The 57,671-nt window shown below is 44.8% G+C and carries 50 protein-coding genes and 1 other annotated feature (1 of these 51 only partly in view); all 50 genes read right to left on the reverse strand.

The annotated features are described in order from the left end of the window. Positions 1-9 precede the first annotated feature (9 nt). Complete coding sequence (locus ACFORF_RS10745) at positions 10-1,848, reverse strand: beta-glucoside-specific PTS transporter subunit IIABC (protein ID WP_380428074.1); 1,839 nt, start codon at positions 1,846-1,848, stop codon at positions 10-12. Between the two features lie 141 nt (positions 1,849-1,989). Beyond that, entirely contained in the window at positions 1,990-2,877 is an 888-nt protein-coding gene (locus tag ACFORF_RS10750) for a MurR/RpiR family transcriptional regulator (protein ID WP_380428076.1), read from the reverse strand. A gap of 212 nt (positions 2,878-3,089) precedes the next feature. Then, positions 3,090-4,109 carry a LacI family DNA-binding transcriptional regulator gene (locus ACFORF_RS10755; RefSeq protein ID WP_380428078.1) on the reverse strand — a complete coding sequence of 340 codons (1,020 nt, stop codon included), beginning with the start codon at positions 4,107-4,109 and terminating at the stop codon, positions 3,090-3,092. An 11-nt stretch (positions 4,110-4,120) separates the two neighbouring features. Further along, on the reverse strand, positions 4,121-4,990 hold the full coding sequence (locus ACFORF_RS10760) for a hypothetical protein (RefSeq protein WP_380428080.1): 870 nt from the start codon (positions 4,988-4,990) through the stop codon (positions 4,121-4,123). Between the two features lie 1,206 nt (positions 4,991-6,196). After that, positions 6,197-7,453, reverse strand: a complete 1,257-nt coding sequence (locus ACFORF_RS10765) for a UDP-N-acetylglucosamine 1-carboxyvinyltransferase (protein ID WP_380428082.1) — start codon at positions 7,451-7,453, stop codon at positions 6,197-6,199. Between the two features lie 440 nt (positions 7,454-7,893). Then, the gene (locus ACFORF_RS10770) at positions 7,894-9,669 is read right to left on the reverse strand and encodes an ABC transporter ATP-binding protein (RefSeq protein ID WP_380428084.1); all 1,776 of its coding nucleotides are present in this window, start codon (positions 9,667-9,669) and stop codon (positions 7,894-7,896) included. Further along, positions 9,669-11,417 (reverse strand): ABC transporter ATP-binding protein, encoded by a 1,749-nt coding sequence (locus tag ACFORF_RS10775; protein ID WP_380428086.1) that lies wholly within the window; start codon positions 11,415-11,417, stop codon positions 9,669-9,671. The genes ACFORF_RS10770 and ACFORF_RS10775 overlap by 1 nt, the downstream gene beginning before the upstream one ends. Positions 11,418-11,606: 189 nt before the next feature. Continuing rightward, a complete protein-coding gene (locus tag ACFORF_RS10780) occupies positions 11,607-12,080 on the reverse strand; it encodes a GNAT family N-acetyltransferase (protein WP_380428088.1) in 474 nt (157 codons plus the stop codon). A gap of 42 nt (positions 12,081-12,122) precedes the next feature. Beyond that, positions 12,123-13,991, reverse strand: coding sequence for an ABC-F family ATP-binding cassette domain-containing protein (locus ACFORF_RS10785; RefSeq protein WP_380428090.1), 1,869 nt, complete (start codon positions 13,989-13,991; stop codon positions 12,123-12,125). 77 nt (positions 13,992-14,068) lie between these two features. Beyond that, complete coding sequence (locus ACFORF_RS10790) at positions 14,069-15,079, reverse strand: retron St85 family RNA-directed DNA polymerase (protein WP_380428092.1); 1,011 nt, start codon at positions 15,077-15,079, stop codon at positions 14,069-14,071. Between the two features lie 239 nt (positions 15,080-15,318). Beyond that, positions 15,319-16,635, reverse strand: a complete 1,317-nt coding sequence (locus ACFORF_RS10795; RefSeq protein ID WP_380428094.1) for a phosphoribosyltransferase-like protein — start codon at positions 16,633-16,635, stop codon at positions 15,319-15,321. 25 nt (positions 16,636-16,660) lie between these two features. Continuing rightward, the gene (locus ACFORF_RS10800) at positions 16,661-17,863 is read right to left on the reverse strand and encodes a CCA tRNA nucleotidyltransferase (RefSeq protein WP_380428096.1); all 1,203 of its coding nucleotides are present in this window, start codon (positions 17,861-17,863) and stop codon (positions 16,661-16,663) included. A gap of 14 nt (positions 17,864-17,877) precedes the next feature. Then, positions 17,878-18,048, reverse strand: a complete 171-nt coding sequence (locus ACFORF_RS10805) for a hypothetical protein (protein ID WP_380428098.1) — start codon at positions 18,046-18,048, stop codon at positions 17,878-17,880. A gap of 16 nt (positions 18,049-18,064) precedes the next feature. Further along, positions 18,065-18,832 carry a 4-hydroxy-tetrahydrodipicolinate reductase gene (gene dapB / locus ACFORF_RS10810; RefSeq protein WP_380428099.1) on the reverse strand — a complete coding sequence of 256 codons (768 nt, stop codon included), beginning with the start codon at positions 18,830-18,832 and terminating at the stop codon, positions 18,065-18,067. A 30-nt stretch (positions 18,833-18,862) separates the two neighbouring features. Continuing rightward, the gene (locus ACFORF_RS10815; RefSeq protein WP_380428101.1) at positions 18,863-19,717 is read right to left on the reverse strand and encodes a DegV family protein; all 855 of its coding nucleotides are present in this window, start codon (positions 19,715-19,717) and stop codon (positions 18,863-18,865) included. A gap of 1 nt (position 19,718) precedes the next feature. Continuing rightward, positions 19,719-20,093 carry a DUF1149 family protein gene (locus tag ACFORF_RS10820; RefSeq protein WP_380428103.1) on the reverse strand — a complete coding sequence of 125 codons (375 nt, stop codon included), beginning with the start codon at positions 20,091-20,093 and terminating at the stop codon, positions 19,719-19,721. Positions 20,094-20,548: 455 nt separating this feature from the next. Continuing rightward, complete coding sequence (locus ACFORF_RS10825; protein WP_380428105.1) at positions 20,549-21,817, reverse strand: carbohydrate-binding domain-containing protein; 1,269 nt, start codon at positions 21,815-21,817, stop codon at positions 20,549-20,551. Between the two features lie 193 nt (positions 21,818-22,010). Continuing rightward, positions 22,011-22,862 carry a hypothetical protein gene (locus ACFORF_RS10830; protein WP_380428107.1) on the reverse strand — a complete coding sequence of 284 codons (852 nt, stop codon included), beginning with the start codon at positions 22,860-22,862 and terminating at the stop codon, positions 22,011-22,013. A 263-nt stretch (positions 22,863-23,125) separates the two neighbouring features. Next, on the reverse strand, positions 23,126-25,081 hold the full coding sequence (locus ACFORF_RS10835; RefSeq protein WP_380428109.1) for a PTS fructose transporter subunit IIABC: 1,956 nt from the start codon (positions 25,079-25,081) through the stop codon (positions 23,126-23,128). After that, complete coding sequence (gene pfkB, locus ACFORF_RS10840) at positions 25,078-25,989, reverse strand: 1-phosphofructokinase (RefSeq protein WP_380428111.1); 912 nt, start codon at positions 25,987-25,989, stop codon at positions 25,078-25,080. Before pfkB ends, ACFORF_RS10835 begins: the two co-directional genes overlap by 4 nt. Further along, positions 25,986-26,729 (reverse strand): DeoR/GlpR family DNA-binding transcription regulator, encoded by a 744-nt coding sequence (locus ACFORF_RS10845; protein ID WP_380428230.1) that lies wholly within the window; start codon positions 26,727-26,729, stop codon positions 25,986-25,988. Before ACFORF_RS10845 ends, pfkB begins: the two co-directional genes overlap by 4 nt. Positions 26,730-27,012: 283 nt before the next feature. After that, positions 27,013-28,008 (reverse strand): NAD(P)/FAD-dependent oxidoreductase, encoded by a 996-nt coding sequence (locus tag ACFORF_RS10850; RefSeq protein ID WP_380428113.1) that lies wholly within the window; start codon positions 28,006-28,008, stop codon positions 27,013-27,015. After that, positions 27,995-28,732: a tRNA (guanosine(37)-N1)-methyltransferase TrmD gene (trmD, locus tag ACFORF_RS10855; protein ID WP_380428114.1), complete on the reverse strand. Its 738-nt coding sequence runs from the start codon at positions 28,730-28,732 to the stop codon at positions 27,995-27,997. The genes ACFORF_RS10850 and trmD overlap by 14 nt, the downstream gene beginning before the upstream one ends. Next, entirely contained in the window at positions 28,722-29,240 is a 519-nt protein-coding gene (gene rimM / locus ACFORF_RS10860; protein ID WP_380428116.1) for a ribosome maturation factor RimM, read from the reverse strand. The genes trmD and rimM overlap by 11 nt, the downstream gene beginning before the upstream one ends. Positions 29,241-29,561: 321 nt before the next feature. Next, complete coding sequence (locus ACFORF_RS10865; RefSeq protein ID WP_380428118.1) at positions 29,562-30,848, reverse strand: hypothetical protein; 1,287 nt, start codon at positions 30,846-30,848, stop codon at positions 29,562-29,564. A gap of 253 nt (positions 30,849-31,101) precedes the next feature. Beyond that, positions 31,102-31,341 (reverse strand): KH domain-containing protein, encoded by a 240-nt coding sequence (locus ACFORF_RS10870; protein ID WP_380428120.1) that lies wholly within the window; start codon positions 31,339-31,341, stop codon positions 31,102-31,104. A gap of 9 nt (positions 31,342-31,350) precedes the next feature. After that, positions 31,351-31,623, reverse strand: a complete 273-nt coding sequence (gene rpsP / locus ACFORF_RS10875) for a 30S ribosomal protein S16 (RefSeq protein ID WP_380428122.1) — start codon at positions 31,621-31,623, stop codon at positions 31,351-31,353. 111 nt (positions 31,624-31,734) lie between these two features. Beyond that, positions 31,735-32,349: a TVP38/TMEM64 family protein gene (locus tag ACFORF_RS10880; RefSeq protein ID WP_380428124.1), complete on the reverse strand. Its 615-nt coding sequence runs from the start codon at positions 32,347-32,349 to the stop codon at positions 31,735-31,737. Beyond that, positions 32,342-33,586 carry an ABC transporter permease gene (locus tag ACFORF_RS10885; protein ID WP_380428126.1) on the reverse strand — a complete coding sequence of 415 codons (1,245 nt, stop codon included), beginning with the start codon at positions 33,584-33,586 and terminating at the stop codon, positions 32,342-32,344. The genes ACFORF_RS10880 and ACFORF_RS10885 overlap by 8 nt, the downstream gene beginning before the upstream one ends. 10 nt (positions 33,587-33,596) lie before the next feature. Next, positions 33,597-34,310, reverse strand: coding sequence for an ABC transporter ATP-binding protein (locus tag ACFORF_RS10890; protein ID WP_380428128.1), 714 nt, complete (start codon positions 34,308-34,310; stop codon positions 33,597-33,599). Beyond that, positions 34,300-35,595 (reverse strand): efflux RND transporter periplasmic adaptor subunit, encoded by a 1,296-nt coding sequence (locus tag ACFORF_RS10895; RefSeq protein ID WP_380428130.1) that lies wholly within the window; start codon positions 35,593-35,595, stop codon positions 34,300-34,302. Before ACFORF_RS10895 ends, ACFORF_RS10890 begins: the two co-directional genes overlap by 11 nt. A 322-nt stretch (positions 35,596-35,917) precedes the next feature. Next, positions 35,918-36,670 carry a class I SAM-dependent methyltransferase gene (locus ACFORF_RS10900; RefSeq protein ID WP_380428131.1) on the reverse strand — a complete coding sequence of 251 codons (753 nt, stop codon included), beginning with the start codon at positions 36,668-36,670 and terminating at the stop codon, positions 35,918-35,920. A 57-nt stretch (positions 36,671-36,727) separates the two neighbouring features. After that, positions 36,728-39,907 carry a carbamoyl-phosphate synthase large subunit gene (gene carB / locus ACFORF_RS10905; protein ID WP_380428133.1) on the reverse strand — a complete coding sequence of 1,060 codons (3,180 nt, stop codon included), beginning with the start codon at positions 39,905-39,907 and terminating at the stop codon, positions 36,728-36,730. A gap of 243 nt (positions 39,908-40,150) precedes the next feature. Further along, complete coding sequence (locus ACFORF_RS10910; RefSeq protein ID WP_380428135.1) at positions 40,151-41,233, reverse strand: carbamoyl phosphate synthase small subunit; 1,083 nt, start codon at positions 41,231-41,233, stop codon at positions 40,151-40,153. A 31-nt stretch (positions 41,234-41,264) separates the two neighbouring features. Beyond that, on the reverse strand, positions 41,265-42,197 hold the full coding sequence (locus ACFORF_RS10915; protein WP_380428137.1) for an aspartate carbamoyltransferase catalytic subunit: 933 nt from the start codon (positions 42,195-42,197) through the stop codon (positions 41,265-41,267). A 43-nt stretch (positions 42,198-42,240) separates the two neighbouring features. Beyond that, on the reverse strand, positions 42,241-42,762 hold the full coding sequence (gene pyrR / locus ACFORF_RS10920) for a bifunctional pyr operon transcriptional regulator/uracil phosphoribosyltransferase PyrR (RefSeq protein WP_380428139.1): 522 nt from the start codon (positions 42,760-42,762) through the stop codon (positions 42,241-42,243). Between the two features lie 218 nt (positions 42,763-42,980). Then, positions 42,981-43,601 (reverse strand): Pr6Pr family membrane protein, encoded by a 621-nt coding sequence (locus ACFORF_RS10925; RefSeq protein ID WP_380428141.1) that lies wholly within the window; start codon positions 43,599-43,601, stop codon positions 42,981-42,983. An 8-nt stretch (positions 43,602-43,609) separates the two neighbouring features. After that, positions 43,610-44,509 carry an RluA family pseudouridine synthase gene (locus ACFORF_RS10930; protein ID WP_380428143.1) on the reverse strand — a complete coding sequence of 300 codons (900 nt, stop codon included), beginning with the start codon at positions 44,507-44,509 and terminating at the stop codon, positions 43,610-43,612. Then, positions 44,510-44,962 carry a signal peptidase II gene (lspA, locus tag ACFORF_RS10935; protein ID WP_380428144.1) on the reverse strand — a complete coding sequence of 151 codons (453 nt, stop codon included), beginning with the start codon at positions 44,960-44,962 and terminating at the stop codon, positions 44,510-44,512. Further along, complete coding sequence (locus tag ACFORF_RS10940; protein WP_380428146.1) at positions 44,959-45,879, reverse strand: LysR family transcriptional regulator; 921 nt, start codon at positions 45,877-45,879, stop codon at positions 44,959-44,961. The genes lspA and ACFORF_RS10940 overlap by 4 nt, the downstream gene beginning before the upstream one ends. A gap of 434 nt (positions 45,880-46,313) precedes the next feature. Continuing rightward, positions 46,314-46,604 carry a 50S ribosomal protein L27 gene (gene rpmA, locus ACFORF_RS10945; RefSeq protein ID WP_380428148.1) on the reverse strand — a complete coding sequence of 97 codons (291 nt, stop codon included), beginning with the start codon at positions 46,602-46,604 and terminating at the stop codon, positions 46,314-46,316. A gap of 33 nt (positions 46,605-46,637) precedes the next feature. Continuing rightward, positions 46,638-46,952, reverse strand: a complete 315-nt coding sequence (gene rplU, locus ACFORF_RS10950) for a 50S ribosomal protein L21 (protein WP_380428150.1) — start codon at positions 46,950-46,952, stop codon at positions 46,638-46,640. A gap of 33 nt (positions 46,953-46,985) precedes the next feature. After that, positions 46,986-47,060: a sequence feature (ribosomal protein L21 leader region), on the reverse strand. Positions 47,061-47,119: 59 nt separating this feature from the next. Continuing rightward, positions 47,120-48,370, reverse strand: coding sequence for a chloride channel protein (locus ACFORF_RS10955; protein ID WP_380428152.1), 1,251 nt, complete (start codon positions 48,368-48,370; stop codon positions 47,120-47,122). A 57-nt stretch (positions 48,371-48,427) separates the two neighbouring features. Further along, positions 48,428-49,609 carry a CapA family protein gene (locus ACFORF_RS10960; protein ID WP_380428154.1) on the reverse strand — a complete coding sequence of 394 codons (1,182 nt, stop codon included), beginning with the start codon at positions 49,607-49,609 and terminating at the stop codon, positions 48,428-48,430. Between the two features lie 101 nt (positions 49,610-49,710). After that, entirely contained in the window at positions 49,711-53,250 is a 3,540-nt protein-coding gene (gene smc, locus ACFORF_RS10965; RefSeq protein ID WP_380428156.1) for a chromosome segregation protein SMC, read from the reverse strand. Positions 53,251-53,260: 10 nt separating this feature from the next. Continuing rightward, positions 53,261-53,944, reverse strand: coding sequence for a ribonuclease III (gene rnc / locus ACFORF_RS10970; RefSeq protein ID WP_380428158.1), 684 nt, complete (start codon positions 53,942-53,944; stop codon positions 53,261-53,263). Positions 53,945-54,274: 330 nt separating this feature from the next. Then, positions 54,275-55,315: a dTDP-glucose 4,6-dehydratase gene (rfbB, locus tag ACFORF_RS10975; RefSeq protein WP_380428160.1), complete on the reverse strand. Its 1,041-nt coding sequence runs from the start codon at positions 55,313-55,315 to the stop codon at positions 54,275-54,277. An 82-nt stretch (positions 55,316-55,397) separates the two neighbouring features. After that, positions 55,398-55,991 carry a dTDP-4-dehydrorhamnose 3,5-epimerase family protein gene (locus ACFORF_RS10980; protein ID WP_380428162.1) on the reverse strand — a complete coding sequence of 198 codons (594 nt, stop codon included), beginning with the start codon at positions 55,989-55,991 and terminating at the stop codon, positions 55,398-55,400. Continuing rightward, positions 55,991-56,860, reverse strand: coding sequence for a glucose-1-phosphate thymidylyltransferase RfbA (gene rfbA, locus ACFORF_RS10985; RefSeq protein WP_380428164.1), 870 nt, complete (start codon positions 56,858-56,860; stop codon positions 55,991-55,993). Before rfbA ends, ACFORF_RS10980 begins: the two co-directional genes overlap by 1 nt. A gap of 56 nt (positions 56,861-56,916) precedes the next feature. Beyond that, positions 56,917-57,671, reverse strand: partial view of an NAD(P)/FAD-dependent oxidoreductase gene (locus tag ACFORF_RS10990; RefSeq protein WP_380428232.1) — the 3' portion only. Its footprint extends 358 nt past the window's final position; 755 of the gene's 1,113 nt are visible here — the last part of the coding sequence; its start codon lies off the right edge, out of view; the stop codon is at positions 56,917-56,919.

Here is a 57,671-nt window from a genome sequence, read left to right on the forward strand (position 1 = left end):
GTAATGAGTCTATAATAAGTCGCCTGCGTAGACAGTTCCCTCGTTTTTCAGAAAAATGTCCTTGCCTTTGGCATCTGTGATGATGGTCATGATAGAGGTATCGTAGCCTTTTTCTTTGACCAGTTCTAGGTCAACAGTTCCAATGGCTTGACCAGCTTTAACGGTTTGACCTTGTTGAACCAAGGACGTAAAGCCTTGACCAGCTAGTTCAACGGTGTTAATGCCGATGTGAACCAGAACCTCAACGCCGTCAGGACGTACGATGCCATAGGCATGACCTGTTGGAAAGACGGTTGTCAACTCACCATTGACTGGTGCCACGATTGTGCCAGTTATTGGAACCAGAGCAACTCCGTCACCCATGGCCTTGCTAGCAAAAACTTCGTCTTTGACATTCTCAAGAGCAACCAAGTTACCATCAGCTACTGCGACAAAAGTCTCATCTGAAACAGTCGTTGCTGGAACTTCTACAGGGTGTTTCTCATTTGGCAAACCAAGAATCAAAGAGGCAATGAAGGATACAACAAAGGCAATGGCACAACCAATACCAGCATGCATGATCACATGCGGAGCATCCGCACTAAAGTAACTTGGCAAAGACAGCAAGCCTGGTGGCACTTGGGCAAAACGTCCAACGCCCATGAGACCAAGATAGAGACCCGCAACCCCACCACCAATCATGGCAGCATAGAGGGGGCGTTTGTACTTGAGGTTGACCCCGTAGAGAACAGGCTCTGTAATCCCTAGGATAGCTGAAATACCAGTTGAAGCAGACAGACCCTTGAGGTCTTTGTCTTTTGTTTTGAAGACGAGGGCCAAAGCGGCACCACCTTGGGCGATGTTTGAGACCATCATACCAGGTCCGGCAACCGTATCAATCCCCTTGGTCGCCAACATATTGATCCCAATTGGGATAATCCCGTAGTGCATACCCACCATAACCAGCAATGGCGTTGTCGCACCGACCAGCGTTGGGACCAACCATGGCACAGTGGTATTCATAGCAGAAACAATGGCGTTCAGTCCATCCCCCAGCCAAGTTCCTAGAGGACCAATCAAGAGGAAGGTCACAGGCATTACGATAAGGAAGGTTGCCATAGGAGCAAAGAAAATCCGCACAACTGGTGGCGTCCGCTTGGTCACAAAAGTCTCCACGTAAGACAAGAACCAAACTGCCAAGATAACTGGAATAACAGAGTTTCCATATTTGGCCATCGTGACGGGCAAACCAAGGAAATCAATGCCGGTCTTTGCTTCCTGGGCAGTTGCTACCATGGTCACAAAGGTTGGGCTGATAAGGGTTGCCCCCAAGGTCATAGCCATGTATTGGTTGGTCTTAAACTTCTTAGCAGCAGACGCAGCCAAAATCACTGGCATGAAGTAGAAAATCGTATCTCCGAAGATTGAGAGAAATTGATAAGTCGTGTCGGTCGGTTGCAACCAGCCAAACATGGCAGACAAGGAAGCGATGACCTTGATCATACCAGCTCCAGCCATGACAGGCGTGATTGGGACAAACATCCCTGCGATGGTATCTAGGACCTTTGCAATGCCACGCTTGTCATCTTCTTCTGCTACTACCTCACCACCAGCACTAAAATTCGCCAAATCATTGATGGCCTTATAGACATCTGCGACATCCGGACCAATCACGATTTGGTATTGGCCACCACTTTGGACCACGTTGATCACACCAGAGGTGTTTTTCAACTCCTTTGTCTGCGCCTTGCTGTCATCCTTGAGGTTGAAGCGCAAGCGGGTTGCGCAGTGGATGAGGGAGGCCACATTATCCTCTCCTCCAACTTTATCGATAATCGTTTGTGCCAATGCTATATAATCTTTGGCCATGACCGAAACCCCTTTTGTTTTGATAGGACTATTGTAACGGCTTTCCAGATGAGAAACAAGGGCTTTGGATCATCTATAAACACTGTTGCCTAATTTGCGGACAAAATACAAAAAAGCCCGCAACAGTGTTGCGGAGCTCTGCTATTGGTTAAAATCATCAATAATAGGATTATCAGACTTGCGATGTTCTTCGAAGGCTCTTGAAACATCCTTACGTTGCTGGTAATTTCCCTGGTAGGTTTGGGTAAAAACATTGGCATACAGAACATCTAGAAGAAAAGATAAGGACAGGAGGGAGGAAAAATTCCCCAGATTATCCACCAACTTCTCTCGGGTAGACAGATAAAGCGTCACATCTGCCAGACGGGCCAACTGGTTATTGCCATAGGAAGTGATAGCTAAGCTAGGGATTCCACGATGCTGAAGCAAGTCCGCTGTCTTAAGCAGAGTTTCAACTTCACCAGAGTATGACAGGAGGATAAAGCAGACATCAGGCTTGGCATTGTAGGCTTGAAAGAAGAAATTATCTGCCCTCCGCTCGACCTGAACAGCCTTACCAATCTTGAGCATGCGATTTTTGAAGGTTTCCGCCATCTCGAGAGGGTCTCCTGCTGCTCCAATGATAATGGTCTTAGCCTGTAAAAGCATTCGTGTCGCCTGTTGCAAACTATCATGTTCAACCAAATCAAACGTATCATCAACTGTGTCCTTGTAAAGGGTGGCTATCTTATTAGCCAAAGCCTTATTCTTATCTTTAGCTGTAAAGGGACGATTGGGATCTACTTGCTGAGTATTGCGGTCCAGATAATCTAGTTCCTTGAGGTAGGCATCCTTAAAGGCACTAAAACCAGAATAGCCAACCTGCTGGCAAAAGCGACTGACCGTTGAGGGAGAGACGAAGAGTTCTGCTGCAATGCTTCGCGAACTCTTCTGCCCCAGTTCATAGCCCACATTTAAAAAATAATCCGCAATCGACTGCTCTAGCTCGGTCATTGCCGTCTGATCAGACAAACGTTCAAACAAAAGCATATGAAATCCTTTCATCAAGTTGTACTTATACTCACTCAAAATCTCACTAGATGAGGCAGGCTAGCCCAGACATTATTAGAATTAGGCAAGAAAACCAAACGACCTATAGTTTTGATTTTGGAAAAGTATGACTCACTCAGAATCTCACCAGCCAAAATCAGCTAGTTAGACGAAGAGAGCTGGCGGCACGCCAACTCACTCTTTAAAAAACATTATTTCTTGGTCAAGTCTCTGACACTTTCTCTTTCCTTGAGGTTAAAGGGGATTATCAGGCGTTCAAGTTGAGCCTCTCGGTGTTCAATGGTATCTAGAAGTCGCTTAACGCTGGACCGACCCAAACTCCTCACATTGATATCAAAACTGGTCAGGTAAGGATGGGTGATTTTAGCATAAACCGAGTTGTTAAAGGATAGAACAGAGATATCGTCTGGCACTCGAATGCCCTGGAAGGACAGAAACTGAATCAGACGTAGGGCCAACATATCATCAATGATGATAAGTGCGGTAGCTCTGCTATTGTCCAAAACATCCTTAAAATCATCGACAGATTGGGCATCCTTACGATTAAACAAGAGATTATCGTAGACCTTCAAGCCATTGCGTTGCATGCCCCGCACGTAGCCCTGGTAACGCTCAGATACAATCTCCGTCGACAAATCATCCGTCACAAAGAGAATCCGCTCATGGCCCTTGCTCATCAAGTAATCTACCGCTGTTCGACCCATGAGCTGGTTGTCATTGTCAATGAAAAATGCTTCATTGCTCATATCCTCAGGCTGACCAACTACCACAAAAGGAATGTCATTCTCCAACAGATACTCCCGAACTGGATCCTTGCGCGTTGAGTAAAGAACGACAAACCCATCAACGAGCTTTTGACGATACATGAGAGAAACTTGCTTAGCCAACTCTTCTGGAGACTTGCCAGTCGCAATAGAGACTGAGAAGTCACGTTCCCTAGCTTCCTCATTAATGACCGTCAGCACCTCCATATGAAAAGGATGGGTAACCCGTTCATCACTGGCCGCTGGCGGAAAAACGACACCTATGGCATGCGTCAGACCACTAGCCAGCATCTTAGCCGCCACATTGGGCACATAACCCAGTTCATCCATGGCCTTTTTAACCTTGTCCTTGGTCTTTTGAGAAATAGCAGAGCTATTTTTAAGGGCACGACTCACCGTCGAGGCATTGACCCCTGCTCGTAACGCCACATCTTTTATCGTAACCATACAATCTCCTTTTATCCTTCTTCAAGACTATCCAAGTCTATCATTTCTTGTTTTTCAATCAGTATTTGGTCTTTAAAATTTGTCAGAAGTGCTACCCATAGAATCATGGCAATTGTCCCCAATAACTGAATAGCAGCTAATCCCCAAGGAGACTGAATAAGTCCAAGAAGATTACAAAGCAATACTATCACACTTGGGAATACGAGACATCCCATAATCAAGCCCAGGGCTTCTGAAAAATGACCAAGAAAGGTTTGGCGAGTTTTCTGAAATAGCATAAGAACAACTGCACCACCAACCAGTACAAGTAGAGTCTCCGTGAAGAAAACCGCCAGACTCATCAGAGCCAAGTAAATGAGAACTGATTTCCTGTAACTCATAAACCACTGGTGGCTAACAAATTCTCGAACACTTGATAAACTGTCTAAGTCCTTCAAATTTTTCGAACCAATGACTTGTGCACTAAGTTTACGTCCACTAGGATAATAAAACTGCCACTGAGTTTCCGTAAGGACCAGGCTATATTTGCCACTCAGACGAATTGACTCCAAATTAGCCTGACTGGGTAAAGTCGCGACAATAGATTGCCCCGACTGAATCAAATCACTTTCACCGCTATATTTACCAGCCTTTATGGTACCTTCTTGGAGAATTTTATAAGTATCCTCTGTCAAAGCATTTAAATTCGAGGGCATGATAGCATCCATGTCATAGCTAGTAAGACGGCTATATCGAAAAATTGAGGGAGCTAAAATCAGACCATTCAATACAATCGCCGTAACCAGCACTTGCCAAATCTTCACCGAACAACGATTGGCAAAAATCTGTAACGGTTTCAACATGTCCATAAAAATTGAAATTGGAAATGAATACGAAGGCATGAAAACTCCTTTTAGTAATAGACTATTCGTGCATGTCTCATTAAATAGTTGTTTTGACATCACAGATTTTGCATTCGCTTGCATGAAAGACTGCATTTATGTCTATTATAGCAAATACCAATGACTTATGCATTCGTTTTCTTCCTCATTTCAAGGATTTTCTAAGAAATAATCTTATGGCTATGCAATAATAAGGAAAAATCCTCTGCAAAAAATTAGTCTGAAAAGGCTCCTTCAGAAGCCTCAAAACCAAGTCTAAACAATGCCTCAAATCAGTTAGACGCACTTCTATCATCTCTGAAATGTAAGAAGGGAGCGGGAAAGAAATCTTAAAAGCGAGAAAGAGTTCGATGACCTCGCTTCTGGGTTTATGGGCTCAGGCTGAAACAGTCTCTTCCTAGACCGTTTTGACACTGACGTCGTCAGATTCATTTCCAACTTCAAAAGGTCCCCCGGACCGTTCTGACAATGACGTCGTCAGATTCATTTCCAACTTCAAAAGGTCCCCCGGACCGTTCTGACAATGACGTCGTCAGATTCATTTCCAACTTCAAAAGGTCCCCCGAACCGTTCTGACAATGACGTCGTCAGATTCATTTCCAACTTCAAAAGGTCCCCCGGACCGTTCTGACACTGACGTCGTCAGTTTCATTTCCAACTTCAAAAGGTCCCCCGGACCTTTTGAACTCCCAGCCCCACATAGCTTTGACAGTCTGGGGAAAGTCTGTCAAAGGTGCGAGCCTAAAAATTCGAAAGTGAGCAACAGTCTGGTGGACTGTTTAAGGTTGGAAAAAACGCAAACTAGGTTTGCCAGGCTGTAGACAAACCCTACTGGAAATTGAAATATTGGAAATTTATCGATTAAATACTACATAACAAAAACTCTCGAAAGTGTTGATAAAACAACCTTTTTGAGAATTTTTAACTTTCTAAGTAAAATAAAAAAGATTGAAGAAAATTATCCGAAATGGACTTTTTCTTCAATCTGACGCAAACTAGGTTTGCGTCATTCGATAGGATTTTAAAAGTTGACAATATCAGCGGATTAGAGCTCATTCAGCTGTGGTTCATTGGTGCTAAAGCACCTAATGACCTGTGGAGGGGACTTTCTAAGCTGGCCAAGCCAGCAGAAAGGCTACCAACCACTGCGTTAGAATGTTAAAACGAACTCTAGATAGCGAGGTTGGACTTTTTACCCAGCCTCCTCTAATCAACCAGGCGGATATCAGCGCCCAATTGCGTTAATTTTTCAATAATATTTGAATAGCCTCGAAGGATGAACTCGATATTCGTAATCTCGGTAGTCCCTTCTGCCATTAGTCCTGCAATAACAAGTGCGGCTCCCGCCCTTAAATCAGTAGCTTTGACTGGAGCTCCAGTCAATTTATTAGGGCCTGAGTAGGTAATTTTTGTTCCAACCGTGGTAATATCGGCTCCCATTCGAGCCAGTTCAGGGACATGATTCACCCGCTTTTCATAGATTGTATCTACAATAGATCCGCGTCCCTGAGCCCTTAGTAATAGTGGTGTCAGAGGTTGTTGTAAATCAGTTGCAAATCCAGGATAAGGTGAGGTTTTTACATGGATAGCTTTAAGATTTTCTTGCTTATCGACAACGATAGCATCCTCTTCAACAGTCATCCGAACACCCATCTCACTAAGTTTTCCAATAAAAGCTTCCAAGTGTTCGTAGAGAACATTGGTCACACGGATACCTTCTCCAACCGCAGCCGCAAGTGCAATATAGGTCCCTGCTTCAATACGATCTGGAATCACTTGGTGCCTTGTTCCGTGTAACTGTTCAACGCCCTCAATGATAATTTCATCCGTACCAGCACCTCGAATATGTGCTCCCATATTATTCAGCAAAGTAGCTACATCAATAATCTCTGGTTCACGCGCCGCATTTTCAATTACCGTTCGTCCCTTGGCCTTGACAGCCGCTAACATGGTATTAATTGTTGCACCAACAGAAACAGTGTCCATATAAATATTGGCACCGTTTAGGCCGTTCTCTCTCGCTGAAAGACGCATATACTCTCCCTCGTAGGAGATGATTGCGCCCATTGCTTCAAAGGCTTTCAAATGCAAGTCGATAGGACGTGGTCCTAAATCACAACCACCCGGTAACCCTACCACTGCCTGTCCATAACGTCCTAGCAAGGAACCATAGAAATAATAGGATGCCCGTAAGCTATTAATCTTACCGTAGGGCATTGGAATATCACGTATCCCACGAGGGTCAATGACTAAAGTTTCCCCTTGACGATCAACACTAGCCCCCATCGTTTCTATGATATCAATTAAAGAATCCACATCGCTGATAGCAGGAACACCATCAAGTGTTACCGGCTCATCAGCTAATATAATGGCAGGTATCAAGGCAACAACCGAATTTTTAGCTCCTGATACGGCCACTTCCCCCTTTAAAGGACGACCGCCATTAATCACAATTTTTTGCATACTTCTAAGACTTTCTTCATTGTATATTCTACTAGAATTATTTTTAGAACAGCGTCAGATTACCATTCTAAGTTTACAATTAATCTATTAGGATTAAATTCTAAGAGAATACCGTCAACTTTTACATTCTACCATAGTTAGCAAGCAAAGGCAAATGGTCAGTCATGATTATCACACTATTTTACTCTAATCATGAAGGCAGTTATCGTCATAATCTACTACTGGCATCCTACCATGTCCAAAATAAATCAACAATGAAAAGTATACTTATTCTGACGAGGCAAAATAACAGCTTTCCTAAATTAAAATAAAGCTCAGTTGTAGATGTTGCATACTTCTACTGGAAGTTAGAGAGATAAGATTTTGAGATAAAAAGCACCTCACCAATACATGATATATTGTGTGAGATGCGAATATAACTTGGATTGATATCTTGAATCCTATGCTTCTTTTTGATTGGCAAACTGACTGTTGTAGAGGTCATAATAGAAACCTCTGCTAGCAAGAAGTGTCTCGTGATTCCCCTGCTCTATAATCTGCCCGTCCTTGAGGACCAGGATTTTGTCGGCTTCTTGAATAGTTGACAGACGATGGGCAATAACAAAGCTGGTCCGCCCGTCCATGAGTTTTTTCATGGCTTTCTGAATCAATAATTCCAAACGCGTGTCTACAGATGATGTCGCTTCATCCAAGATAAGAATTTTTGGATCAGCCAGCAAGGCACGCGCAATGGTCAAGAGCTGTTTTTGCCCTTGGGAAATGTTACTAGATTCTTGGTTCATTTCCATGTTATAGCCACCAGGCAGGGTGCGGATAAAGTGGTCCACATTTGCAGCTTTGGCAGCTGCAATGATTTCATCTTCGCTGGCATTTAGGTTACCAAAGCGAAGATTTTCCTTGATGGTTCCTTCATAGAGCCAGGCATCCTGCAAGACCATCCCAAATTGGCGCCGCAGGTCCTGACGGGAGAGATGGCGAATATCGTGGTCATCTACACGAATACTTCCGGCTGTCACATCGTAGAACCGCATGAGCAGGTTGATTAAGGTCGTCTTACCAGCACCAGTTGGTCCAACAATGGCCACCATTTCTCCTGGCTTAACCTCCAGATTAAAGTCCTTAATCAAGGGCTTGTCCGCCACGTATTGGAAGGACACATGGTCAAAGCTCACTTGCCCTGTCAAATCGTGGTCCAGCACTTCTGTCAATGCTTCCATTTCTTCTGGTTCATCCAGGACTGCAAAAATTCGGTCCAAAGAGGATTTAGCACTCTGCAACATACCCGATAACTGGGTAATGGTTTGAATGGGCTGACTGACCTGCCAGACATATTGGACAAAGGCCTGCATGTTCCCGACCGTCAAGTGACCTGCTAGAACCTGCAGTCCACCTAGAAAGGCAACCAGAACATAGGCACTATCAGAAATCATATTAAGGGCTGGCATCATGATCCCTGAGATGAAACTGGCTCTAAATCCAACCTGTTGAAGGTTTTCCGTAATCTGACGGAACTCCTCTGTCGATGCTTCCTCACGCCCGTAAAGTTTTAGGACATTGAAGCCCGTCAAATTTTCCTGAACAAAGCCATTGAGGTCCCCCAAGGCATCTGCCTGACGCTTAAAATAGGGCTGAGATTTCTTTAAAATAACCTGTGCCACTAGGTAGGTCAAAGGGATGGAAAAGATAACCACCAGTGCCAACTGCACATTGAGATAGAGCACCATGGCAATAACCAAAATCAGCGACAGGATAGCGTTGATGATCTGCAGGAAAGATTGTTGTAGGGCGTTGGAAACTGATTCAACATCACTGGTGAACCGCCCTAGGACATCTCCAAATTGGTGTTTGTCAAAGTAAGACACTGGCATCCGATTGATTTTCTGGCTGAGGTCATGGCGTAGGTCAAAAATGGCCTTTTGAACCACATCTGTCATGACATAGTTAGACCAGTATGAACCCAGCTCATAAAAGAGGGCACGGATTGCATAGAGGGCCAAAAGTAAGGCAATCTTAGTTGTGTTAATGCCTGCCCCAGGCTGACCTTGGACTAGGGCGGTGATATTAGCGGTCAGCTCGGTAATAATGAGTCCCAAGACAAAAGGTTCAAGGACATTCATCACCGTTGAGACAACCTTTAGAAAAACCGCTGCAAAGAGCCCCAACCTATAACGTTTAAGATAGCCCCATATTCGCTTAAAAGCATGTTCTTGTGCCATTAGAGCTCACCTCCTTCTTCAGTCAGACTGGCTGATTTGAGCTGGGAATCCGCAATTTCACGGTAGATGGCATTGGTCTCCATCAGCTCCTCGTGGGTTCCGCGACCAACAATCTCACCTTCATCAAGCACGATAATTTGATCCGCGTCCATAATGGTCCCTACCCGTTGGGCTACGATCAGAACCGTTGCTTCTTGAGTCACCTCTTTCAGACGTCGCCGCAATTCTGCGTCCGTCTTATAGTCCAGTGCTGAAAAGCTGTCGTCAAATATATAGATATCCGGCTGCTTCACCACAGCCCGTGCGATGGACAGCCTCTGCTTTTGCCCGCCAGACAAGTTATTGCCTCCTTCAGCCAGATGGGTCGCATAGGCCTCCTCACGACTCTCGATAAAGACCTTGGCCTGAGAGACATCCGCCGCCTGGTCCAACTCCTCATAGGTCGCATCTGCTTTTCCGTACTTGAGATTTTCTTCAATCGTTCCGGTAAATAGCAGAGCTTTCTGCGGGATAAAGCCAATCTTCTGACGGAGGGCCTTGAGATTATAGTCTCGGACATCCACACCATCAACCAAGATTTTGCCCAGGGTCACATCGTAGAAACGAGGAACCAGACTGACCAGAGAAGACTTGCCTGAACCAGTCGACCCGATAAAGGCAATAGTTTCACCTGGTCTAGTCTTAAAGGAGATATTATGGAGGACCGGACTCTCCGTCTCACCAGGATAGGCAAAGGTCACATTGTCAAACTCAAGGTATCCCTTAGTTTGGGTCTCAGTAACACCATCTTTATTGGGTTTAATTGAAATCGGCATGGCCATCACTTCCTCAATCCGTCGGGCCGATACCATCATCCTTGGATAGAGGGTGAAGAGATTGGCAAACATGAGAAAGGAAAAGAGGGCATGAAAGGCATATTCGATAAAGGCAACCAGGGTTCCAATCTGTAGCTGACTTTTAGCCAGTGGATCAAGGGCAAACCAGACAATCCCCACAATCATGAGGATGATAATTTGCACAAAGAGAGGTTCCGTCAGACCAGTTAACTTAAAGAGTTGACGCGAGGTCTGCTCATAGGAGGCATTTTGCTGGTCAAAGCGTTCTTCTTGGAAGTCCTCTCTGGCAAAGGCACGTATAACACGAAGTCCGATCAGATTTTCACGCACGTATTGGTTAATCTTGTCGAGTGTCGCCTGTTGGCGTTCCGAGAGCGGACGCGTTTTAACAGCCACGTAGAAGACAACCAAGGCTAAAAATGGCGCACAGGCTGCGACAATCCAGGCAAGGGAAGGACTGGTCATTAGAATCATAGCCACACTGAAGACAATCATCATGGGTGTGATGACCCCCATCCGCAAGGCCTGCTCTGCGAATTGCATCAAAACAAAAGCGTCTGAAGTCATACGAGTTACAAGAGAAGAAACGCCAATTTGCTCATACTCCTGGTGGGAGTATTCCTGGAGCTTGGCATACATGTCATTGCGCATGTCCTTGATCATGGTTGTCGTTAACTTACTGGCTGAAAAAGCCAGAAGCACGCGCCCAATCACTCCGAGAAGGACAATCAGAACCATAATGACCGTCCAAAAGTAAAGTTTATCCGCATCCCTCTGGGCAATCCCTTGGTCAATCATACGGGCCAAGACCGTTGGTAGGCCGAGGTTAACCACAACAAAAAGCAGGGCACCAAACAGGTCCAAAACCAGAAGACGTGGATACTTTTGCAAGTAAGACCAAATCAATTTCATACTTTTCTTTTCCTTTCATTTTATAGTCGAATGAAGAGCTTTAAAATAGGGCATTGTAACGTAGACAGTACTTAGGTACGTCAATTCGAGAACAACGATGTATCAAGGTTAATTCAAATGTCTATATCTTCAAAACAAAGAAGCCTGTCTGACCAGTCGAAACGGCTAGCTTCAACAAACTTCGTCTGTTTATAAATCTTTAATCATCCACAGGTCCATACTATGGTGACCAGCATCATTGGCAATCGGTTTTGAAAGCTGGCTATAGCCACACTGCTGATAGAGCTGATGAGCCGCCTCTAATCGTCCTGTCGTCTCCAGATATATCTGGGAGTAGCCTGACTGACGGGCTGCATCTTCGATAACCTCTAGAAGTTGTCTAGCTAGCCCCTGACGGCGGAAAGCGACATCTACATAGAGCTTTTGCAATTCACAGATTTCATCCGTAACAGGACCAAAACCACCACAAGCCACAACTTGCCCATCAACTTTTCCGATAAAATAGGCAGAGCGATCCAGGTCCGCGTAGTAGCTAGTTAAATGGTCCAACTGCGGGTCGAAGTAGGCAGTCCCAGGAATCGCTAGGCCTTCTGCTTCTAAAGACTGACGAATCAAACCTGCAACAGCCGCATCTTCGGACGTCTGAATAGAGGTGATGTGCATACGCATTCCTTTCTCAATTTCTAGACACTCTTGGTCACTAGATTAGGCTTCTAACTCACTCAAGTACTCATAGCGCTCGTACTTGGCAAGGAGCTGGGCATTCTGCTCGTCCAACTCTTTTTGCAGGTCGGACAGGCGGGCAAAGTCCGCTCCACAGGTCGCCATTTCGCCCTCAATAACCGTAATCCGCTCCTCCAGCTGGGCAATCTCCTCCTCGATGACCGCCCATTCCTGCTTCTCAAAGTAGGACATGCGCTTGCGCTCGGCTTTTTCCTTCTCCGCCTTTGGTTTTTCGATTTTTTGGACCATAGCAGAGCTGTCAGCTTCAAAGGCTTTTTCGTCCAGATAGTCGGTGTAATTACCGAAGAACTCCCTGACGCCGCCAGCCTCAAAAGCTAGAATCTTGGTCGCCACCTTGTCAAGGAAATAGCGGTCGTGGCTAACCGTAATCACAGGACCTGCAAAGCCTTGCAGGAAGTTCTCCAAGACTGTCAAGGTCGCAATGTCCAAATCATTGGTCGGCTCGTCTAGGAGCAGGACATTGGGTTTTTCAATCAAGATTTTCAAGAGATAGAGCCGTTTTTTCTCTCCACCAGACAGCTTGGCAATCTGGGTACCATGAGTTGAGCGAGGGAAGAGAAACTGCTCCAAAATCTCGGAAATGCTGGTCGTGCCGACAGTCGTCTTAACCTCGTCTGCCACCTCTTGCAGATAGTTGATGACCCGCTTGCTCTCGTCCATCCCCTTAAGGTTTTGCGAGAAGTAGCCAACCCGAACAGTCTCCCCCATGTCAACTGTCCCAGCTGTGGCTTGCAAGTCTCCGCTAATCAGGTTGAGCAGGGTGGACTTGCCGACCCCATTGTCTCCGACAATGCCGATCCTATCCTTGTTTTGAATGAGCAGATTAAAATTGCTCAAAATCGGCTTGTCGCCATAGGAGAAGCTGACCTGCTCAAAGTTAATGACTTTCTTGCCAATCCGACTGGTCTCAAAGGTGATGTCCAACTCTGTACTGGTGGTCGTGGTTGCCGAGTCCCCTTTCAGCTCATGGAAGCGATTGATCCGAGCCTGTTGCTTGGTCGCACGCGCCTGCGGCTGGCGGCGCATCCACTCCAGCTCCTGCTTGTAGAGTTGCTTTTTCTTGTGGAGACTAGCCGCATCTCGCTCGTCCTGTTCTGCTCGCAGGCGCACATAGTCTTGGTAGTTGCCCTGATACTCAGTAAGGGAGCTGTTAGCCAGCTCAAAGATACGGGTGGCGACATTGTCCAAGAAATAGCGGTCATGGGTGATGAAGAGGACTGTTTTCCTGCTGGTTTTCAGGTAAGTGGTCAACCAAGCGATGGTATCAATGTCCAGATGGTTGGTCGGCTCGTCAAGAAGCAAGAGGTCACTGTCTGACAGGAGCACCTGAGCTAGCTGAACCCGACGACGCAGCCCCCCAGACAGGGAGCCGACGGTGGCTTGCAAATCTGTAATTCCTAACTTGCTCAGGACCGTTTTGACCTCGCTCTCGATTGACCAGACGTCCAGCGCATCCATTTCTGCCATGACCTTTTCCAGCTCTTTCTGGCTCTCTTCTGAGTAGTCCAATAGCAGAGCTTCATAGCGTTTCAGCACTGCCATTTCCCTTAAATCCGACGAGAGAACCGTGTCTAGGACAGACTTGCTGTCGTCAAAATCAGGCTCTTGGGTCAGGTAACTGATGGTGTAGCCCTTGGCAGCGGTAAAGGGCGAGCGGTCGCCGTCAAAGCCAGACCGCCCCGACAGAACGTCAAGGAGCGTGGTCTTGCCCGTGCCGTTGACTCCAATCAGCCCAATCCGATCCAGCTCATGGACGATAAAACTGATGTCCCGAAAAACCGTCTTGTCCCCAACGGACTTAGTTAAGTGTTCTACGATAAAGTTTGACATGGTGGTGCTTTCTAAAAAATATTTATATTTAACTACTTAAAATTTTAGGTGTGCTATTAATAAGCACACCTAAAATACTATGTTTTCTTGAATATCCGCCATTCATTTTCGTCCCAAATAAATTCTTTTTCAAGGCTAGTGCTTAAAAAATTATATTCTTCTACTTGAGAAAACACAGAATCCAATTGACTAATAAATTCAAGACCTTTATTTAAATCCACCATTTTAATAAAGTTAGCAATTCCATAAAGATGAGCTTTATACTGCTTCTCAGATAGAGGAAGCCCAGTTTTTTCTAAATGATTACCTAAACCGAATTTTTTTATATAATATATATTTTTTCGTAGATTTCTAGTAACAGATTTCGGAACTGATAATTTTTCATTAACTATAATCCCTGTAACTCTCTTCCGGTCTCCTGGTTTCAACATAATTGTTTTAGATTCATTTAAAGAAAATCCTTGTGAAATTATTATCTCTTCAATCAAAGGTTTTATCCAGAAAAAACTTCTACTTCCTGAAATAGTTATATCATCAGCATATCTTGTATAAATTAGTCCGTTATGTTTGCATAACGTTGAAAGTCGCTTATCCAGAGTACTACATACAATATTAGCTAAATATGGACTCGTAGGAGAACCCTGTGGTAACTCGCTATTTTGTGTACATATATTTGCTAAGGCTGTTGCAATCTCTGGAAGAATACCATATTTTATGAATACAGAGCGTACCATAGCAAAATTAATGCTAGGAAAAAAATTTATGATATCTATTTTCAGTATATATTTTTTTGCCAAATGTAAATTAGCATTATCCACTATGGATTTTTGAGGAACAAAACCTGTAGCCTCTTTTTCTACAGGAATTTTATATAATATGTTATCTAAAATCCATCTCTGTACTGATTTCAGTCCTAAAGTAGGAATATTTAGCGTTCTATATTCCCCATTTTTTTTGGGAATTCTAGCCTGTTTATAAAATTGCTTTTTATCAAAAAGAACACTATAAAAAAATTTTTTATTAATTCCTATACTTTTCCTTAAATCTTCCAAAGTTAAAAATACAGGAATATCAAATTCCTCAGTCATTAGTAATTACTCCCGTAAACTATTGAATAATTTTTGAGATACTTAAATCTAATAATCCCTTGATGCAATCAAGTTTTTCCTATAGGGCAGGATAAAAGCGGTGGCCTCACAAGCGACCTGCCCTATGACTAATTTTACGCTAGTAAAATTGTCATCGTTATCTAATGAAGTTAGATAACGATAGACTATTGTAAACATTATTTCTTAGATAGGACGACTCGCCTATCAGACACTCTAACTCAAAAATCAATCTTAATCGATAAATCTTGTTTTAACGCTTTAACCTCGTATTCTCTTTCTATTTCAGTAAGATTTATAGAATCAAGATGCTTACCACTTAGAAATTGAAGTCCTTGAGGCGTTAACTCAAGATTGTCTGTAACCAATGACATCGTTTGACATTCCTGTATAATACCTGGATTATAACATAAAATCTTATCTAATTCAATTTCTTTCAAAGCGACACTTATTCTACTATTATCTCTCAGATACATCAAAAGTAGCAACTTATCCTGTTCCTCACCCACGATACCTCTAGTACTTAAAAACCATCTCACCTGATTTGAACAAGCTACCCACCGACTATTTGTTCGTGAAACACTTTTTCCTGATCTCGGAAATATCGGGTACCAGACTGGTTCATTCAAGTTCTCTCTCCAAAACAAACTCAACGTATTATTTGGTGTATTTCTATAAGTTGTGACTACTGATTCCGTTTTGTTATATCCCAATGTGTAATTATCTTCTCGATTATGTACAACAGTACTCTCGAACTCCGTAATAATTCTCTCTAGTTCAGGATTATCGCGAAAATATTTTGTTGAACTCTCATACTTAATAAATTGCCCTGTAATATTTAGTTCTCTTAAAGTATTTTCTAAAATTATTTTTGCATCTTCTGTTGCATGAATACAAAATACAATAACAAAAATCCCCTCAGGTAAATAAGAATGTATAATCTGTAAGAAATCACGAATTGTCCCACCAGTACCGGTATAATCATCTAGTAACAATAAATACTTCTTACCTCTTAGTAGTTTCGTACACCTAGACCTCTCTTTATGTGATTCCTTTTCAAAGATATTTTGATTATAGTGCTCAAATCCTTCTTTACCATTGAGATGATTACGGTAACTCATTTCAATATCAATGATACTATTGAAATATATAGACAATCGATTATCTAGTTCATTTGCTTCTAAATATAAAGCACTTAATGCAATTGAACTATTATGTTTATGAGTTTGTTTGTTTAGTACCGAGGCAAAAAGGCATGAATCTATATCAACTCCATTATCCATGAGTTTTCTATGAAAAGCACGAAATATTTCAACAATTTTCTGTCTAGAATAATAAATATAATCATTGCGTATGCACATCAAAATCATATTTTTTACTCTGACATCAGTTCCTTCTGGTATTTGAGATAAAAATCGTCCAAACTTTCTTCTAAAATGTCTCAAATAATGCTCGTCAAGGCTTGGACTTAAATTATTTCTTTTAAAAAAACAATCAACTATTTCAGAAAACTCTTGCCTTCTCTCTTCTTGTTCCATATCAAACTTACCACTAGCTAAAATATTATAATTTTGTTATTACCCACTCCCAGACTTCCTCCCTCTCATTCCCCACTTCCCCTGCCACAATTGATCGTTCCAGCTCGTCCAGAATGTCGCCCAGCTGGGGGCCTGGTGTGAGGCCGAAGTCTTGGATCAGGTCTCGCCCGGTGATAGCCATATCTTGCTTGGAGTGGATAGGGAGCTCCTCGTCTAATTGCTGGATCAGCGCTGGCTGGCTGGATAAGCCCTTGGCCTGTCTGAGGTCTTCCACCAAAAGTAGGCAGTCCTTGCCATAGCGGTAGACCAGCTGACGACTGGGCTCCGCACTCAAGCGCTCACGGTAGGCAGACACCAGCTGGTCGACCGCTTTCTGAAAATCATTGGAGGTTTTCCATTTTTTCAGGAAGGGTTTGACGTCTCTGATGTTTAGGGCTAATAGCAGAGCAGCCCAAGCCTGTTCAGAGCTGGTAAACTGGTAGCCGTTAGCAAAGTCATCACGCAAGGTCTCAAGCTCTGCTCCTTTTTCAGCCATATCAGGCAGAAAGTCATAGGCACAACTCGCTATCAGGCTGGTCAGACCAGCCTGCCAAAAGGGTGCGGTCAAGAGCTTGTCAAACTCGATGAAGACCCGCTCCACGGAAATCTTCTCGAGCAAGGGTGCCAGCTCTGCCATTGCCCCAAAAGTCGCAGGCTCGAGGGTAAAGCCAAGGCTGGCCACAAAACGAAAGCCGCGCATAATTCGCAGGGCATCCTCTTGGAACCGCTCGGCTGGCACTCCTACCGCACGGAGTAGGCGGTTATCCAAATCCATCAAGCCACCAAAAAGGTCCACAACTGTCCCAGTCTCGTCTAGTGCAAAAGCATTGACCGTAAAGTCCCGTCGCAGTAGGTCCTCATCCAGAGACCGCACAAAGGTCACCCCAGACGGTCTGCGGTAGTCCACATAGACATCCTCGGTCCGAAAGGTCGTCACTTCGTACTCATCATCGTCCGCAAGGACCAAGACCGTTCCGTGCTCAATACCGATGTCCACTGTTCGGGGGAAAATCTGCTTGGTCTCTTCTGGATAGCTGGAGGTGGCGATGTCCACGTCATGAATGGGGCGTCCCAGGATGGCATCCCGAACTGAGCCACCGACAAAATAGGCCTCGAAGCCCGCTACCTTAATTTTCTCTAATATGGGTAAAGCCCTCTGAAATTCAGAAGGCAAGGTTGTTAATTTCATATCCAATTCTCGTTCTAATCGTCAAAACGCTTGCGGTATTCGTCTTCCAGAATGGCATGCTTTTTGCGTTTGATACTATCTTCTGCTCGTGTGCCAATAAAGGCCAACCAGATAACAAAGCCTACTGCAAGAACCGTGAAAAATAATTCTCGATACGTATAGGCAACTCCAAAAATTTCAATCATGGTATTGCTCCACAGACTACAATAAGTTCTCTAATCCGTAAACAAGTTGGTCACGCGTGACCACAGCCTTAATTCCGATATTGACCCCGCTCATAAAGGATACACGGTCATAGGAATCATGACGAAGGGTCAGACCCTCACCCTGCGCTCCAAAGATGACTTCCTGATGGGCAACAAGCCCTGGCAAGCGCACGGAATGAATCCGCATGCCGTCCACTTCCGCCCCGCGTGCTCCTGCCAGCAACTCCTCTTCGTCAGCAGCCCCTTGTGGCTTGCTTTGACGGGTCTCACGCAGGAGCTCTGCGGTCTTAATGGCCGTGCCTGACGGCGCATCTTTTTTCTTATCGTGATGGAGCTCGATGATCTCCACATCTGGGAAATACTTGGCCGCTTTCTGGGCAAATTCCATCAAGAGGATAGCGCCAATCGCAAAGTTAGGGGCAATCAAGCCACCCAGCTTTTTCTGACGAGACAAGTCAACCAGCTCGGCGATTTGTGCCTCGGTAAAGCCAGTCGTCCCCACGACAGGGGCAAAGCCCTGCTCAAGAGCAAAACGAGTGTTATCATAAGCGACCGCAGGGGTCGTAAAATCCACCCAGACATCAGCAGAGAAGCCCACCAAGTCCGCCTTATCGGTGAAGACAGGCACGCCTTCAACCTCTTTTTCAGTCGCAAAGGGGTCCAAGAGACCGACCAACTCTAGCTCAGGGTCAGCCTGTACCATCTGGACAGCCGTGCTGCCCATTTTTCCCTTAAATCCTGCAATGATAACCTTAATCGCCATCGTATTCTCCTTTTCTAGTAACCAACAACCTTACACCAAAGGTGATAAACCAAAGGCAACAGCTCCCTCACCCAAGTGTGTCGCAATAACGCAGTTGAGTGGTGCCACGGTTAAATAGTCCTCAGACAAGTCAGTTTCTGCTAACAATAATTGCTTAAACTGCTCAGCCTTATCTTCTGCGTTGGTATGCAAAACAGCCACTTGATAGCTTCCATCAGCCGTAATCTCTTTCAAAATCTCAATCAAACGCTTAATGGCCTTTTTCTCTGTGCGAACCTTCTCGTAGACCACAATTTTCCCATCCTCATCAAAGCGCAAAATTGGCTTGATCGACAAGAGGTTGCCCAAAATAGCAGAGCCATTGGACAAGCGTCCTCCCTTAACCAAGTGATTGAGGTCATCAACCATGATAAAGGCTGTTGAGCGGTCAATCTGCACTTGTAGACGTTCCATAATCGTCTCAAAATCCAGTCCAGCTCTGCTATTGTCCAAAACCTTCTCAACCATCTGGCCAAGTGGGACACTAGTTAGCTTGGAATCCGGAAAGGCAATCGTCAATCGAGGATGCTCATCAATCAAAAATTGAATGGTCTGGTGAAAACCAGAAATCCCACCCGCAAGGAAAAGCCCGATGACATGGGTGTAACCAGAACTCTCAAGATTTGATAAGAGTTCATCCAATTCTGCCAGAGATGGCTGACTCGTCTTAGGCAAGTCTGATGAAGCTGCCATCAACTGATAAAACTGGTCCTGCTCTAGGTTTTTATGCTCAACATAGGTCGTTTGACCAATCATCACGGGCACATCTAACACAAAAAGACAGTCTTGTTGGTAGGTTTTCTGGCTCAGATAAGCCGTTGAGTCCGTTACAACTGCTAACTTCATCTTAAAACTCCAAATTTACTCCTGGACGATCCAAGGCGATTTCTGTTACTTCAAAGGTCAAGCGTTTGACCATGTCCAATAGCGGTGCAGCCAATTCTTGAACCTCAGGCTGAGAAAGTTCCTTAATTTCATTGACAATTCGGCCTTGAATATGGCTCATCTGTGAAATCATAGCATTAATAACAAAGTCATCGTGAACCACTGTCATTTGTAGAATAGTTATCAGTGAGGTCACCTTGTTTTCCTGATCTTTTTTCACCAATTGGAAATTAACTTGTGCTCCAGTTTTAGGCGCTTCGTGTTCTTTTTCCCATTCCAAGTTACGGGCATTGTAGTGATACTGGTTGACAAATTCTTTTTCACGTTTAAGTTCCATCTTGTTCCTCCTCAGAATATTCCATCTGATTGACTTTCTTTTCTGTAAAATACCTTACCATTATACCATAGATAAGAAAGCATTAAAAGAAAGAAATAATAAGGTCCTAAAGGTCATAAAAATGGAGTAGGAAAGCACCCCTAAAATCAAAAAAAGAGCTCGTCTTCCCACCCCACACAGCTCCAACTGTCAGGGAAGTGACTGTTGGAGGTTGGAAATAAGGGAAACAAAGTTTCCCACATTCGTTAAAGTTCTAAAAGCTAACAACATCAGCGTATTAGAGCTCATTCAGCAGTGGTTCATTGGTGCTAAAGCACCTAATGAACTGTGCAGGGGCCTTTCTAAGCTGGCAAAGCCAGCAGAAAGGCTCCCAACCACTGCGTTAGAATGTTAAAACGAACTCTACATAGCGAGGTTGGACTTTATACCCAACCTCCTAAAGATTATTTTTCAAATTATTGACCACCAGGTCTACCTTGTCCTGGGCCGCCTTGTCCTCTAGGTGCACCGCCACCCATCATGGATTCGGTGATTTCATTGACCGTTTCTCCGTTGACGATCAGCGTTCCGCCTGTGTAGCTTGCATTTCCGCTGAAGTCAAAGGCTGATTGCCCCGTCACGGTGATGGTACCTCCAGTTACGGTGAGATCACCGTTTGAGTCAAGGGCATCGGTATCGCCTGACGCCATTTCAATAGTCAGATTACCACCATTTACGGTCAAGGACACATCTGGTTGCACATCCATGTCACCACCTGTGAAGGCCCAGTCAGAGGCGTTAATACCATCATCAGATGCGACAATTTTGATATCTCCATCATTGATCGTTACCGTTTTTCCTTCCATCCCTTCAACAGAAGATTGAATGTCGATAGTTCCACCATCTACGACCAAGTCATTTGAGGCATGGACGGCATCGTCACCTGCATTGATGGTGATGTTACCAGACTGGATGTAGAGGTTCCCCATGGTTGTATCTTCATCATTGTCTGAGTGGAGAGCATCTTCTGCTGCTGTGATGGTCATGGTTGAGTTAGTGATATTGAGGGCATCATTGGCAGACACCGCATGTTTCACCGTCGATGTAATCGTGTAAGTACCGCCTGTGAACTTGACATCGTCATTCCCCTTGATGGCATTATTGTAGTTCCCTGTTACGGTCAGACTACCAGAACCATTAAAGGTGATGTCTTTTTTAGAGTAAATGGCTGCGCTGTAGTCCGTCGCGGTACGGTTAGCTGAATCTTCGATGATATTGTTAGTGCCAGCTGCACTTGTTACTACAACCTTGTCTGCATTGGTTACCGCAATCAAAGCATCAGTCCCTGTCATGGTCATGCCATTAAGTACCAATTGAACCTTATCGCTGTCACTAGCTTCGACTAAAATTTGTACCCCATCACTCTCACCAGAAATGATATAGGTACCACCAGCAGTAATTTTCACTACTGAACCGGAAACAGATACGCCATTTCCAGATACGGTCGCAGATGAACCAGAAAGCTTGATGGTTGATGCCGAAGACTCATCATAAGTATCAGTCATATCAGTATCAGTGAAATATTCTGTATTAGCTGTCGTTGACTGACTAGAGGAAGTGCTTGTTGAAGTTGTAGTCGTCACTGTAGCTGTCGATGTTTTGCTCTCTGAAGTTTGCGTCGAGCAAGCTGCCAAAGATACCGCCATCAGGACAGCTGGGACTAATAATTTTATTTTGTGCTTCATAAGAAAAAGTCTCCTTTAGTTTTAACTGACATTAGTCTATCAGCCCTGACTAAAAGAAACCTTAAGGAATATCTAATCTCGTTTTATTTAAGAATGTTTAAAGAAGATGACTATACATGCTACCCGAATTGCAGAACAGACTACTAAAACACTGGCTGCAGATTGCATCCTTAGTCTTTCTGAGAAATCGCTCTTAGCCCAGAACATAGTCAAAAAAGGGTTGGCGGTCAGCAGCGAGGGCTGATTCCACGGTCAAGAGACGATTATAGTTCCAGTCCTTAATGCGGGTTTTCATAGCAGCGCTAGGTGCTTGCTGCTCTGCTATTTGCCCAAAAAGATCCAACTGAATAGCTTGATCAGTCGGCTCAGACGGAGGCACTGAAAAGGTGCTATCATCCATCTGGACGATATTATAGGATATAATCCGAGCAATCTCCTCGCGGAACTGAGGGAGCGGAGCCAAGAAGAACTTAGCCGCATAATAGGCATCAAAGGTCTTGAGCAACTCGTCCCGCAGTAGAAAGAGATCGTCCCCCGCCAAGAGATAGGCGTAGCTGGTCTGATAGGCGATCTGAGCCCAAGTGAAAAAGGCATTCGGACTAGTAACCTCTCGCATGATAGCCTGTAACTTAAGGTCTAGAATCCCCGCCCTCTGCAAGATTGGAATAGTCTGTCCTGTGGCCTGATGATAGGGCGTTATCAGAAACCCTCCTTCGAGTGCGCGCTTATCTAACCACCGCGTTTCAAGAAATTCTGTCCATGAGAGAAAATCCATCCCTGTCAACTCCAAGTCAATAACGTGCTGAATTCCATCCAAGTTTATAGCCTCTGCTGCTTGAGCAGAACCTTCTTCTATCTTAAGTGCCAATGGTTTAATCACATCTTGATAGATACCAGTAAACTTAAGGGTCGACAGCTCATCTGTCGCCTGAAATCCTCGGCCCCGAAAGGCTTGTCGCTCACTGGCCCATACGAGAGGCTTGCGCGTCGTCCGGTCTATTAACAAAAGATGCTCCAACTGCTTCCGATGATTCTTCGAGCCCACGGCCTGTCACACTCCTCATTTCACGTCTAGATCATAGCAGAGCAGAAAACCTGCTGAACTAAGTCTTTTACATTCCCTATTATACCATGTTTAAGAGACAGTAACCTGATAAATATCTACAAATATCAAACCGTTACAAGGTCCAAAAAACACCCAGAAAAAATTCTGAGTGTTTATTCTGTAATGAAATGAACGTTCAGACGAGGAACTAAGAGACAGGCTATACTACCGTTCACCCAGTCGAAAGTCACGTTCGTTCACAATTATTTAGCTTTACGAAGAGCTCCGAAGAGAACACCTGACACCACCGCACCAATCAAGATGAAGAGGATGTAAAGGAGTGGGTTGCTTGTAAGAGCGATTACGAAGAGTCCTCCGTGAGGAGCAAGAAGCTTAATACCAGAGAGACCTACAAGGGCACCAGCAAGAGCTGAACCTGCAACGAAACTTGGAATCGCACGAGCTGGGTCAGCAGCCGCAAACGGAATGGCACCTTCAGTGATGAAGGAAAGACCCATAATGATGTTGGTCAAACCTGAGTCACGCTCTTCTTGCGTAAATTTATTTTTAAAGAGAAGGGTTGCAACAAAGACTGCAAGAGGTGGAACCATACCACCAGCCATTACAGCCGCCATAACGACTGAACCACCGTCAGCAACTGTTGCAGCAAGTGTACCTGTACCAAAGACGTAAGCTGCCTTGTTAACAGGACCACCCATATCAACTGCCATCATTCCACCAACAAGAAGACCAAGGAGAACAGCTGAGCTACCTGACAAGCTTGTCAAGAAGTTATTAAGCGCAGTGTTGATCGCAGCCATAGGAATGTTGATGAAGAGCATGAGCAAGCCTGTTGCCATAACGCCGAGGAGTGGCAAGAACAAGATAGACTTAGCACCTTCCAATGAGCGAGGAACTTTCACATATTTTTTAATGGCAAGAACCACATAACCTGCTACAAAACCACCTACAAGGGCACCAAGGAATCCAGAAGGAACTCCAGCAAGAGCAGAGGTTGCTTCACCGCCCGCAGCATAAGCTACTTTTCCATAAGCCAATCCACTTGAAGCAATGGCACCAGCTACGAAACCAGAAACCAAACCTGGTTTTTCAGCGATTGAGTATGCTACATATCCAGCAAAGACTGGCAACATGAAACCAAAAGCCGCTTGACCAATCTTCATGAAGATGGATGAAATTTCATGGTAAGACCCAAGATTTCCAAGACTATCTTTTGGCACACCCATGATATTGTCAAAGAGGAAGGCAAGGGCAATCATGATACCGCCACCGATAACGAATGGCAACATTTGAGAGACACCGCTCATGAGGTGTTTGTAGAAGGCTTGACCTGCTGACGATTTCTCATCAGATGTACTTGCTTGTACACTAGCGTTTTTAGCAGTGAAGGTTTCTGCACGGCCATCCAAGATGGTTTGGATCAACTCTTCTGGTTGACGAATACCAGTCGCAACTGGTTTAGAGATAAGCTGTTTTCCGTCGAAGCGGTCTGTTTCAACAGCCTTGTCCGCTGCGATGATAACACCTGCAGCTTTCGCAATTTCATCTGCCGTCAAACGGTTGCCAACACCAGAAGCACCGTTGGTTTCGACGCGGACGTTAACGCCCATTTCTTTACCAGCCTTGATGAGTGCTTCCTCAGCCATGAAGGTGTGAGCAATCCCTGTTGTACAAGCTGTTACTGCTACAATGAGAGGTTGGTCATCTGAAACTGCTGCTGGAGCAACTTCTGTCGCTGCAGATGCAGCTTCTTCTGCGTCAAAGGTTGCAATCACTTCAGCCGCTGAGTTTGCGACACGCAATTTGTCCGCAAAACCTGGCTTCATCAAGTACTTAGACAATTCAGCAAGAGCAGCCAAGTGAGTGTCGTTTGCCCCTTCTGGAGCTGCAATCATGAAGAAGAGGTCTGTTGGTTGACCATCTAATGAGGCATAGTCAAGGCCGTTAGCTGATTTAGCAAAGAGTACAGTCGCTTCTTTCACTGCTGCGTTCTTAGCATGTGGCATAGCAATACCATCTCCAAGACCTGTTGAAGTTTGGGCTTCACGGTTCATGATACCCGCTTTGAAAGTATCAAAGTCCGTCACGACACCGTTGGCAACCAAGCTGTTAATCATTTCATCGATGGCAGCTTCTTTTGTTGTTGCTTGCAAGTCCAGCAACATCACGTTTTTGTTTAAAACATCCTGAATTTTCATCTTTTCTCCACTTCTACTTGTTGGTAAGTTTCTTTGATAAAGTCAATGCTGGCCAAATCATCTGAGAAGGCCGTTGCGGTTCCGCAGGCGACACCCCATTTGAGGGCTTCCAGCGGATCCTTAGAATGAACAAATTCACCTGTAAAGCCTGCGACCATCGAGTCCCCAGCTCCGACAGAGTTTTTCACGACACCCTTGATAGGCTTAGCAAAATAAGTTGCCTCAGGTGTCACAAGCAAGGCGCCATCGCCTGCCATGGAAATGATAACATTTTGGGCACCCTTGGCCAAAATCTGACGAGCGTAGGTTTCCACATCATCAATACCGTTGAGCTCGACACCAAAGATGGCTTCCAGCTCGTGGTTATTTGGTTTGACCAGAAGAGGTTGGTAGGCCAGGCTATCCAGCAAGGTCTGCCCTTCAAAGTCACAGACCACCTGAGCACCCGTTTCCCGAACCAATGGAATCAGTTCATTGTAGACCTGATTACCAAGACTGGCTGGTGCCGAACCTGCAAAGACGACGGTATCATCTGCTGACAAGCCCGACAGAACCCGCTTGAGTTCCTCCAACTGGGCTGTGGTCACATCTGGACCAGCTCCGTTGATTTCTGTCTCTTGGTCGGCCTTGATTTTCACGTTGATCCGTGTATCTTGGTCCACCGCAACAAATTGGGTCTTGATGCCTTCAGCCACAAGTCCGTCTTCAACGAATTTGCCTGTAAAGCCACCTAGAAAACCAGTCGCTGTATTGTCGTAGCCAATCCGTTGCAGGATTCGACTGACGTTGATACCTTTCCCCCCCGCAAACTTATCATCGCTGTCCATGCGGTTGACACTACCGGTCTCAACATGGTCCAAACGAACGATAAAGTCAATGGACGGGTTCAAGGTAACTGTATAAATCATACCTCCATAACCTCCGTTTTCTCCTTGAGATTCTTCGTTAAAACATTCAGTGATTTATTGGTAATAACGCTAGCCTTCTCAATGCCAGTTACCTTGACAAAGGAAGTCTGACTGAGTTTGGTGTTATCCACCAAAACGTAGGCCTTGCGTGCATTTTCAATAATCAACTGCTTAATCACTGCCTCTTCCAAATCTGGTGTCGTAAAGAAATTTTCATCTACCCCATTCATCCCCAGAAAAGCCTTGTCGAAATTGAGCCGTTTAATCTGCTCAACAGCTAGCTGACCGACGGAAGCATCCGTCGACTGCTTAACAAAACCACCGATAATAATGGTCTGAATTCCTCGTTCAACCAACTTGGACGCATGGTGGATGGAATTGGTCACCACAGTCACCTGTTTGAAGGTCAACTCACGGACCAAGAGCTCCGTTGTTGTCCCAGCATCAATGAAAACCACATCTCCTTCATCAATCTGAGCCAAGGCTTCTTTAGCAATGGCCATCTTTTCTTGAACGTTTTTGATGGATTTTTCCTGATTGCTGAGTTCTTCTTGCAGGCTTGCGATGCGTTCTGCACCACCATGGACTCGGCGTAATTTATTTTCACTCTCCAGCTCATCCAAATCACGACGGATAGTCGACTCAGAAGTTTCCAATAAATTGGTCAATTCTTCCAAAGAGACCGTGTTTTCTTCACGAATCTTATCCGTAATGAAGCGTTTGCGTTCAGATTTTAAAATAAACAGCACCTCCTCGCAATCGTTTACAAAACCTATTATACCTCATTTTTTGTCTCTGTCAATCACTTTCTATCAAAATCTTTCAAAAAATATCATTTTGGTTCCGTTATCATTTTGAAAACTATCATAACCTTTCAGAAAATGAAAAAGAGTCTGGGCAAAAACTCTCAGAAATTGTAAAAGGCTTAGATAACGTCCTCAAAAAACGTTGATTCTAAACCTTTTTTTATTCTATACTGTTTACAAGAAGAGTTGAATTCTGAGTTTTTGCCCAGCCTCGATTTTACTGAATGAGTGATGTGGAGTGTACCACACGATTGTCACGATCTGGATAGATGTAATTGATGGCCTGGTTAACTGCAATCGGTGCTTCACCATAGCCAACCGCAATCAAATCAACCTTGCCGGCATATTCTGCAGCATCACCGATGGCATAAACACCTTCTAAAGTTGTCTCATAGGTCGGCGATACCAAGATACTACTCCGCTTGCTCTCCACCTCCCAGTTACGAAGGTTCTTGTTGGAGGTCGCAAAGCCATAGCTAACAATAACAGAGTCAAAGTTTATCTCTTTAGTCTCATCAGATTTGACCTTTTGGATGGTGATTGAACTTGCCGTCTGACCATCTCCCTTAATCTCAACTGGCACAAAAGGTGTTTTGATAGCAACAGATGAGGCCTGCAAGAGTTCCACACTATGTTCGTGAGCTCGGAAGGTATCACGGCGATGAATAACTGTCACAGATTTAGCAATCTTTTCTAGAGCCAGAGCCCAATCAACAGCTGAGTCTCCGCCTCCAAAAATAGCCACATCCTGTCCAGTAAACTGGTCCAGTTTACGGACGTTATAAAAGAGATTATTATCCGCATAGTTCTCTTCGCCGTCAACCCCTAATGGGCGTGGGGCAAAGGCTCCATTTCCACAAGCGATGATGATGGCACGCGCCCGGTGGGTTCCCTTATTAGTTGTAATGGTAAAAATACCATCCGTCTTTTCAAAGGTCAATACCTCTTCCTTAAGAGTGATGGTAGTGCGATCTTTAAAGCGCTCTAATTGCTCAATCTGATTGGCAACCAAATCACCGCCTGAAATAGCTGGATAGGCCGCAATGTCGTAAATCATTTTCTCAGGATAGAGGATAGCAGGTTGGCCACCGAGCTCCGAAAGGGCTTCGATAATCTGAACACTCATCCCCCGTAGACCCGCATAAAAGGCCGCAAAAAGCCCTACAGGACCGCCCCCGATAATCGTTATGTCATGAATCTTAGTGTCTGTCATGCGTTTCCTCCTCTTCTTTTATCTGTTCCAATAGCAGAGCTTCTTCTGACGTTAATTCATACTTTTCAAGCAAGTCAGGTCGGCGTGCTAGGGTTTTTCGCAAGCTTTGCTCAATCCGCCATTTTCGGATATTTTCATGGTGGCCGCTCATGAGGACATCAGGAACTGTCATCCCGCGGAAATCATATGGCCTTGTGTACTGAGGAAATTCTAGCAAACCTGACGAAAAACTGTCATCCCGGTGACTGGCTTCCTTGCCCAGAACCTCTGGAATGAGACGAACTGTCGCATCCACCATGGTCATGGCAGCGAGTTCCCCACCAGTCAAGACAAAGTCTCCGAGAGAAATCTCATCCGTCACTAATGTCTTGATCCGCTCGTCGTAACCTTCATAGTGGCCACAGATGAAGACCAGATGCTCCACTCGAGCCAACTCCTCTGCGTAGGCCTGATCAAAGGTCCGCCCAGCGGGATCCAGCAAAATCACGCGGGGCTCTGCTATTTTTTCCAAAGCCTCAAAGGCATCAAAGATCGGCTGGGCCCGCAACAACATGCCCTGACCACCACCGTAGGGCTCATCGTCGACATGGCGAGCCTTCTCAGCATACTCTCGAAAGTTGTAGTAATTGATGTCTAGCAGCCCCTTCTCCTTGGCCTTGCCGACAATGGAATGCTCCAGGGGGGCAAACATCTCAGGAAAGAGGGTCAAAATATCAATCTTCATCGTCTAGTCCCTCAAGAACATCAACATCCACGCGCCCTGCGGCTACATCAACCTTTAGAACCACCGGCGGAATGTAAGGCAAGAGCAAGTCACGTTTGCCCTTACGCTTGACTACCCAAACATCATTCGCCCCTGGTTGGAGGATCTCCTTGATCTGACCGATGAGAACATCGTTCTCGTAAACATCCAGACCGATAATTTCATGATAGTAGAATTCGTCCTCATCTAGGTCTGAGAGATTTTCCTCTGCTACCTTAAGGGAAAAGCCCTTGTATTTTTCAACATCGTTGATGTGATAGAGGCCCTTAAATTTGACGATGTCAAAGTTTTTCTGCTTGCGGTGACTAGCAATTTCTAGAGTAGTCACGAAGTGATCCTTGTCATCAAAGAGAGCCAGCTGGGCACCTTTTTTAAAGCGCTCCTCTGCAAAATCCGTCACAGACATCACCCGTAGCTCACCTTGCAAACCTTGAGTGTTAACAATTTTTCCAACGTTAAAATAATTCATATCTTGTCGTCATCTCTAGTCCGAGATGACATCCTTTCCAAATCTTAGGGCAGTTATCATTTTCGCCCACATACGCCTACTATTCTACCATGGCAGAGCGGATTTCACAAATTAAGACTTGCTGAATAGCAGAAAATGCACAATACTCTTCCAAAAAACCTTATCCTAAAACACATTAAATAAAGGACTAGAAAAACCAATGGAGCCTATCCTGAGAGGGAGTCCATTGGTTTTAATGTTTTCACAGACTAAGTTCCACTTACAGAATGAGTGAAATTAACTATGGATTTTTGCGATTCAATGTCAGAATCCTGAACGAGTCTACTCATTGTTTGATTTAATTGTAGTAGGACTAGTGTGACGTTTGGCTAGGAGTGAAACTGGTTTCGTATTCGTTTCAGATACAATTTCTAATTCGTGCCCTAGTTCAACAATAAGATTAGATTTTATATAAACATTCTTCGTGGAAACACCTTGAATTGATGCTAGGCTGTATCCATTCACCAAAATATCATAGCGCTCAGCAAGTTTAAAATCATAATGAAACACAGCAATACCATCCTTATCAGTAACTAGCTCTCCTATCGTTTGATGACTATCATCTCTCAAACAAACAATTTGGAAGGCGCACGGATAACCGTCCTCATTTCTTACAACAACTGTTAACGCCTTATTTTTTGTGGTATTGGATTGACTATTCTTCATGCTTAAATCGTCTGTTTTTGCAGGATAATAGCGTTCGCCATCTCCCATAACAAGCAGCCCCAAACTATGATCAATCGGAAGATTTTGTCCAACCTCTTTATCCTGTGGACTCTCTTTACCATTAGCTATATTAAATAACTGATGTAAATGCTTATCGTTCTGAGATGGCAGGGAAACTTCCCTCTTCCTACTCTCCATTCCATTAGCAAGCGCTATGAATTTATAAATAGAAGATTGAACGAAAGTTTTTGCACCACTAGGATTTTCTAAGCGTACCGTTTTAGGCTGATTGACCCCTACTCGACCATATCTTACACCATTGACATAATAGTTATATTCAGCTTGCTCTGCTATCCCTTCCTCAAAAATTGCATAGCCGTGCTCACACGTCTTACAAATTCCAATGGTCTGTCCTTGATTATTTTTAAGCTCTACACGCTGCTGAGCCAATGGCTGAGCATCGGCACCTTGTACCATTAAACTGATGGTATTTTTCTTGTCATCTGATAGGGAATCAACCTTAAAAGTTTCGGAAACTACCATGCCAGGCCTGCTAGGTGATAATAGAGGTTGGCTTTGAGCTCCTTCAACCTCTACTTCAAACCTTCTTGTCATAGAAAGTTGATTAAAAGCCGCCACTCCCTTTCTATTAGACAATGAACTGGCCACATAGACTAGTCCTTCGTCTCTCGATTCCCACACTGTTACTCTCTTACCAGATAAACTTCGACCATTAGTATCAATAACAGTAGCAACAAACCCAAAATCACCCGTCTCTGGAACTGTCGTTTGTGGAACTGTCGTTTGTGCTTGTGCTGGACACGATTGGCTGATTCCATAGCAGCATCCAACTACTACTGATATTCCAATTCTCAATCCCTTTTCAATTAGCATTCTTTTCATAAAATTCTCCAATAGTTATAGAACTGACGATGATTGGTCATTTTACAATTGACTGAATTTTGACTAGGTAGTTTCAACTGATATTCTAGGTGATTCAGTCTCTTATATTTAACCAGTAAAGTAACAGTGTATCAAAATACTTGGAGATGTCAAGCTATCTTCTAAAAATTGTCATCATATTCTACACAAAAATGAATTTTGTCAAAAAAAACAGCCAGGCGAACCTGACTGTTCCTTGATTATTTGACTAGAATTACTTCTCATCAATCACAAGTCTTACTTTTTTACCTTGGGTTGGCACAGAATATACAATCGTCCTTATCGCCGTAATGGTACGGCCTTTTTTACCGATTACTCGGCCAATGTCCTGTGTATCCAAGTCAAGGTGATACTCCAGAAACTCTGGTGTGTCTTCAATTTTGATAGTTAAGCGATCCGGTTGCGACAAAAGCGGCTTTACGATAGCGATAATGAGATTTTCAATTGTGTCCATAGGCTTTTATTATTTTGAGAATTTAGACTCGTGGAATTTCTTCATCACACCTTCTTTTGAAAGGATGCTGCGAACAGTATCAGATGGTTGAGCACCTTTTGATAACCAGTCAAGAACGCGGTCTTCTTTCAAAGTTACTTGGTTTTCAGAAACGAGTGGGTTGTAAGTTCCAACTGTTTCGATGAAACGACCATCACGTGGTGAACGTGAGTCTGCAACGTTGATACGGTAGAAAGGTTTTTTCTTAGAACCCATACGAGTTAAACGGATTTTTACTGCCATTTGAGATTTTTCTCTTTTCTTTATTTTTTATGGAGGATAGCAGAGCTATTCACTCACTTTAACCATTATAACACAAAAACAAAGAGTGTCAAGAAAAAAACTTGACACCTTTTAAAATATTTTTCCTAGGAGTGTTCCCCCATAAATCCAGAAATAGCCGTAGCAAAAAATAGATAAGGGTTTGCACAGAATAATAATCAGTAAAAACTTCCGATAGCTCATCTTAGTTAATCCAGTCACCATGACAATAATATCAGCGGGTGAAACTGGAGAAAGCATACTAAGGGCAAAGAAAGTATCATAGGTTGGATTGCTCAGTTTGTGTTCGAACTTCTCCAACCGCTTCTCATCAATGAAGAGAAGGATAAAGGGACGGCCGAATCGGCGAACCAGCCAAAACAGCAGGATCGACCCAATCAAAATACCAATATAGTTCAGTAAAAATCCCATCACTGGACCAAAGGCTAGAAATCCGACCACTGTTGTCACCCCACCTGGAATAATCGGGATAACCACTTGGATAATTTGGATAAGGAAAAAGATAATGGTTCCCAAAAAATAATGGCCTCTAATCAGCTCAGCTAAAGCATCTGGCTTGTTCATGATATCCAGCCCCTTTAACAGATAAGCGATCAGTATAATCGTAAATAAGATAGAGACAAAACCCAGAAAATGGATAATTTTCTGCCATCTCTGGTATCGCTTATTGCCTGTTGGATTATTCATAGCGGAGCGCCTCAATCGGATTTAATTTACTTGCTTTATTAGCTGGAAGTATACCAAATATAATACCAATAACAGCAGAGAAAATCAAACTTCCGATGGCAACCTGTGGCATGATAACCATCTTCATATCTGGGAAAGAATTGCCAAGCACAATAGTTAAGCCAAATGCTATTGCAAGTCCAATCAGTCCACCAATCAATGTCAGTACCATAGACTCAATTAAGAACTGGGTCAAAATATTGCGACGTGTCGCTCCCAGCGCCTTCCGCAGACCAATTTCGCGCGTCCGTTCGGTTACAGAGACCAACATGATATTCATCACACCGATACCACCTACCAGCAAGGAAATCCCTGCAATAGCACCGATAACAGCCGTCATAATACCGTAAGCCGAATTAATTTCTTCAATCATCTTGGTCATATCAAAGCTGGTATAGTGTCCATCTTTGCTACCTGATAATTGGGTTAGAACTGCGGTTGCTGAACTGGCAATCTCAGCTGACTTAGATACATCAGCAATATGAAGGTAGACAGAGCTGAGCTCATCCATATTATACTCTGCCGCCAATTGAGTATTGGTCATGATAGCATTTCCTTCGGAAGCCATTCCGTACATGGCCGTCCCGGCATTAGGATCTTCGTATACCCCGACAACCAGATAGGATTTGCTACCGACAGTCACGACTTTATTGAGAGAAGCCTCATCACTACCAAAAAGTTTAACAGCCAACTTAGTATCTAACATAATCACGCGCGAAAAATTCGCATAGTCTTGGTCATTAAATTTACGACCTGCCAAGATTTTATAATTTTTGACAGAAAAGTAAGTCTTATTAATTCCTGTTATATTAACAGACTCTGCCTTTTTACGGTCGTATTCGACGGTTCCTGTCGTGTTATTAGTTCCAAAGTAGCCTTCAACACCGTCAACTTCTTCAACAACTTTTTGGAGCCACTCTTCCTGCATTTTGGGTGCTGTCGCCACTTCTTCTGTATAACCGTAACCAAAGGTTATACCAGAACTTTCTTGACTATCCTGGGTATCATTGGATTCAAAATAAACTTGAACATCTTGCTGGTCTGCAGAGAACATATCAGTAACCTGAGAGGTCATCCCTTGTCCCAGAGCCATAATAACCACGACAGAAGCTACACCAATGATAATACCGAGCATGGTTAAGAATGCCCGCATCTTGTGCCCCATGATAGAGGAGATTGCAAATTTCCAATTTTCCATAGCGACCTCCTTAATCTATACGGACACTGTCTGTCGTATCTTGGGTAATCTCACCATCACGGATGACGATGCGACGACTGGCATACTCAGCAATCTCAGGTTCGTGAGTAACCATAATAATGGTTTTTCCCTCACGGTTGAGCTGGGTCAACAGTTCCATAATTTGATTACCAGTCTTGGTATCCAATGCTCCTGTAGGTTCATCTGCTAAGATAATTGACGGACTATTAACCAGAGCACGGGCAATAGCCACCCGTTGTTTTTGACCTCCTGAAAGTTCAGATGGTAAGTGGTTCATCCGCTCGGCAAGCTCTACTTTTTCTAGATACTGAACGGCTAATTCCTTTCGTTTTCCAACTGGCATGCCTGCATAAATCAGCGGAAGCTCGACATTCTCCTTAGCAGATAGTTTGGAAAGTAAGAAGAATTGCTGGAAGACAAAGCCGATTTCCTTATTACGAACTTGGGCTAGTTTTTTTTCATTGAGCTCTTCAACATGCGTTTCATTGAGCTCATAGTCACCACTGGTCGGCGAATCCAACAAGCCAATAATGTTCATCAGGGTTGATTTACCAGAACCTGAGGGGCCCATGATGGCTACGAATTCACCTTCGTAAACCGTCATATCAATCCCTTTTAGAACTTGTAACTCTTGGTCACCGTTCTTATAGGATTTCGTAATCCCACTCAATTCAATGAGTTTTCGTGATTGATCATTGTGCATTTGTCACCTCTGCTTCTGTCGATTCAGGGGCTTTAGTAGTTGCCTCCGTAGCCTGTGTTGTTTCAGCTTGTGAAGACTCATCCGAACCATTTTCAGACTTGACATCCTCAACACTTTGTCCATCTTGAAGGACATAGTCACCTACTGTAATGACTTTATCACCCGCTGCTAGTCCAGAAACAATTTCTTGAGAAGTCCCATCTGCTGAACCCAATGTTACTTCTGTCTTTTTAACTTTGGTAGTTTTAGTATCGTAGACAAAAACGTAAGATTTATCATCTTCTGTAACGATGGAGGTCAAAGGAACCAGTAAGCTCGTCTTTTGATTAACAACTTCTACAGATACAGCTGACCCTTGACGTAGGCTTCCCAAGGCACTAGTGATATCAATCTTATAAGGATAAGATGCCGTTGTTGTAGCAGTCGAACCAGCTGCAGCATTAGAATCAGCAGAACTATCCGTCGTAGGATAGTTTGAAATTTCAGCAATTTTTCCAGTCCATTCTTCGTTAGGGTAAACCTTAGACTTGATTTTTACTTCTTGACCAACTTTAGCATTTGCCATCTCGTACTCTGTTAAGTTACCGATAACTTGCAATTGCCCTTCACTGGTAATGTGTACCAAGGTTTGTGTTGTTTGAGAAGTTGGTGAAACATTATGATTGATTTCAACAACTGTACCCTGAACATCACTTAAGATAACTGTTTTGTTTAAGGCTGCTTGTGCCTTGTCAACTTCAATTTGAGCATTGGCGTAGGAATCATTAAGTTCTTGCAATTGGTTATTGTAAGTAGCTATTTGGCTTGCAGATGGTTCAACCGTCTCAGAGGATGTTTCTCCAGTTTCAGAATCGGTGCTTGTTACAGTTGATGCCTGAACACCATAGGTTTTTAAGAAGGTAATTTCGCGTCCGATTTTATTAAGAGACCGTACTGCTTGATCGTAGGCTTGCTGAGCAGCTGTTGCATCATACTGAACCAATTGCTGACCTGGCACAACTTGATCTCCTACAGCGACATTATAAGTGAAATTTTCACCCTTCGTAGAATCGTAATAAACATATTGTTCGGATAACGCCTTTACTGTCCCAGATAGTAGGGTACTAGATGCAATCGTCCCCTCCTTAACTTCTGAATAGGTATAGGTTGTTGGAGTCACTGTTTGCTCTTGCGACTGATGATTCATCCAACCAACAGTCCCTACTCCTCCAACTAGAAGTACACCCGCTGCCGCTAATCCGATAATTGTTTTTTTAGAGAGTTGTTTTTTTCCTTTTTTAGCCATGATATGCTCCTTGATTTGATAAAAATAGTAAAACAGAGTTGTTAATCCCCTCAATTACAGGTGCTAACCTCAGTTTAAACCAAACAGACCAGTCTAAACTTACAGTTTTAGAGTCAAATCTTACAATATTGAAAGAAAAACTGCTGCCTCACTTTGTATTGTTTTTATAACACAATTATAGAATGGGACAATTGCCTTGTCAAGTATTTTTATCAAAAATAAAAAGACCGTTCAAAAAGCTATTAGATAGGCGTTGAAACGGTTCTAGATTAATCTAGTACTTCTATTTTTTAAGATATCATTGGCTTTTTTGTATGAGCCTCTAGTACAAATCAAGGTAGCCATAATGAAATTTTTGGTTGGGTCGAATGACACGTGTCAGCCCAAGTTCCTCAAAGGTCTGGTCCCTGAAATGTGCCTTGAGAATAATCTTTCGTCTAGCCACACGACAGGCCTGTTCAAACAACTCCTTGCTCAGTGGACTGGAATTAGCAAGTCCTAAAAGACCAGATAAATTTGCTGACTCTGCTATTTTTTCCGAAAACATAGGATCAAAATAGATAATATCCACAGACTTCGAGGGTTGAGCCTGAAGATAGGTGAGACTGTCCGAATGAAGAGTGACCAATTCACGCATGGCACGGTTGAGTTTAGGAAGAGCTGTTTGGGTATGCTGAAGACCATAAGTCACTAAGTAGTGTATGAGATGATTGGATTCCAATGCCGTCACCTCATGACCAGCTGAAGCCATTACTAAACTATCAGAGGCCAGTCCCATCGTGCAATCTAAAATCGTAATAGACTCATTACCAATCAGGTTTAGTAGGGGATCATGCGAAGCCTTAATCCTTAGCATGGCAGTATCCGGATGAAAAAATAGACTCTGACCACTTGACTGCTCTAGGGATAAACGCTCCTTTGACAGGACCAAAACAGTCTCCCAGTCAAGAAAAAGTTTGGTCAAAGACAGCTTTTGGCGTTCCAAATAAGGGATATTCAAATCTTTGGCGATAGTCTTTGCCTGCTGACGAAGGTCGTCCGTCAGTCTTAAGCTAGTTGTTACACATACGTTCATGCTCTTATTATAACAAAAATCAGCAGACCATACCTGCCGATTTTTGTTCAATCTGTATTAGATAGCTTGGGTTGAGAAACCACGACTTTCCAGTACCTTGAGCATGGCTTCTGCCGTATCAAGGGCGGTAAAGAGTGGCACTCCTGCTCCAATGGCAGAGCTACGGATGACTTGACCATCTGGGTCAGCCACACGTTTCTTCCCAACCGTATTGATGATGGCTTGAACCTTACCTGATTTGACCAAGGCTGGGATGTCATTATCAGACTGCTCACCAATCTTCTCAACTGGCAAGGCCTTGATACCATACTCAGCAAAGTAGGCTGCTGTTCCCTCGGTCGCCATGATGCTATATCCGATAGCCTCAAAGCGTTTGGCTAAATCAAGCGTTTCTTCCTTGTCTTCATCAGCAACGGTGAAAACAACATTCCCAAACTCTGGCAAGTGGAAGTAACTTGCTTCAAAGGCCTTGTAGAGGGCTTTTTCAAGGGTATTGTCAGAGCCCATAACCTCACCTGTCGATTTCATTTCAGGACCAAGCAGACTGTCTACCTTGGCTAATTTACTGAAGGAGAAGACTGGGGCCTTGACATGGACTTGTGAAGATTCAGGATAGAGACCATCTTCATAGCCCAACTCTGTCAAGGTCTGACCAAGAATCAGTTTGGTTGCTACTTGGGCCATTGGGATATTGGTTACCTTGGACAAGAATGGCACGGTCCGGCTGGCACGTGGGTTAACCTCGATGACATAAACCGTCTCATCCTTGATGACAAACTGAATGTTCATCATACCGATACAGTTCAGGCCAATCGCTAGACGTTTGGTGTAATCCGCAATGGTCGCTTGGATTTCAGGAGATAAAGTCTGTGGTGGGTAAACCGCCATAGAGTCTCCCGAATGGACACCGGCCCGCTCGATATGTTCCATAATCCCAGGAATGAGGACATTCGTTCCGTCAGAAATGGCATCTACTTCGCACTCCCGACCAACAATGTAACTATCGACGAGAACAGGATGGTCAGGACTGGCCTCAACAGCTGTCCGCATGTAACTGCGGAGGTCCGCCTCATTTTCCACGATTTCCATGGCACGACCACCGAGAACGTAGGACGGACGCACGAGAACTGGGAAACCAACCTTGTGGGCCGCTTCGACCGCTTCCTCTTCATTAGTTGCCGTTTGTCCAGGAGGTTGTGGGATATCAAGGGCTTTGAGAGCTTGCTCAAAGAGGTCACGGTCTTCAGCACGGTCAAGGTCAGCTACCTGAGTTCCTAAAATAGTTACGCCAGCGTTTGACAGACTTTCTGCCAGGTTGATGGCTGTCTGACCACCGAACTGAACAACCACACCCTTAGGCTGTTCCAACTCGATAACGTTCATGACATCTTCAAAAGTCAATGGCTCAAAGTAAAGCTTGTCAGAGACAGAGAAGTCCGTTGAGACCGTTTCTGGGTTGGAGTTCATGATGATGGCTTCGTAACCAGCTGCCTGAATGGCCTTCACTGAGTGGACTGTAGCGTAGTCAAACTCTACCCCTTGCCCGATACGGATTGGGCCTGACCCCAAAACGATAACGGATTCTTTATCGGACTTGATGGACTCATTTTCCCACTCGTAGGTTGAGTAGAAATAAGGCGTGCTGGACTCAAATTCGGCGGCACAGGTATCGACCATCTTGTAGACTGGGATGAGTTTATTCTCGATACGGATCGCACGCACGTCTGCTGCTGTCTGGTTCCAAAGGTCTGCAATCTTACGATCCGCAAAACCATTACGTTTGGCAATTTTGAGCAGGTCAAGGTCACCGATGTTCGCTTTGAGGGCTTCTTCGATTTCGACAATGTGAAGCAGTTTATCCAGGAAGAAGAGGTCAATTTTGGTCAGCTCTGCGATTTCTTCGACAGAAATGCCACGGCGGATAGCCTCAGAAACGTAGAAGAGGCGGTCATCCTGAGCCTTAACCATCATGTCAAAGAGGCGGTCATCAGACTCATCAGCAAGCTCTGCCATTTGGTTGTGGTAAACACCAATCTCAAGGGAACGGCAAGCCTTGAGCAAGCTTTCCTCGATGTTACGACCGATGGCCATAACTTCTCCCGTCGCCTTCATCTGTGTACCAAGACGACGCTCACCGTTTTCAAACTTGTCGAATGGGAAACGTGGAATCTTAGCGACAACGTAGTCGAGAGCTGGCTCAAACATGGCGTAGGTTGTACCTGTGACAGGGTTGATCATCTCATCAAGGGTCAGACCGACTGCAATCTTGGCAGCCAATTTGGCAATCGGATAACCAGTTGCCTTGGAAGCCAAAGCTGATGACCGAGATACCCGCGGGTTAACCTCGATAACATAGTATTTAAAGGAATGAGGGTCCAAGGCCAACTGAACGTTACAACCACCTTCGATTTTGAGGGCGCGGATAATCTTGAGACTGGCATCCCGGAGCATTTGGTTCTCGCTATCAGACAGGGTCTGAGTCGGCGCAAATACGATGGAGTCTCCCGTATGGATACCAACTGGGTCGAAGTTTTCCATGTTACACACAACGAGGGCATTGTCTGCTGCATCACGCATCACTTCGTACTCGATTTCCTTGAAGCCTGCAATGGAACGCTCAATCAAACACTGAGTCACAGGAGAGAGTTTGAGACCATTTTTAGCAGTCTCACGGAGCTCATCTTCGTTGGCACACATACCACCACCTGTACCACCTAGAGTGAAGGCAGGACGCACGATAACCGGATAGCCGATGCTGTTGGCAAATGCTAAGGCAGCTTCAACTGTCTCCACGATTTCAGACTCAGGGATAGGTTGTTCCAATTCTTCCATCAGCTGTTTAAAGAGATCACGGTCCTCAGCCTGATCGATGGCTGATAACTTAGTCCCAAGAAGTTCAACATTGAGCTCATCGAGAATACCAGCCTTGGACAAGGTCATGGCCATGTTAAGACCAGTTTGTCCACCTAGAGTTGGTAACAGAGCATCCGGACGTTCCTTACGAAGAATCCGAGTTACAAACTCTAGCGTAATCGGCTCAATATAAACCTTATCAGCGATTTCTTTGTCCGTCATAATCGTAGCAGGGTTTGAGTTGACGAGAACAACCTCGTAGCCTTCCTCCTTGAGGGCCAGACAGGCCTGGGTTCCAGCATAATCAAACTCTGCAGCTTGTCCGATGATAATTGGACCAGACCCAATCACCATAATCTTTTTAATATCAGTACGTTTTGGCATAATTTATGATACAAAGCCCGTTAAACAAGCACCGTCAAAATAGGAAACCTGACAAAGACGCTCGCGTCTAGGAAGGATTTCTCTTTTTGACACAGCTTGTAGGGCGTGTTCAAATAAGCAAACTATCTGAACCTTGTATCTTCTCCTTTCTCTATTGTCTAGCTCACGGGTTAGGCTTAAATATCAGGACAACTGACTGAGGGAAAACCTCAGTAGTCTTCACAAGTAAGGGTGTCATTAGGTTTACTGTTGGCTCGCTTGGAAGGCATCAATCAGTTCTAGGAACTCATCAAAGAGGTAGCTAGCATCGTGTGGACCTGGAGCAGCATCCGGATGGTATTGGACAGAGAAGGCTGGGAAATCGCGGTGGCGAACGCCTTCGACCGTTTTATCGTTGATTTCTTCATGAGTCACCATGAGGCAGTCAGGAAGAGTGTCGCGATCAACGGCAAAGCCATGGTTCTGACTGGTAAAATCTACACGGCCAGTTGCGATTTCACGCACCGCATGGTTAAATCCACGGTGACCGAACTTCATTTTGAAGGTTTGAGCTCCATTTGCTAGGCTGAAGAGTTGGTGGCCCATACAGATTCCAAAGACAGGGATTTTTCCTTGAATGCCACGAATCATGTCAAGTGCGTGTGGCACATCCGTTGGGTCTCCAGGGCCGTTGGACAACATGACACCGTCTGGGTTGAGGGCCAAAATCGTCTCAGCTGTCGTATCGTGAGGGACCACGGTAACATTGCAATCACGTTTTGAAAATTCACGGAGAATCGAGTGTTTAAGACCAAAGTCCACAAGGACGATATTTTTCCCAACACCCGGTGCAGGGTAAGCAGTCTTGGTAGATACTTGAGCAATATTATTGGTCGGCAAAACAGTCGCGCGTAGTTGATCCGTTAGGTGCTTGATATCATCACCAGGATTTGCCAGACTCGCCTTCATTGTCCCGTTGCTACGGATAATCTTGGTGAGGGCCCGGGTGTCGATCCCTGAAATACCAGGAATGTTTTTAGCCTTAAGAAATTCGTCCAAGGTCATTTGGTTACGCCAGTTGCTGGCACGACGTGCATGTTCACTGACGACAACACCCTTACAGGTTGGGCTGATAGACTCATAGTCATCGCGATTGACCCCGTAGTTACCAACCAGCGGATAGGTAAAGATCAAAATCTGACCGTTGTAAGATTGGTCTGTGATGGACTCCTGATAGCCTGTCATCCCTGTTGAGAAGACCAACTCCCCCGTCACATCCATATCTGCTCCGAAGGCCTCTCCTTCAAAAACAGTACCGTCTTCTAAAATCAATAATCGTTTTGCCATTTTTTCTCCTTTTGCTTCTCTCTGTAAGCCCTTAAAGTGTTTCGCGACCGGCTAAAATCGCTTCTAAGATTGCCATGCGCACATAGACCCCATTCTCCATCTGACGAACGATACGGGACTTGTCTGCCTCAACTAGACTATCGTCGATTTCTACATCACGATTGACTGGGGCTGGGTGCATGATAATACTGGATTCGCCCAAACGAGCATAGCGCTCCTCAGTCAATCCATGCAGGCGGTTATAGGTTTCTTTGGAAAATGTCCCTGCCCCATCGTGACGCTCATGCTGTACGCGCAAGAGCATAAGGGCATCAACCGTGTCCACCACTTCATCGATAGAGACATGCTTCCCATAGAGGTTGAATTTGCTGTCGTACCACTCTTCTGGTCCTGCAAAATAAAGCTGCGCTCCAAGACGTTTGAGGACCTGCATGTTAGACTTAGCAACCCGTGAATGGGTGATGTCGCCAGCTATGGCAATCTTGAGTCCGTCAAAGTGCCCGAATTCCTCATAAATGGTCATCAAATCCAACAAGCATTGGCTGGGATGTTGACCAGAGCCGTCTCCGCCATTGACAATCGAAGCCGTAATCGTAGAACTATCAATGAGGGGTTTATAGTAGTCCTCCTCAAAATGCCGCACGACGCAGACATCAACGCCCAGGGCTGACATGGTTAAAATCGTATCGTAAAGGGTTTCTCCCTTATTGACCGAGCTCTTGCTGGAGTCAAAATCAATAACCTGCATGCCAAGCTTGCGTTCTGCCACCTCAAAGGATTTATGGGTCCGCGTTGAGGACTCGAAAAAGAGGTTGGACACAAACTTGTCTTGTCTCGATGTAATCTCTACCTGTCCTTGCTTGAAGGCTAGACCACGCTGAATCAGCGCTAGGACCTCATCATTGGTGAGGTCTTCCATCGTTGTCAGATGGTCCAAACTCACCTGACCGTTTACAACAGCCATCCTGTTTCCTCCTGAATTTACTATCTAGTTGAGGGTAACCTGCTTATTCTGGCAAGACGATACTGATGCGATCAGTGCCGTCAATTTCTGCCATTTCAACTAAAATTTCTTCATCGCTAGAGGTTGGGATGTTCTTGCCAACATAATCCGCACGGATAGGGAGCTCACGGTGTCCACGGTCAACGAGGACTGCCAAACTCACACGGGCAGGGCGACCATGACTGACCACGTTATCAATAGCAGCGCGGATAGTACGACCGGTATAGAGCACATCGTCCACTAAAATTACCTCGCGCTCAGTCACATCTACAGGCATGAGGGTCGTATCTTCTGTCGTTTTAACATCGTCACGGAAACTACGAATGTCAAGTTCTGCAACAGGCACATCCAAGTCTTCCAATTGTTTGAGACGCTCTTGAATCCGATTGGCGATATAAACACCACGCGTCTTAATCCCTGCCAAGATTACTTGGTCTAGGTTTTTATTGCGCTCGATAATCTCGTAAGTGATGCGGGTGATAGCCCGCTTCATAGTAACACTGTCGACAATTTCTTTGCTTTTCATGAGCAATACCTTTCTAGCTTTTAGGGTAGAAAAAAACTCTCCTACACAAGGAGAGTTCAGCAAATAGGGTAGAGTTCACCCCTGCCCTTGTATCTGTTCTCCTTGCCTGCCTCTCTGGACAGCACTTAAAGGAATTATTTTGTTAGAACCATTATAACAAAAGTCTAGCAAGATTGCCAGAATTTCATCATTTCTGAACCAAAAAGTTTATAGCTCTGCTATTTTTTAGTAAAATCCAAACGTTTAAGGCCGTAGAGGACAAATCCTGCCAGTAAATAGGCCACAAAGATAGTTCCTGCATAGGTCAAAACATAGGCCCAACCGTACTTGGTCACATTGAGGAAAAAGTAGGCAAAGGGCGAATCATCAGCATCTGGAATGGGAATCTTGAGGACCAAACCATTGAAGAGGCCGAACACCATATAAAGCAGCGGCAAAGCTGTCCAAATAATAGGATCAAACCAGCGATACTGACGTGGCCGGTCCAACAAGAGGGTATCCGCTAAGAAATATAGGGGCACAATGTAATGACAGAGGAGGTTCTCCACCCGCCAAAAATCATCGGCCAAGGGGGCCAGCATAAAATGATAAATGACACAAGTAATCATGATGGACATGGTCACACCACCCTTGACTCGCAGGAGGCTGGTACGTTCCCAATCCTTTCCAATCACCATCTCAAGGACCAAGTAGAAGGTAAAAAGAGTCACAAAGAGATTGGACAGCACAGTATAATACATGAGCATGTGGCCACCGTACTTATAAATTTCCAAGAAAGTCCCCGTCAAAGAAAGGACAAAGAGCAGCAGGCGACTGCCCAAAATCAACTGTTTTCGCATGATATCTCCTATTTGATTTGACCAGCCCTTAAGCTTTCCAAGGTTTCCTGGAAAATGGCTGGCACTGGTGCAGTGAAGGTCATCAGCTCACCTGTCGTCGGATGGGTGAAGCCAAGGGTCTCTGCATGGAGAAACTGCCCTTGACCAGCTAGGGTCTTCCGAGGCCCGTAGGCTGGATCACCGGCAACAGGATGACCAATATAGGCCATGTGAACCCGAATTTGGTGGGTCCGCCCCGTCTCCAAGGTTACCTCAACCAAGGTGTAGTCGCCAAAGCGTTCCAAGACATGAAAACGGGTGAGAGCAGGTTTCCCCTTGGCGGTGACGGCTTGTTTTTTCCGGTCTTTTTCAGAACGACCAATCGGTGCTTCAATCACACCACGATCGTTGGGAAGATTGCCATGGACGATGGCCAGGTATTTACGGAGAGACTTTTGGGCCTTGAGTTCATCAGCAAGAGCTTGGTGGGCCTGGTCATTTTTGGCAACCATCAACAGGCCCGAAGTATCCTTGTCAATGCGGTGAACGATTCCAGGACGGATAATCCCATTGATGCCTGACAGGTCCTTAATGTGAAATAGCAGAGCATTGACTAGGGTACCGGAAGCGTGTCCAGCAGAGGGATGAACCACCATGCCTTGGGGTTTATTGACCACAGCCACATCAGCATCCTCATAGACGATATCAAGTGGCAGATCTTCGGCGACATACTCCAGCACTTCTTCCTCTGGTAGCTCATAGGTGATGACATCGCCTACTTTAACCGCATATTTGGCCTTAGCAGCTTTGCCATTGACCAAGACAGTGCCCTCCTTGATGGCTTCATTCGCCTGGCTCCGAGAGAGGTCTGTCAGGTCAGCCAGGGCCTTGTCCAAACGAGCACCAGCTTCTGTAATAATGAGTTCCATTTACACTTCTTCCTTCCAAAGGGCCAACATCACCAGGATAACGCCTACCGTTAGGCAGGCATCGGCTAGGTTAAAGATGGCAAAATTCATAAAATCCAAGTCAACCATATCTACAACATACCCCAGGCGAAGACGGTCGATAAAATTCCCAATACCACCAGCAATTACCAGAGTTAGACCTAGATATTTCCAAAAATGGAAAGCCTTTTGTCTGGCAAAATAATAAGTCGCTGCCCCCAGAACAGCCAAGGTGATGATAGTAAAGAGCCACTGCTGATTTTGAAGCATGGAAAAGGCCGCCCCAAAATTCTGAAGATAGGTCAAACTAAAAAGTCCTGGCAGAAAAGGCTGGGTCTCACCCAAACCAATATGGCTAACCACCCAAGCCTTGGTCCACTGGTCTAAGCCTATGAGTAGGAGTCCCAAGAGGCCAAATGATAATTTTGCTTTCATTTATTCTTCCTTTTTTGTGTTTCCTCAACGAAGTAAGCTTCCATGATGCCCACGAATTCTTGAGCGACCTCAGACAAGCCCATCTCACTGCGCTTAACATAGACCATGCGGTTATCACCCCCATCTTCAAGAGGAATAACTGTAATCCCGTTCACACTATTGGCGTCAAGGAAGCCTGATCCTGTCGCATAGGCGTCCGTCCGCTCTAAAATCCCGTTAAGGGTGGCACGGTCAGTCACATTGTACATAAGGCCAGACTCCGTCGTGTCCACCAAATTTTCAGAGTAATAGAGGTATTCATCCTTCTCCTGAGTAAAGCGAACTGTGGGGAGGCCTGCCAAATCGTCCATGGTCAAGCTAGACTTGCTGGCCAGAGGATGGTCTTTGCGGAGGTAGATATGAGTTTGGAACTGGAAGAGTTCCACTGCTTCCAGTCCATTCTTAGCCATCTTACGCTGGATGCCCTCACTGTTTTGCGGATTCATATAAATAATCCCCAGTTCACTATGACTGTCAGCAACTTCATCCAAAATTTGAATGGTTGTGGACTCAAAAATCCTCAAATTCGTTGATTCTGGACAAACTTTAGAAAATTGGGTAATCAGAGGCGGTAGGAAGTCGTAGTGTTGACTTGCGATAGAAAATTCTTTGACCTGACCTTTTTGTGGGGTGTACTGATTCTCAAACTTGTCAAAATTAGCCACCAACTGGCTAGCCTTTTCAAAGAAAATAGTCCCACGTCTGGTTAAAACAGCCCCAGCTGTCGTCCGCTTAAAAATCTTGAATCCCAGCTCATCCTCTAAATCACGGACTGCAACCGATAAACTCGGTTGGCTGACATACAAATTAGATGCCGCTTCACGAAAAGTTCCCGTATTGGCAATGGCCACAACATAGCGAAGTTGTTGAATGTTCATCCTTCCCCCTCCTCGAAAGTCATACTTTTCTAAAATCAAAACAATGCCTGATTAGATATCCTTGCTCGGCCCTCGAAGAGCTAAGTCGAAACACCTCATCAAGTTTTCATGTTTAGTGAGTATCGCGTCACCTATTATAACAAAAATTCAACCGAAAGGCGATTATCCTAGCGTGTTGATTAGAAAATAGCAGAGCATAGAAACGATAAATTACAAGGTTACCAATATAAAAAACTACTGCATTGCTTCTTATAGAAAATAAAACCTTAACTACAAACTAGATATGTAATCTAACTGCGCTTATTAAACAGTTTTAAAAATTGTTAACACGACACTGCAGGGATGTTTAAAATAAGAATATCAAACAGGGTACCAAAACAAAAAACAGGCCTTCCGAAATCTCGGAAAGCCTTGTTTTATAAGGTTTTTAGACCTTACTTAGCGATTGGATAAACAGAAACTTGTTTCTTATCGCGACCTTTACGTTCGAAACGTACAACACCTTCAACTTTAGCGAAGAGTGTGTCGTCACCACCACGACCTACGTTAAGTCCTGGGTGGATGTGTGTTCCGCGTTGACGGTAAAGGATTGATCCACCAGTTACAGTTTGACCATCTGCAGCCTTAGCTCCAAGACGTTTAGCTTGTGAGTCACGGCCGTTAGAAGTAGAACCCCCACCTTTTTTGTGGGCCATCAGGAATAAGTTTTCAAGATTTTTCAACATAATAGTGTCCTCTCTTAATTCTGTCCGTTGTTCTTAAGCGTTGATTGCTGAGATAACAACTTTAGTGTAAGGTTGACGGTGACCTTGTTTACGGTGTGAACCTTTTTTAGGTTTGTATTTGAAAGTAACAACTTTCTTTTGCTTACCTTGTTTTTCAACAGTTCCCACTACTGTAGCTCCCTCAACAACTGGAGTACCAACTACAGTCTTGTCACCACCGACAAGAACAACTTCGTTAAAGGTTACTTCTGCACCAGCTTCAACATCAAGTTTTTCAACGTAGATTGCTTGACCTACTTCAACTTTAACCTGTTTACCACCAGTTTTAATGATTGCGTATGTGCTCATGATGCACCTCCTATAATATTTTTCTGAGGATTTCCCTCTGTGAAGACTCGCCTTGTAGCGTGAGTATGACTACTACTTGAGACGCTAGTCGTGCGGTTGCACAGGATGTGCATTTAGTCAACTATACAATTTTACCACAGGAATCCCTGTATTTCAACAATTTTTATTTATTTTTTGGGAAAACATGAGGGGATAATTGGGACTGTTCTTTTTTCTTGTCCACTGTAGATGGAGGTTTTAGGTTTGACCAGATAGGCAAAGGCCATAGCTACAAAAAAGTAAGGGATGTTGGCATAGCCAAAGACCTCTCCCCCAATCAAAATCGGTGCCAGGAAAGTGTTAGTCGCTGAGCCAAAAACACAGGCATAGCCAAGTGCTGCTACCAGTGCAACTGGCAGACCAAACCAAACCGCTAAGATTGCCCCTAAACTAGCCCCAATGGCAAAGAGCGGTGTCACTTCACCACCTTGAAAACCGAGAGACAGGGTCAAAACAGTTAAGAATATTTTTAGCAGCCAATCGTAAGTAAAAATCGACTGACCTGCTAAACTTGCTTCAATTAGATTTGTTCCTAAGCCACTATAACGTCCCTGTTGAAGCAGAATCAATAAGAGGCTCAAGGCGATACCTCCAACAAAAATTCTTTTATAGGGATTGGGTACAAGGACTGCTACTCGACCTTTACCCCAGTGTAACAACCAGGCAAATAGATGTCCTGCGAGACCAAAACAGATGCCCAATCCTGCTAATTTTAGGGTCGTGAACATGTCTAATGAAAGGTCAACCGTAACTGGAAAGGTAAATTTTTCAAGTCCCAAGGCATGGGAAGTTTGACTGGAAATAAGGCCAGCAAGAGTCGCCGCCCATAGGGCTTCAATTTGAAGACTCCCAACAATTAAGACCTCCAAGGCAAACAAGACCGCTGCAAACGGAGTCTGAAAGAGTCCACCAAAACCAGCTGCCATGCCCATGACAAGAAAAAGCCGAGATTTATTTGGAAAATCCACAAAACGGGACATGGCATGGCCCACTGTCGCCCCAATCTGAACCGCTACCCCTTCCCGCCCAGCGGAGCCCCCAAAGAGATGGGTCAACCAAGTCGTCGCCGTTACCAAAGGAATGAGACGAAGAGGAATCTTGTCTGCTCTGCCATGTCCCATATCAAAAACTAGCCCCATCCCCTTACTAGCCTCACCTGCCCAATGCTGATAAGCATAAACAATTGCCAGCCCTGCTAATGCTAAAAAAGGGATTAGAATATAGAAATGAGCCGAGCGAAATGCCCCAATCCAAAGAAGACCACGACCAAAGATCGCAGTTATCACTCCTACAACTAGACCAGTAAGTATACTACAAAGGCTAACTAGCACAAATTGCTTTAGACCTTGTTTAATTTCGCTTCGTAAAGATATGTTCATGAGATTTAGTTTCTAAAATAGAGAAGCTGGGTAGTGTTGACCCAGCCTCGTCACAAATTACCAGTTAAGGTGAATAAATTCGGTCATTTCTTGATAGGCGGTATCCACTTTAGTCTTCATGTCATCGTCAATCAGCTGACGGTATTTCCCACCCTCAATAAAGTCTTCCAAAACCATAACACGATAGTTTAAATACTCATACCCTTCTTCGCCATAGACTCCTTTACCCCAAGCAATAACTTGTGTCGGATGGGCCTTGGCTTGGCTGATAACCGTCATGTCTCCATTTTTTTCAAAGGTAATGTCCATAAGAAGGCCACGTTCTGTCCAGATATTATCGACCGTCTCTAAACGCTGATTGGAAATGAAGTTCCCCATGGAATAGATGATGAGTTTTCTCTGACCATCTTTTTCAACGATTTCTGATGGCTCAGCGACGTGCGGATGCCCTCCAAGGACGACATCTGCTCCCCATTCAATCATCTTGTGATAGAGCGTAACTTGCTCTTCAGTTGGTTCTAGTTGATATTCGACGCCCATTTGCGGCATAACGATTGTCACATCTGCAACTTCTTCGGCTCTCACCAGCTCTGCCTGCATCTTGGTCTCGTCAAGGTCATAGAGATACTGGCTATATTCTTCAGCGGTTAAATTAGACTCCATGCCATTATAACCGTAGGCATAGCCTAGGATGGCAATTTTAATCCCATTGACTTCTTTGATGAGGATATCGTCAGTATCCCTGCTCTGCTTTGCCACTCCAATAGTGGAAATTCCAAGATTTTCAAAGGTAGAAACAGTGTTTTGAGCACCCGAAAGCCCAGAATCCAGGATATGATTATGGGCCAAGTCCATGACATCGTACCCCAAGTCCTTAAGATTAGTTGCAATTTCTGCAGGTGCATTGAAGATTGGATAACCAGATAAGGGATATTCGGAACTAATGGTACCTTCAAAATCTCCAATAGCTAAATCTGCTTGACCAACCCAATCTTGAACATATTCAAAATAGGGTCCAAAATCATAGGTACCGTCTTCTTGCTTGGCTGACCAGTACAAAATATCATGAAGCAAAATATCTCCATTAGCAACTATCCTTGCACTTGTCGTTCCAGTTTGAGTCGACGACTGAATAGCTTTAGTGGGACGATAGGTTAAATAATCATGGACAAAGCCATAAACCAAAATTCCTGCTAATAAAACTGTTGCTGCTATTAAACTGTACAAAACCTTTTTCATAGCTATCTCCTTATTGAACCCATTATATCATGGCTGGGACAGCCTTTTCAAGAGAAATTAAAAAGGAGTCCAGACTAAACGAGCTTGGAACTCCAATTTGATTAATCTAGTAATTGACCAGCTTCCTTGAGTTTTACCGAGACGACCTTGGAGACGCCCGATTCCTGCATGGTCACACCATAAATGCTATCTGCTGCCGCCATGGTTCCCTTACGGTGAGTGACCACGATAAACTGGCTGGACTTGTCAAATCGATTGAGGTAGTCCCCAAAGCGCTTGACATTGGCCTCATCCAGGGCCGCTTCCACCTCGTCAAGGATAACAAAGGGAATAGTTTTGACACGGATAATGGCAAATAGCAGAGCCAGGGCCGAGAGGGCCTTCTCCCCACCTGACATCAGGTTGAGCGATTGGATTTTCTTGCCCGGAGGTTGCACAGAAATCTCAACTCCAGCTGATAAGAGATCTGATTCTGTTAGGATAAGGTCGGCTGACCCGCCTCCAAACATCTGCTTAAAGGTTTGCTTAAAGGACTCACGAATGGCTTCAAAACTGGCCTTAAAGCGAGCCTTGACTTCGTCATCCATCTCAGTGATGGTCTCCATAAGAAGGTTTTTGGCATGGACCAAATCCTCACGCTGACCAGAGAGGAAGGTGAGACGGTCCGCAACTTCGTCATACTGGGCAATAGCATCGATATTGACCGGTCCTAAGGCCTTGATTTGACGCTGTAAATCTTTTAGGGTCTGACGGGCCTGATCAAGGCTTTCTATATGCTGGGCTTGCGCTTTGGCCTCATCAAAGGATAATTGATAATCCTCAGCCAATTGGCGGGCAAAACCAAGTAACTTATCAGAGACTGTCTGAATTTGCGCCTCTAATTGCGTTTGCTGACGAATCAGCCCTTCATTTTGCTGACTGGCCTTGGTTAATTGCTCAGCGATATCTTCAAGACCAGCCTCACAATCTTCCAATTCAAATTTTAGACGAACAAGTGCTGTTTGAGCCTGATTTTGCTGCTCTTTGGCAGTTTTCAACTGTCCTTCTAACTCTGGTAATTTGTCTTGATCCAAGGCTTCATGAGTGGATGTCATAAGGGTTTGCAAGGCTTCTTGATCACGCTGCAACTGGTCCAACTCACTGCTTAAACGTTTGTAGTCGGCTTGGGCAAAGCGTAGTTCACCTTGGAGTTCTCTCTCTTTAAGACCTGCATCTGTCAGTGCTTGATTGAGGGAGTTCAAGCGCTCGGCAATGGCATCCTTATCCTCACGGATTTTTTGGATTTGAGCATTTAAGTCTTGCTTTTGGTCAGCAATTTCTGTTAGTTTGGCTTTCAGTTGACCTTGACGTGCCTGTAGGTCCTCACCAATCTCTACCTGTCCAGTTCCCGTTAAACCTTGATAAATCTGGGTTAAATCATCCAGACGTTGTTGAATTTGCTGGAGGGAGAGGTGTTCTTTTTGCTCCTGCAGGCGGGCAGCTTCACCTGTTTTTTGCAGGTCCTCAAGCTCTGCCTGCTTGGCTTTGAGGGTACTTCGGCTGGTCTCCACCTCTTTTTCTTGAGCAGTCAAGGTCGCTCTTAGCTCTGCTATTTCTCCAATCAAAGCATCTAATTCAGGCTTGATAAAGGTCGTATTATTGTGGCGACTGGCACCACCTGAGAAGGAACCGCCAGGACGGATTTCAGTCCCATCAAGTGTGACGATTCGAACCTGATAACGGACCGCACGCGCTGCCTGGTTAGCCTCTTCGACTGTCGCAAAGATAGCCGTTAATCCCAATAAGTTTTGGAAAATTGATGACAAGCGTTCATCAAAAGTCACCAGCTGACTGGCCATCCCTTTAAATCCAGGAGCCTGAGATAGGGTCTGATAGTGCCCTCCATTAAGCTCCCGTGGACGGATGGTTGTCAGAGGCAGAAAAGTCGCCCGACCCTGCCGTGTCCGCTTAAGGAAATCAATGGACCTCTTAGCTGCGGCCTCATCTTCAACGATGATGTGCTGAGCACTGCCACCAAGAGCAATTTCAAGCGCGGTCTGATAATCGGTATCAAATGTCAAATGTTCACTGACGGCACCGATAATACCGCCCAGCTTACTGGATTCCTGCAGGACAGCCTTAACCCCAGCATAAAACTGGCTATGGTTCTTTTGAATGGCCTCAAGACTGTTCTGACGAGCCTCCTTGTTTTTAATCTGATCCAAAGTCGCAAAGAGAGCCTGCTGTTGAGACTGATAAGCCTCTTCCTGCTCCTTAACAGCTTGCGCCAAAGTCTGATAGGTTTTCAAAAGCTCTGCAACATGAGCCTGGGCTACCTCCCAAGATTCTTGAGCAGCTGCCAACTGACTCTTAGTATCAGCTAAATCTGTCTCCAACTGGGCCAATTCAGCCAACTTGCTAGCATCAGCCTGCTTCTGGCTATCCAGCTCGGCTTCAACAGTCGTCAAGGCATTGGAGAGGTCGGCCTCCTCCTGCATGAGCTGAACAAAGTCATCTCGTAGACGCTCAATTAGCTCATCCGGATTACCTTCGTATTTGGCACGTTCACCTTGCAGGGTTTGCAGGTCGGCTTGGACTTGGGCCAGATCTGCTTGACGCTCTTGCATCCCTTGTTCTAACTCATCTTTTTTAATCTGAGTTTCATTGATTTGAGATTGTAGGGCTGCCAAGCGACTTTCGCGGTCCGCTTGTTTTTCAGCTGACTGATTTTTCTCCAGGCGGATAACATCAATCTGTCTCTGATACTCTCCAATGAGTCGAGCAAGGTCTACTAGATTGGCCTGTTGCTCTGCTACTTCCTCTGATAAACGATGTCGCTTGGTTTTTAGGCTTTGGTTCTCCGCCTCAAGTTGGTCCCGCTTGATATAGTAGGCTTTCAGGTCAGCCTGGGCAGTCGCCAACTCAGCTTCCTTATTGGCCAACTCAGCCTGATAAAGGGCGATATCCTCAATCAGGATAGACAGGTGAAGTTGGCTCCGCTCTTCCTCCAAAACCAAGAACTCCTTAGCGGTACGAGCTTGCTTTTCCAAGGGCTTAACCTGATTATCGAGCTCATAGATGATATCCTCAAGGCGATCAAGATTATCCTGGGTCTGGTTGAGTTTACTCTCAGTCTCTTTCTTCCGAGTCTTGTACTTGAGAACCCCAGCTGCTTCCTCGAAAATAGTCCGACGTTCTTCAGGTTTAGAGTTGAAAATCGACTCTACACGCCCCTGAGAAATGATGGAGAAGGAATCCCGTCCCAGACCTGTATCCATAAAGAGGTCATGAATATCACGTAGACGGACCTTTTTCCCATCAATAAGGTAATCACTGTCGCCATTGCGATAGATGTGCCGCTCCACACGGATTTCCTTGGCACGGTCACCGATAAAACCATCACTATTGTCCAGAACAACGCTTACCTGAGCAAAGTTAAGTGCCTTCCGACTCTCTGTTCCTGCAAAAATAATATCCGGCATCTTACCGCCACGCAGGCTCTTGGCAGAAGATTCTCCCAGGGCCCAGCGAAGGCTCTCCGTAATGTTACTCTTACCCGAACCATTAGGACCAACGACTGCAGTTACTCCCTGGCCAAAGGTCACCTTGGTCTTGTCCGCAAAGGACTTAAAGCCCTGCATTTCAATTGCTTTTAAATACATGTCTACCTCATCACAGCTGGTTCAGGGCCGTCTTGGCAGCTTCCTGCTCTGCTATTTTCTTAGAACGTCCACGCCCCGTCGCAACCTCTTGCCCATCAACAGTAACAACAACTTCAAAGACCCTATCATGGGCTGGCCCAATTTCGTCGGTCACTTGATAGGCGATAGCAACCGAGCCATTAACCTGCAAGCGCTCCTGAAGCGTCGTCTTATAGTCCTTGACCTGCTGGTAATTCCCTTTTTCAATCTCTGGAATCATAACCTGATGGATAAAGGTTTCAACTGCCTGGACACCTGCGTCCAATAGCAGAGCACCGAGGAAGGCCTCAAAAAGATCACCCAAAATCGTTGCCCGCTCACGACCGCCAGTTTTCTCCTCGCCACGTCCCAGCTTAATATAGCGGTCAAATTCCAGCAATTTTGAAAAGGAAGCCAGCGATTCCTCACGAACCATCATAGATCGCATCTTAGACAAGTCCCCTTCAGGCTTCTGGGGATACTTGGTATAAAGATATTGAGAAATGATCAATTGAAGAACTGCGTCTCCTAAGAATTCCAAACGCTCGTTATGTGAAATTTTTAGGACACGGTGTTCGTTGGCATAGCTGGTATGGGTAAAAGCTGTCTCCAGTAAAGTCTTATCAGTAAAGACAATCCCATAATCAGCCTGCAATTTTGCTTCTAATGCTTGCATAATCTTCTCCTTTAAGTATTTAGAAATAAAAATCCCTAACTTTTTTATTATAGCAGAAAATAGTAGAAAAGGCTTGGGATTTCTGCCATTGCCACGCCAAACGCATGAAACAGCTATTTCCGAACTATGGTACAGTTTGAAGTAGGCAATTTCAACGGTTTGCCTATAGAGAAATTAGAAAATATAAAAGTATTATTGTGAAATTCCTGAACGTTGAAATACAGAAAGCTTTATTTTCTTGCTAAAATTCTTTCATGCGTTTGACGTGTGCCATTGCTTGCACTCTGAGCCAAAAAAATCATCTGAGATCCTACTCAGATGATTTTCAGCTTATTTAATGACTTCTTGCGTCTTCGCATAGTTGGCTTCAACGGCTTCTTTTTCAGCCTTCCACCAGTCTTGGTTGTCCGTGTACCACTTGATGGTTTCTTCGAGACCTGCTTCAAAGTTGGTAAACTCTGGCGTCCAACCAAGCTCATTCCGGAGCTTGCTAGCGTCAATCGCATAACGAAGGTCATGTCCTGCACGGTCTGTTACGTGGTCGTAAGCATCTGCTGGTTGCCCCATTTTCTCAAGGATGAGTTCAAGAACTTCCTTGTTGTTCTTCTCACCATCAGCACCGATCAGGTAAGTTTCACCGATTTGTCCTTTGGTCAAAATCGTCCATACACCTGATGAATGGTCGTTGGTGTGGATCCAGTCGCGAACGTTCTTACCTTCTCCGTAGAGTTTTGGTTTGATACCAGCCAAGATGTTGGTGATTTGGCGTGGGATAAATTTCTCGATGTGTTGGTAAGGACCGTAGTTGTTTGAACAGTTAGAAATGGTCGCTTTGACACCAAATGAACGCACCCAAGCCTTCACGATCAAGTCAGATGCTGCCTTGGTTGAAGAGTAAGGTGATGATGGGTTGTACTTGGTTTCCGCAGTGAATTTCTCACCTGGACCTTCACCATGACCTGGCAAGTCTTCACGCAATGGAAGGTCGCCATAAACTTCGTCGGTTGACACGTGGTGGAAACGAATGTCGTATTTACGCGCTGCTTCCAAGAGTGTGTAGGTACCGATGAAGTTGGTATGGATAAATGGTGATGGGTCGTTCAAAGAGTTGTCGTTGTGGCTTTCTGCCGCGTAGTGAACGATGGCATCTGCTTTGGCTGCCAATTGGTCCACTAAGGCTGCGTCAGCGATGTCGCCAACGACCAATTCGACGCGGTCACCAAGGATAGATGCAATATTTTCCTTGTTCCCTGCGTAAGTCAATTTATCCAAAACCGTTACGTGAACGTCTGGATGGTTGTTATAAACGTAGTGCACAAAGTTGGAACCGATAAAGCCGGCACCACCTGTGACGATGATGTTTTTATACATTGTCTGTTTTCTCCGAAATTTTTTCTGAAAGTTTCCTCAAGTGATGCAAACTATCTCATTGAGGCTCGCTTCGCTCGCCTTTTTACAAATCTTCCTTCTTCAAAGGTTTGACGTCTTTGAGGAGTGGGTGGTTTTTGTCTGCTTCTGAGACTTCTGCTTCTGCCAGGTTTTCCCACTGGATACCAAGCGTTGGATCCGCGTAGTTGACAAAGGCATATTTTGGTTTGAGTTCCAAGGCCCAGTAATCGTTGACCAAGTAGCTGTAGGCTACCGTATCCGACAAGACTTGGAAGCCGTTGGCAACACCGCGAGGTACGAAAATCCCTTTTGAAGCGTCAATTACAGTTTGGTAGGTGTTCCCAAAGGTTTCCCCCTCACGAAGGTCTACCCAAGAACCAAGAACTTTGCCGCCATCCGCAACTGAGATGTACTTGTCCCAAGGCTCTGCATGGAGACCACGAAGAACGTTCTTGCGTGAGAAAGACACATTGTTTTGTAATTTACCTTCCGCAAAGAAGCTTTCTGGGAAGCCAAGCGGCACCATTTTTTCCTTTTGGAAATTTTCCTTGAACCAGCCACGGTTGTCGCCACGAACGGGGATGTCAAACTCCAGCATGCCTGGAATTTGGGAAATTTCACGAGCTACTAATTCTTTATCAAAAAATTGTTCTGTCATTAGGCCTCTCCAATCAAGCGGAGCAAGTATTGTCCGTATTCATTTTTCTTGAGTGGTTGCGCCAGTTCATGGACTTGTTCTTTGGTAATATAGCCCATGCGGTAGGCAATTTCCTCAAGGTTAGCCACTTGTACGTTTTGCAAACGTTGAACCGTCTCGATGTACTGAGCAGCCTCAAGAAGACTTTCATGGGTTCCTGTATCGAGCCAGGCAAAACCTCGACCCATAAGCTCAACAGACAAATCACCGCGGTCCAAGTAAGCCTTGTTGACGTCTGTAATTTCAAGTTCACCACGAGGGCTTGGTTTGATGTTTTTAGCAATTTCAACGACGTCGTTGTCATAGAAGTAAAGACCAGTCACAGCGTAGTTTGATTTTGGCTGTTCTGGTTTTTCTTCGATAGAAATAGCGTTCATGTTTTCGTCAAATTCAACGACACCAAAGCGGTCCGGGTCCTTGACTTGGTAACCAAAGACGGTTGCACCCTTGTCCTTAGCAGCCGCGCGTTGGAGCATCTTGGTCAGGCCATTCCCGTGATAGATGTTGTCACCCAAAATCAAGCAGACACTATCATCACCAATAAAGTCTTCGCCAATAATGAAGGCCTGCGCTAATCCGTCTGGACTTGGTTGAACCGCATAAGAGAGTGAAATACCGAGTTCAGAACCGTCACCCAACATGTCCTCAAAACGAGGCAGGTCTTGTGGTGTTGAAATAATCAAGATTTCCTTGATCCCAGCCAACATGAGTGTTGACAATGGGTAGTAAATCATGGGTTTGTCATAAATTGGCATAAGCTGCTTAGAGGCAGCACGTGTTAATGGGTAAAGGCGAGTTCCTGACCCACCCGCTAAAATAATACCTTTCATGGTAAATTCCTTCCGTTACAAAGTTAATTTTATCATATCATTTTTAAGACGGTTTGTCATGCTTCGTCTACAACTACTTGGAGATGCTTTTCTATGGCAAACTCCACTGGCTCTAATTCTGGTTGGCGTCCCATGACCATGTCCACCATTTGATAGGCGGTGATTGGACCAATAGTCAAGCCAGATGAGCCCAAGCCACTCGCCGCATATACTTTCGGCAAGCCCGGTACCTCTCCAAAGAAGGGAGAAAAGTCACGGGTATAGGCTCGGATACCGACACGACGGGTTCGATTCTTGGCTTCTTTAAGTTGCGGGAAATATGGCAGAGCCCGCTCTTCTTGACGGTCCAGAACAGTCTGATCCAACGTCAAATCGTAGCCCTTGTCATTCTCATGGCTGGCTCCGACTGAAACTGTCCCATTCCCAAAAGGAATAATATCAATTTCCCCGTGAGGCATAATGACTGGGTAAAGGCCCGTTTCCAGATGATCAAACTGATAGTCGTTGATTTGTCCTTTTTGTGGGCGAACCCAAACATCCAAACCATGATCCTTCAAAATTAAGGGTAACCAGGCACCGCAGGCCAAAATCAGAGCATCAAATTCTCGCTCTCCAATGCGATAACGACCATCGGCAGTTTTTTCAAAACCAACTCTTCCACAAATAATCTCTGCTCCTGAAGCTTTTAAGAGCGTCTTGGTCAGGCGGGCACCTTCTACGCGGGCTGCACCCGAGGCATAGAGGACCTTTTCAAAACCTTCTAATCCAGGATATCGTTGGATGGTTTCTTCATAGGATAAAATTTCCAAGT

Source organism: Streptococcus caprae (assembly GCF_042649745.1).
In the GTDB taxonomy this organism is placed as follows: Bacteria; Bacillota; Bacilli; order Lactobacillales; family Streptococcaceae; genus Streptococcus; species Streptococcus caprae.

Coding starts and splice junctions, on each gene's coding strand:
- ACFORF_RS10745 (WP_380428074.1), bottom strand. CDS start 1,848: ATGGCCAAAGATTATATAGCATTGGCACAAACGATTATCGATAAAGTT.
- ACFORF_RS10750 (WP_380428076.1), bottom strand. CDS start 2,877: ATGCTTTTGTTTGAACGTTTGTCTGATCAGACGGCAATGACCGAGCTA.
- ACFORF_RS10755 (WP_380428078.1), bottom strand. CDS start 4,109: ATGGTTACGATAAAAGATGTGGCGTTACGAGCAGGGGTCAATGCCTCG.
- ACFORF_RS10760 (WP_380428080.1), bottom strand. CDS start 4,990: ATGCCTTCGTATTCATTTCCAATTTCAATTTTTATGGACATGTTGAAA.
- ACFORF_RS10765 (WP_380428082.1), bottom strand. CDS start 7,453: ATGCAAAAAATTGTGATTAATGGCGGTCGTCCTTTAAAGGGGGAAGTG.
- ACFORF_RS10770 (WP_380428084.1), bottom strand. CDS start 9,669: ATGGCACAAGAACATGCTTTTAAGCGAATATGGGGCTATCTTAAACGT.
- ACFORF_RS10775 (WP_380428086.1), bottom strand. CDS start 11,417: ATGAAATTGATTTGGTCTTACTTGCAAAAGTATCCACGTCTTCTGGTT.
- ACFORF_RS10780 (WP_380428088.1), bottom strand. CDS start 12,080: ATGCACATCACCTCTATTCAGACGTCCGAAGATGCGGCTGTTGCAGGT.
- ACFORF_RS10785 (WP_380428090.1), bottom strand. CDS start 13,991: ATGTCAAACTTTATCGTAGAACACTTAACTAAGTCCGTTGGGGACAAG.
- ACFORF_RS10790 (WP_380428092.1), bottom strand. CDS start 15,079: ATGACTGAGGAATTTGATATTCCTGTATTTTTAACTTTGGAAGATTTA.
- ACFORF_RS10795 (WP_380428094.1), bottom strand. CDS start 16,635: ATGGAACAAGAAGAGAGAAGGCAAGAGTTTTCTGAAATAGTTGATTGT.
- ACFORF_RS10800 (WP_380428096.1), bottom strand. CDS start 17,863: ATGAAATTAACAACCTTGCCTTCTGAATTTCAGAGGGCTTTACCCATA.
- ACFORF_RS10805 (WP_380428098.1), bottom strand. CDS start 18,048: ATGATTGAAATTTTTGGAGTTGCCTATACGTATCGAGAATTATTTTTC.
- dapB (WP_380428099.1), bottom strand. CDS start 18,832: ATGGCGATTAAGGTTATCATTGCAGGATTTAAGGGAAAAATGGGCAGC.
- ACFORF_RS10815 (WP_380428101.1), bottom strand. CDS start 19,717: ATGAAGTTAGCAGTTGTAACGGACTCAACGGCTTATCTGAGCCAGAAA.
- ACFORF_RS10820 (WP_380428103.1), bottom strand. CDS start 20,093: ATGGAACTTAAACGTGAAAAAGAATTTGTCAACCAGTATCACTACAAT.
- ACFORF_RS10825 (WP_380428105.1), bottom strand. CDS start 21,817: ATGAAGCACAAAATAAAATTATTAGTCCCAGCTGTCCTGATGGCGGTA.
- ACFORF_RS10835 (WP_380428109.1), bottom strand. CDS start 25,081: ATGAAAATTCAGGATGTTTTAAACAAAAACGTGATGTTGCTGGACTTG.
- pfkB (WP_380428111.1), bottom strand. CDS start 25,989: ATGATTTATACAGTTACCTTGAACCCGTCCATTGACTTTATCGTTCGT.
- ACFORF_RS10850 (WP_380428113.1), bottom strand. CDS start 28,008: ATGACAGACACTAAGATTCATGACATAACGATTATCGGGGGCGGTCCT.
- trmD (WP_380428114.1), bottom strand. CDS start 28,732: ATGAAGATTGATATTTTGACCCTCTTTCCTGAGATGTTTGCCCCCCTG.
- rimM (WP_380428116.1), bottom strand. CDS start 29,240: ATGAATTATTTTAACGTTGGAAAAATTGTTAACACTCAAGGTTTGCAA.
- ACFORF_RS10865 (WP_380428118.1), bottom strand. CDS start 30,848: ATGAAAAGAATGCTAATTGAAAAGGGATTGAGAATTGGAATATCAGTA.
- ACFORF_RS10870 (WP_380428120.1), bottom strand. CDS start 31,341: ATGGACACAATTGAAAATCTCATTATCGCTATCGTAAAGCCGCTTTTG.
- rpsP (WP_380428122.1), bottom strand. CDS start 31,623: ATGGCAGTAAAAATCCGTTTAACTCGTATGGGTTCTAAGAAAAAACCT.
- ACFORF_RS10880 (WP_380428124.1), bottom strand. CDS start 32,349: ATGAATAATCCAACAGGCAATAAGCGATACCAGAGATGGCAGAAAATT.
- ACFORF_RS10885 (WP_380428126.1), bottom strand. CDS start 33,586: ATGGAAAATTGGAAATTTGCAATCTCCTCTATCATGGGGCACAAGATG.
- ACFORF_RS10890 (WP_380428128.1), bottom strand. CDS start 34,310: ATGCACAATGATCAATCACGAAAACTCATTGAATTGAGTGGGATTACG.
- ACFORF_RS10895 (WP_380428130.1), bottom strand. CDS start 35,595: ATGGCTAAAAAAGGAAAAAAACAACTCTCTAAAAAAACAATTATCGGA.
- ACFORF_RS10900 (WP_380428131.1), bottom strand. CDS start 36,670: ATGAACGTATGTGTAACAACTAGCTTAAGACTGACGGACGACCTTCGT.
- carB (WP_380428133.1), bottom strand. CDS start 39,907: ATGCCAAAACGTACTGATATTAAAAAGATTATGGTGATTGGGTCTGGT.
- ACFORF_RS10910 (WP_380428135.1), bottom strand. CDS start 41,233: ATGGCAAAACGATTATTGATTTTAGAAGACGGTACTGTTTTTGAAGGA.
- ACFORF_RS10915 (WP_380428137.1), bottom strand. CDS start 42,197: ATGGCTGTTGTAAACGGTCAGGTGAGTTTGGACCATCTGACAACGATG.
- pyrR (WP_380428139.1), bottom strand. CDS start 42,762: ATGAAAAGCAAAGAAATTGTCGACAGTGTTACTATGAAGCGGGCTATC.
- ACFORF_RS10925 (WP_380428141.1), bottom strand. CDS start 43,601: ATGCGAAAACAGTTGATTTTGGGCAGTCGCCTGCTGCTCTTTGTCCTT.
- ACFORF_RS10930 (WP_380428143.1), bottom strand. CDS start 44,509: ATGGAACTCATTATTACAGAAGCTGGTGCTCGTTTGGACAAGGCCCTG.
- lspA (WP_380428144.1), bottom strand. CDS start 44,962: ATGAAAGCAAAATTATCATTTGGCCTCTTGGGACTCCTACTCATAGGC.
- ACFORF_RS10940 (WP_380428146.1), bottom strand. CDS start 45,879: ATGAACATTCAACAACTTCGCTATGTTGTGGCCATTGCCAATACGGGA.
- rpmA (WP_380428148.1), bottom strand. CDS start 46,604: ATGTTGAAAAATCTTGAAAACTTATTCCTGATGGCCCACAAAAAAGGT.
- rplU (WP_380428150.1), bottom strand. CDS start 46,952: ATGAGCACATACGCAATCATTAAAACTGGTGGTAAACAGGTTAAAGTT.
- ACFORF_RS10955 (WP_380428152.1), bottom strand. CDS start 48,370: ATGAACATATCTTTACGAAGCGAAATTAAACAAGGTCTAAAGCAATTT.
- ACFORF_RS10960 (WP_380428154.1), bottom strand. CDS start 49,609: ATGAAAAAGGTTTTGTACAGTTTAATAGCAGCAACAGTTTTATTAGCA.
- smc (WP_380428156.1), bottom strand. CDS start 53,250: ATGTATTTAAAAGCAATTGAAATGCAGGGCTTTAAGTCCTTTGCGGAC.
- rnc (WP_380428158.1), bottom strand. CDS start 53,944: ATGCAAGCATTAGAAGCAAAATTGCAGGCTGATTATGGGATTGTCTTT.
- rfbB (WP_380428160.1), bottom strand. CDS start 55,315: ATGTATAAAAACATCATCGTCACAGGTGGTGCCGGCTTTATCGGTTCC.
- ACFORF_RS10980 (WP_380428162.1), bottom strand. CDS start 55,991: ATGACAGAACAATTTTTTGATAAAGAATTAGTAGCTCGTGAAATTTCC.
- rfbA (WP_380428164.1), bottom strand. CDS start 56,860: ATGAAAGGTATTATTTTAGCGGGTGGGTCAGGAACTCGCCTTTACCCA.